The 57671-nt window shown below is 71.4% G+C and carries 43 protein-coding genes (1 of these 43 running past the window's edge); 33 read left to right on the forward strand and 10 right to left on the reverse strand.

Going from position 1 to position 57671, the window contains the following annotated elements:
* Positions 1–135: 135 nt before the first annotated feature.
* Positions 136–1233, reverse strand: coding sequence for a haloacid dehalogenase-like hydrolase (locus ACFYU9_RS23870; protein ID WP_389345919.1), 1098 nt, complete (start codon positions 1231–1233; stop codon positions 136–138).
* Positions 1234–1498: 265 nt separating this feature from the next.
* Here ACFYU9_RS23870 and ACFYU9_RS23875 point away from each other — a divergent pair, with 265 nt between their 5' ends.
* The 3 genes from ACFYU9_RS23875 to ACFYU9_RS23885 are packed head-to-tail and all read left to right on the forward strand — an operon-like array spanning position 1499 to position 4182.
* Positions 1499–1864 carry a bifunctional 3-phenylpropionate/cinnamic acid dioxygenase ferredoxin subunit gene (locus ACFYU9_RS23875; protein ID WP_389211536.1) on the forward strand — a complete coding sequence of 122 codons (366 nt, stop codon included), beginning with the start codon at positions 1499–1501 and terminating at the stop codon, positions 1862–1864.
* Positions 1861–3015: an NAD(P)/FAD-dependent oxidoreductase gene (locus ACFYU9_RS23880; protein ID WP_389345920.1), complete on the forward strand. Its 1155-nt coding sequence runs from the start codon at positions 1861–1863 to the stop codon at positions 3013–3015. Before ACFYU9_RS23875 ends, ACFYU9_RS23880 begins: the two co-directional genes overlap by 4 nt.
* Positions 3016–3051: 36 nt before the next feature.
* Complete coding sequence (locus tag ACFYU9_RS23885; RefSeq protein WP_389211540.1) at positions 3052–4182, forward strand: aromatic ring-hydroxylating dioxygenase subunit alpha; 1131 nt, start codon at positions 3052–3054, stop codon at positions 4180–4182.
* Position 4183: 1 nt separating this feature from the next.
* Here ACFYU9_RS23885 and ACFYU9_RS23890 read toward each other — a convergent pair whose 3' ends face one another.
* Positions 4184–4981, reverse strand: coding sequence for an IclR family transcriptional regulator (locus ACFYU9_RS23890; protein WP_389345921.1), 798 nt, complete (start codon positions 4979–4981; stop codon positions 4184–4186).
* Positions 4982–5132: 151 nt separating this feature from the next.
* Between ACFYU9_RS23890 and betA the strand changes: the two genes are divergently transcribed.
* The 11 genes from betA (at position 5133) to ACFYU9_RS23945 (ending at position 22521) form a co-directional block, all read left to right on the forward strand.
* A complete protein-coding gene (betA, locus tag ACFYU9_RS23895; RefSeq protein WP_389345922.1) occupies positions 5133–6803 on the forward strand; it encodes a choline dehydrogenase in 1671 nt (556 codons plus the stop codon).
* 3 nt (positions 6804–6806) lie between these two features.
* Positions 6807–7643: a 5,10-methylenetetrahydrofolate reductase gene (locus ACFYU9_RS23900; RefSeq protein WP_389211546.1), complete on the forward strand. Its 837-nt coding sequence runs from the start codon at positions 6807–6809 to the stop codon at positions 7641–7643.
* A gap of 332 nt (positions 7644–7975) precedes the next feature.
* On the forward strand, positions 7976–9445 hold the full coding sequence (locus tag ACFYU9_RS23905; RefSeq protein ID WP_389345923.1) for an aldehyde dehydrogenase family protein: 1470 nt from the start codon (positions 7976–7978) through the stop codon (positions 9443–9445).
* Between the two features lie 20 nt (positions 9446–9465).
* Positions 9466–10554 (forward strand): glycine betaine/L-proline ABC transporter ATP-binding protein, encoded by a 1089-nt coding sequence (locus ACFYU9_RS23910; protein ID WP_389345925.1) that lies wholly within the window; start codon positions 9466–9468, stop codon positions 10552–10554.
* Positions 10554–12527 (forward strand): ABC transporter permease, encoded by a 1974-nt coding sequence (locus tag ACFYU9_RS23915; protein WP_389345926.1) that lies wholly within the window; start codon positions 10554–10556, stop codon positions 12525–12527. The genes ACFYU9_RS23910 and ACFYU9_RS23915 overlap by 1 nt, the downstream gene beginning before the upstream one ends.
* An 11-nt stretch (positions 12528–12538) precedes the next feature.
* Entirely contained in the window at positions 12539–13516 is a 978-nt protein-coding gene (locus ACFYU9_RS23920) for an ABC transporter substrate-binding protein (RefSeq protein ID WP_389345927.1), read from the forward strand.
* Between the two features lie 206 nt (positions 13517–13722).
* Positions 13723–16161, forward strand: coding sequence for an FAD-dependent oxidoreductase (locus tag ACFYU9_RS23925; RefSeq protein WP_389345928.1), 2439 nt, complete (start codon positions 13723–13725; stop codon positions 16159–16161).
* A gap of 22 nt (positions 16162–16183) precedes the next feature.
* Positions 16184–17473 carry a serine hydroxymethyltransferase gene (gene glyA / locus ACFYU9_RS23930; protein ID WP_389345929.1) on the forward strand — a complete coding sequence of 430 codons (1290 nt, stop codon included), beginning with the start codon at positions 16184–16186 and terminating at the stop codon, positions 17471–17473.
* Positions 17470–18702, forward strand: a complete 1233-nt coding sequence (locus ACFYU9_RS23935; RefSeq protein WP_389345930.1) for a sarcosine oxidase subunit beta family protein — start codon at positions 17470–17472, stop codon at positions 18700–18702. The genes glyA and ACFYU9_RS23935 overlap by 4 nt, the downstream gene beginning before the upstream one ends.
* Positions 18703–18713: 11 nt before the next feature.
* Positions 18714–21926, forward strand: coding sequence for a sarcosine oxidase subunit delta family protein (locus ACFYU9_RS23940; RefSeq protein WP_389345931.1), 3213 nt, complete (start codon positions 18714–18716; stop codon positions 21924–21926).
* Entirely contained in the window at positions 21919–22521 is a 603-nt protein-coding gene (locus tag ACFYU9_RS23945) for a sarcosine oxidase subunit gamma (protein WP_389345932.1), read from the forward strand. The genes ACFYU9_RS23940 and ACFYU9_RS23945 overlap by 8 nt, the downstream gene beginning before the upstream one ends.
* 78 nt (positions 22522–22599) lie before the next feature.
* Here the strand turns inward: ACFYU9_RS23945 and ACFYU9_RS23950 are convergent, their stop codons facing one another.
* Positions 22600–23397: an IclR family transcriptional regulator gene (locus ACFYU9_RS23950; RefSeq protein WP_389345933.1), complete on the reverse strand. Its 798-nt coding sequence runs from the start codon at positions 23395–23397 to the stop codon at positions 22600–22602.
* An 11-nt stretch (positions 23398–23408) separates the two neighbouring features.
* Between ACFYU9_RS23950 and ACFYU9_RS23955 the strand changes: the two genes are divergently transcribed.
* Positions 23409–23534 carry a hypothetical protein gene (locus ACFYU9_RS23955; RefSeq protein WP_389346243.1) on the forward strand — a complete coding sequence of 42 codons (126 nt, stop codon included), beginning with the start codon at positions 23409–23411 and terminating at the stop codon, positions 23532–23534.
* Positions 23535–24172: 638 nt separating this feature from the next.
* Here ACFYU9_RS23955 and ACFYU9_RS23960 read toward each other — a convergent pair.
* On the reverse strand, positions 24173–24925 hold the full coding sequence (locus ACFYU9_RS23960; RefSeq protein ID WP_389345934.1) for an HNH endonuclease: 753 nt from the start codon (positions 24923–24925) through the stop codon (positions 24173–24175).
* A 1318-nt stretch (positions 24926–26243) separates the two neighbouring features.
* On the opposite strand from ACFYU9_RS23960, the gene ACFYU9_RS23965 reads away from it, so the two are divergent.
* The 7 genes from ACFYU9_RS23965 to ACFYU9_RS23995 all read left to right on the forward strand — a co-directional run bounded on the left by ACFYU9_RS23965 (position 26244) and on the right by ACFYU9_RS23995 (position 31839).
* Positions 26244–26522, forward strand: a complete 279-nt coding sequence (locus ACFYU9_RS23965) for a hypothetical protein (protein ID WP_389345935.1) — start codon at positions 26244–26246, stop codon at positions 26520–26522.
* Between the two features lie 115 nt (positions 26523–26637).
* The gene (locus tag ACFYU9_RS23970; protein ID WP_389345936.1) at positions 26638–27300 is read left to right on the forward strand and encodes an HAD-IA family hydrolase; all 663 of its coding nucleotides are present in this window, start codon (positions 26638–26640) and stop codon (positions 27298–27300) included.
* A 90-nt stretch (positions 27301–27390) separates the two neighbouring features.
* Entirely contained in the window at positions 27391–28593 is a 1203-nt protein-coding gene (locus ACFYU9_RS23975; protein ID WP_389345937.1) for a helix-turn-helix domain-containing protein, read from the forward strand.
* A gap of 193 nt (positions 28594–28786) precedes the next feature.
* Positions 28787–29233 carry a hypothetical protein gene (locus ACFYU9_RS23980; protein WP_389345938.1) on the forward strand — a complete coding sequence of 149 codons (447 nt, stop codon included), beginning with the start codon at positions 28787–28789 and terminating at the stop codon, positions 29231–29233.
* Positions 29230–29424 (forward strand): hypothetical protein, encoded by a 195-nt coding sequence (locus ACFYU9_RS23985; RefSeq protein WP_389345939.1) that lies wholly within the window; start codon positions 29230–29232, stop codon positions 29422–29424. The genes ACFYU9_RS23980 and ACFYU9_RS23985 overlap by 4 nt, the downstream gene beginning before the upstream one ends.
* Positions 29425–29489: 65 nt before the next feature.
* Positions 29490–30377: a glycosyltransferase family 8 protein gene (locus ACFYU9_RS23990; protein ID WP_389345940.1), complete on the forward strand. Its 888-nt coding sequence runs from the start codon at positions 29490–29492 to the stop codon at positions 30375–30377.
* Between the two features lie 493 nt (positions 30378–30870).
* Positions 30871–31839, forward strand: coding sequence for an esterase/lipase family protein (locus tag ACFYU9_RS23995; RefSeq protein WP_389345941.1), 969 nt, complete (start codon positions 30871–30873; stop codon positions 31837–31839).
* Between the two features lie 23 nt (positions 31840–31862).
* Here the strand turns inward: ACFYU9_RS23995 and ACFYU9_RS24000 are convergent, their stop codons facing one another.
* Both ACFYU9_RS24000 and ACFYU9_RS24005 read right to left on the reverse strand, forming a co-directional pair.
* Positions 31863–32579, reverse strand: a complete 717-nt coding sequence (locus ACFYU9_RS24000) for a flavodoxin family protein (protein WP_389211570.1) — start codon at positions 32577–32579, stop codon at positions 31863–31865.
* A gap of 371 nt (positions 32580–32950) precedes the next feature.
* Entirely contained in the window at positions 32951–34435 is a 1485-nt protein-coding gene (locus ACFYU9_RS24005) for a hydrolase (protein ID WP_389211572.1), read from the reverse strand.
* Positions 34436–34858: 423 nt separating this feature from the next.
* Here ACFYU9_RS24005 and ACFYU9_RS24010 point away from each other — a divergent pair, with 423 nt between their 5' ends.
* Both ACFYU9_RS24010 and ACFYU9_RS24015 read left to right on the forward strand, forming a co-directional pair.
* Positions 34859–42085 (forward strand): polymorphic toxin-type HINT domain-containing protein, encoded by a 7227-nt coding sequence (locus ACFYU9_RS24010; RefSeq protein WP_389345942.1) that lies wholly within the window; start codon positions 34859–34861, stop codon positions 42083–42085.
* A gap of 7 nt (positions 42086–42092) precedes the next feature.
* A complete protein-coding gene (locus ACFYU9_RS24015) occupies positions 42093–42437 on the forward strand; it encodes a hypothetical protein (RefSeq protein WP_389211576.1) in 345 nt (114 codons plus the stop codon).
* Positions 42438–42521: 84 nt separating this feature from the next.
* Here the strand turns inward: ACFYU9_RS24015 and ACFYU9_RS24020 are convergent, their stop codons facing one another.
* Positions 42522–46805, reverse strand: coding sequence for a ricin-type beta-trefoil lectin domain protein (locus tag ACFYU9_RS24020; RefSeq protein ID WP_389345943.1), 4284 nt, complete (start codon positions 46803–46805; stop codon positions 42522–42524).
* 251 nt (positions 46806–47056) lie between these two features.
* Positions 47057–47512: an Lrp/AsnC family transcriptional regulator gene (locus ACFYU9_RS24025; RefSeq protein WP_352078279.1), complete on the reverse strand. Its 456-nt coding sequence runs from the start codon at positions 47510–47512 to the stop codon at positions 47057–47059.
* Between the two features lie 110 nt (positions 47513–47622).
* On the opposite strand from ACFYU9_RS24025, the gene ACFYU9_RS24030 reads away from it, so the two are divergent.
* Positions 47623–48663 carry an asparaginase gene (locus ACFYU9_RS24030; RefSeq protein ID WP_389211580.1) on the forward strand — a complete coding sequence of 347 codons (1041 nt, stop codon included), beginning with the start codon at positions 47623–47625 and terminating at the stop codon, positions 48661–48663.
* 68 nt (positions 48664–48731) lie between these two features.
* Entirely contained in the window at positions 48732–50174 is a 1443-nt protein-coding gene (locus ACFYU9_RS24035) for an aspartate ammonia-lyase (protein ID WP_389211582.1), read from the forward strand.
* On the opposite strand, the gene ACFYU9_RS24040 is transcribed toward ACFYU9_RS24035, so the two are convergent.
* Positions 50175–50831 carry an NADPH-dependent F420 reductase gene (locus ACFYU9_RS24040; protein ID WP_389345944.1) on the reverse strand — a complete coding sequence of 219 codons (657 nt, stop codon included), beginning with the start codon at positions 50829–50831 and terminating at the stop codon, positions 50175–50177.
* A gap of 113 nt (positions 50832–50944) precedes the next feature.
* Between ACFYU9_RS24040 and ACFYU9_RS24045 the strand changes: the two genes are divergently transcribed.
* The 5 genes from ACFYU9_RS24045 to ACFYU9_RS24065 all read left to right on the forward strand — a co-directional run bounded on the left by ACFYU9_RS24045 (position 50945) and on the right by ACFYU9_RS24065 (position 55445).
* A complete protein-coding gene (locus ACFYU9_RS24045) occupies positions 50945–51613 on the forward strand; it encodes a hypothetical protein (protein WP_389345945.1) in 669 nt (222 codons plus the stop codon).
* A gap of 444 nt (positions 51614–52057) precedes the next feature.
* Positions 52058–52339, forward strand: coding sequence for a hypothetical protein (locus ACFYU9_RS24050; RefSeq protein ID WP_389211587.1), 282 nt, complete (start codon positions 52058–52060; stop codon positions 52337–52339).
* Positions 52336–54090, forward strand: coding sequence for a phosphatidylglycerol lysyltransferase domain-containing protein (locus tag ACFYU9_RS24055; RefSeq protein WP_389345946.1), 1755 nt, complete (start codon positions 52336–52338; stop codon positions 54088–54090). The genes ACFYU9_RS24050 and ACFYU9_RS24055 overlap by 4 nt, the downstream gene beginning before the upstream one ends.
* A 4-nt stretch (positions 54091–54094) precedes the next feature.
* Positions 54095–54526: a BlaI/MecI/CopY family transcriptional regulator gene (locus tag ACFYU9_RS24060; RefSeq protein ID WP_389211591.1), complete on the forward strand. Its 432-nt coding sequence runs from the start codon at positions 54095–54097 to the stop codon at positions 54524–54526.
* Between the two features lie 34 nt (positions 54527–54560).
* Complete coding sequence (locus ACFYU9_RS24065) at positions 54561–55445, forward strand: M48 family metalloprotease (RefSeq protein WP_389345947.1); 885 nt, start codon at positions 54561–54563, stop codon at positions 55443–55445.
* Positions 55446–55585: 140 nt separating this feature from the next.
* Here the strand turns inward: ACFYU9_RS24065 and ACFYU9_RS24070 are convergent, their stop codons facing one another.
* On the reverse strand, positions 55586–56212 hold the full coding sequence (locus tag ACFYU9_RS24070) for a VOC family protein (RefSeq protein WP_389345948.1): 627 nt from the start codon (positions 56210–56212) through the stop codon (positions 55586–55588).
* A 262-nt stretch (positions 56213–56474) separates the two neighbouring features.
* Here ACFYU9_RS24070 and ACFYU9_RS24075 point away from each other — a divergent pair, with 262 nt between their 5' ends.
* Positions 56475–57602 carry a CapA family protein gene (locus ACFYU9_RS24075; protein WP_389211599.1) on the forward strand — a complete coding sequence of 376 codons (1128 nt, stop codon included), beginning with the start codon at positions 56475–56477 and terminating at the stop codon, positions 57600–57602.
* A 51-nt stretch (positions 57603–57653) separates the two neighbouring features.
* Positions 57654–57671 carry the 5' portion of a phosphoribosyltransferase family protein gene (locus tag ACFYU9_RS24080; RefSeq protein WP_389345949.1) on the forward strand. It continues 1251 nt past the right edge of the window, so only the first 18 of its 1269 coding nucleotides appear in the window; its start codon is at positions 57654–57656; its stop codon lies off the right edge, out of view.

Raw genomic sequence — 57671 nt, forward strand, 5'->3', positions numbered from 1 at the left:
GGGGGGGGGGGGGGGGGGGGGGGGGGGGGGGGGGGGGGGGGGGGGGGGGGGGGGGGGGGGGGGGGGGGGGGGGGGGGGGGGGGGGGGGGGGGGGGCCCCCCCCCCCCCCCCCCCCCCCCCCCCCCGCCCCGCCCGTCAGCCGCCGATCTCCGCCGGCCTGACCGTCACCCACTCCCGGCCCGCGTCGACGGTCTCGCCCGCCGCCTTCTGCTCGGCCGACCGCTTGTCCTTCTCCGCCTCCAGCCGGTCGGTGTACGCCTGCTTGCGGTTGACCCACAGGCGGGCGCCGCCCGCCCTGGCGTCGGAGTAGAAGAGCATCCACCAGTCGCTGGGGGAGTCGCCGACGACGAGGACCGGCCGTTCGTACTCCGCGATGTAGTCGTGGATGCCGGCGAGCTTTCCGACGTACCAGGTTCCCGGGGTCCACAGATAGGGCGTGACAACCTGCCGCTGGTAGCGCTCGGTGCCGTACTCCGCGTCGAACGTGCCCTGCTCGATCTGCTTGCGCGCGGTGGTGAGGCCTCCGGTCTCGGGGTCCTTCAGCAGCGTCGTGACGCCGATGACGTTCTCCGGCGGGACGCCGAGGCCGTACTTCGGGTCCGACACGACCATGCGCACGAGTTCCTCGTGGGCGGCGGTCATCACGTAGACGCGGATGCCGTGTTCCTGAAGGCTGCGGATCAGCTCGCGCTGACCCGCGTAGACGTGCGGCGGGTTCACGGTGCCGCGCACCGTCTTGCCGGCGTCGTCGTAGCTGACCGGGATCGGCTTGCCGTAGGCGTACAGCTCGTCGACGTACCGCTTCAGCTCGCCGAGCGTCAGGCCCGAGAACACCTGGGCGATCCACGGGTAGCAGACCTTGTCGTCGATCTCGCAGAGCCGGTCGTAGTAGCCGTAGAGGCTCTCGCCCGCCCGGAACGGTACGAGGCGCAGCGAGGGGTCGATGGTGTCCGGCGTGAGCACGCCCTTCATTTCGAGGAAGGGCAGCAGCGACTCCTCGAGGTCGTACCGCCAGATGGTGTTGTCGGCGTCGAAGACGGCGTAGCGGCCCCGGCCTTCGAACCTGCCGATGAGCCTTTCGAGCCGGTCGCCCTGGGCCTGGGGCCAGTTGGCCAGCTCGACGGTGGGTCGGCCGGAGGTGTCGGCCGCGGCCGTGACGGGTGGGACCGCGGTGGTGCGGGCGGCCGTGGCCGTGGCGCCGGCGAGGACCACCGACAGGACGGCCGCGGTCACGGCGAGAAGGGGACGAGCGGGTACGCGCATGCGGCATCGGCTCCGGGAGTCGGGAGAAGGGGAGTTGTGCGATACGCAACGCAGTGCACTGTTTGGTCCCCAGAGTGAAGTGGTGACGGGCCTGCCCCGTCAAGGCTCGTGACCGCCTTCCTCGCCTGCCCCGCTGCCGCGTTCGACTCCTTGACAAGGTATGGGGCCCCCTCCAGACTGAGTTGCGTAAAACGCAATCAGTTTCGCTATACGCTACGCACGCGACCGAGGTGTCATGATGATTCCCGTGTGCCGACTCGCGGATCTGCCGCGCGGCGAGGCCTATCGGCTCGACATCGAGCCGCCTGTCGCGGTGTTCCACACCGACGATGGCGAGGTCCTCGCCATCGACGACACTTGCACCCACCAGGACGCCTCGCTCGCGGACGGCTGGCTGGAGGGCTGCGAGGTCGAATGTCCGCTGCACGCCTCCAAGTTCGACCTGCGGACCGGGGCGGTCGACGCCCCGCCGGCCAAACTGCCCGTCCGGACCCATCAGGTGGTCGTCGACGACGGGATGATCTACGTGCGGCCCTCCGCGGCCGCGCCGAATCTGCCCCCCTGCGTCGCGGCCCGGCTCGGCGCCGGAGACCCGGCGTGAGGACCGTGGCCGTCGTGGGCGCCTCCCTGGCCGGACTGTCGGCCGCGCGAGCGCTGCGGAAGCAGGGCTACGACGGGCGGCTGGTCCTCATCGGGGACGAAGCTCATCGCCCGTACGACCGGCCGCCGTTGTCGAAGGAGTTCCTCGCCGGCCGCATCGGCGAGGCCGACCTCGCCCTTGAGGCGGACGGAGAGGATCTCGGCGCCGAGTGGCTGCTGGGCGTCCGGGCCACCGGGCTCGACCGCGCCGACCGGTCGGTGCGGCTCTCGGACGGCCGTGGCGTGCGGGCCGACGGCATCGTCATCGCCACCGGAGCGGCGGCGCGCATCCTGCCCGGGAGCGAGGGCCTCACCGGGGTCCACACGCTGCGCACCCTGGACGACGCCCGCGCCCTGCGGGACGAACTGGCCCGCGGCGGACGGCTGGTGGTGATCGGCGGCGGCTTCATCGGCGCCGAGGTCGCCTCCACCGCGTGCGCCCTCGGCCTCGACGTCACCGTGATCGAGGCGGCCCCCACCCCGCTGGCCGGTCCGCTCGGCGAGGCCATGGGTGGCGTCGTCTCCGCGCTGCACGCCGACCACGGCGTACGGCTGCTGTGCGGCGTGGGCGTCAAGGGGCTGAGCGGGGAGCGCCGGGTGGACGCCGTCCTGCTGGAGGACGGCCGCAGCGTGCCCGCGGACACCGTCGTCGTCGGCGTGGGCGCCCGCCCGTGCGTCGAATGGCTGGAAGGTTCCGGCGTCGCGCTCGACAACGGCGTGACGTGCGCGGCCGACGGCCGCACCAGCCTGGCCGGGGTGGTCGCCGTCGGCGACTGCGCCAACTGGTACGACCCGCACACCCGGAGCCACCGCAGGGTCGAGCACTGGACCGGCGCGCTGGAACGGCCGGCCGCCGCCGTGGCCACGCTGCTCGCGCACGGTGCGAAGGAGCCGGGCGTGCCCCGGCCACCGTACTTCTGGTCCGACCAGTACGGCGTGAGGATCCAGTTCGTCGGCCACGCCGCCGGGGCCGACAGCGTCACGGTCGAGGAAGGCGCTACCGACGAGCGCAGCTTCCTCGCCGTCTACCGGCGGGCCGGCACGCCGGTCGCCGTGCTCGGGATGAACCAGCCGCGGCTGTTCACCCGCTGGCGCAAGCAGTTCACCGCGTGAACGACCCCTCCACGACGTTTTCCCGAGGAGTGCACCGTGACTTCGACCAGCCTGCCGGACAGCCTGATCGCCACCCTCCCCGGCTCCTCCTACACGGATCCGGCGATCTTCGCCCAGGAGCAGGAGCGCATATTCGAGACCATGTGGTTCTGTGTCGCGCGCGCCTCGGAACTGGCGAAGCCCGGCGCCTTCCGCACCGTCGACGTGGGCCGCGAGAGCATCCTCGTCACCCGCGCGAGGGACAACTCCATCCGTGCCTACTTCAATGTGTGCCGGCACCGCGGAGCCAAGCTCTGCACCGAGGAGACCGGCGAGGTCAAGCGGGCCTTCCAATGCCCGTACCACGCCTGGACGTACGACCTGAACGGCAAGCTCGTCGCCGCGCCCAACCTCACCAAGATGCCCGACGTCGGACGCACCGAGTACGGCCTGGTGGGCGTGGCCGTCCGTGAATGGCTCGGATACGTCTGGGTCTGCCTGGCGGAGAACCCGCCCTCCTTCGAGGAGGACGTCATCGGCGCGGCCGTCACCCGCCTCGGTGACCTGGAGTCGATCGAGCGCTACGGCGTCGAGAACCTCTCGGTGGGCAGGCGGATCGTCTACGACGTCAAGGCCAACTGGAAGCTCATCATCGAGAACTTCATGGAGTGCTACCACTGCGCCACGATCCACCCCGAACTCACCGAGGTGCTCCCCGAGTTCGCGGACGGCTACGCGGCCCAGTACTACGTCGGCCACGGCGCCGAGTTCGGCGAGGGGATCCAGGGCTTCACCGTCGACGGCTCCGAGGGCCTCGACCGCATCCCGGGGGTGACGGAGGAACAGGACCGCCGTTACTACGCGATCACCGTCAAGCCGCAGGTCTTCATCAACCTCATCCCCGACCACGTCATCTTCCACCGGATGTACCCGGTGGCCGCCGACCGCACGATCGTCGAGTGCGACTGGCTCTACCTTCCGCACGTCGTCGAGAGCGGCAAGGACGTCAGCCGTTCCGTGGAACTCTTCGACCGGGTCAACCGCCAGGACTTCGACGCGTGCGAGCGCACGCAGCCCGGCATGAGCTCCCGCATGTACGCCAAGGGCGGCGTGCTGGTGCCCAGCGAGCACCACATCGGGGCCTTCCACGACTGGGTGAACGAGCGCCTGGGCAACCCCCAGGGGTGACTCAGCCCATGTAGCCCATCCGGTGGCTGATCTCCTCCGCACCCTTGAGCAGCACCGGGGCGAGCTCGTGCAGGCGCTCCTCGGTGAAGCGGTACGAGGGCCCGGAGGCGCTGAGCGCGGCGATGACCGTGCCTTCCCGGCCGCGGATCGGGGCGGCCATCGCGTGCAGGCCGATCTCCAGCTCCTCCAGGGTCCACGCGTAGCCGCGCTCGCGGGCCTCGGCGAGGTTCTTCTCCAGCTTCGTCCTCGACGTGAGGGTGTGCGCGGTGGCCTTCTTCAGGCCCGCCTCGGCCAGCAGCGCGGCCCGCTCCTCGGCGGGCAGGTGGGCCAGCAGGATCTTGCCGCTGGAGGTGGCGTGCAGCGGGGTCAGCTGGCCGACCCAGTTGTGCGCGGCGACGGCCCCGGGGCCGCGTACCTGGCAGAGGTTGACCGCGTAGTGCTCCTGCAGGACGGCGATGTTGACCGTCTCGCCGATCTCCTCGGCGAGCCGCTCGCAGACCGGGCGGCCCTGCTGGGTGATGTCGATGCGTCCGGTGACCGCACCGGCCAGGCGGACGATCCCGAAGCCGAGCCGGTACTTGCCCCGATCGCCCGCCTGCTCCACCAGGCCGCGCGCCTCCAGGGCGCCGAGCAGGCGGAACGCGGTGGACTTGTGGACGTCGATCTCGGCGGCCACCTCGCTGACGCCCGCCTCGCCGCGCTGGGCCAGGATCTCGAGGACGCTGATGGCGCGGTCGACCGACTGCACCCCACCGGCCGGCGAGTTCGACGCTTCGCTGTCTTGGCTGTGGTTGCTCATGGCGAAACTATACGCGCGGTAAACAACGTCGCCGCAAGCTTCGAGGCCCGCACAAAAACCCCTGCAAGTTGCGTTGTTCGCAACCTGGTGCGCATTGCGATACCGGATTAGCATGCCCCGCATATCTACGGCGCGAGCGAGACGAGGCACTATGGCTCCCCTGCAATACGACTTCGTCATTGTCGGCGGCGGATCGGCCGGCAGCGCACTGGCGAACAGGCTCTCCGCGGACCCGGCGAACCGGGTGCTGGTACTGGAGGCCGGCCGCTCCGACTACCCGTGGGACGTCTTCATCCACATGCCCGCGGCGCTGACCTACCCGATCGGCAGCCGCTTCTACGACTGGAAGTACGAGTCCGAGCCCGAGCCCCACATGGGCGGCCGGCGCATCTACCACGCGCGCGGCAAGGTGCTCGGCGGCTCCAGCAGCATCAACGGCATGATCTTCCAGCGCGGCAACCCCATGGACTACGAGCGCTGGGCCGCCGACCCCGGCATGGAGACCTGGGACTACGCCCACTGCCTGCCGTACTTCCGGCGGATGGAGAACTGTCTCGCCGCCGACCCGGACGACGAGTTCCGCGGCCACGACGGCCCCCTCGTCCTCGAACGCGGTCCCGCGACCAACCCGCTCTTCGACGCCTTCTTCAAGGCCACCCAGGAGGCGGGCTACGCGCCCACCGACGACGTCAACGGTTACCGGCAGGAAGGCTTCGCCAAGTTCGACCGCAACGTCCACCGCGGCCGCCGCCTGTCGGCCTCCAAGGCGTACCTCAAGCCGGTCAGGAAGCGGCCCAACCTCACCGTCAGGACCCGCTCGCTCGTGACCCGCGTGCTCTTCGAGGGCAAGAAGGCCGTCGGCGTCGAGTACCAGCGCGGCAGGGGCGCCCTCCAGCAGGTCCGCGCCAGGGAGGTCATCCTGTGCGGCGGCGCGATCAACTCCCCGCAGCTGCTCCAGCTCTCCGGGGTCGGCAACGCGCAGGAGCTGAGCGCCCTGGGCGTCGACGTCGTCCACGACCTGCCGGGCGTCGGCGAGAACATGCAGGACCACCTGGAGGTCTACGTCCAGTACGCCTGCAAGCAGCCCGTCTCCATGCAGCCGTACATGGCCAAGTGGCGGGCCCCCTTCATCGGCCTGCAGTGGCTGTTCCGCAAGGGCCCGGCCGCCACCAACCACTTCGAGGGCGGCGGCTTCGCCCGCAGCAACGAGGACGTGGACTACCCCAACCTGATGTTCCACTTCCTGCCCGTCGCGGTCCGCTACGACGGCTCCTCGCCGGCCGGCGGCCACGGTTACCAGGTGCACGTGGGCCCCATGTACTCCGACGCCGTCGGCTCCGTGAAGATCAGGAGCAAGGACCCGCGCGAGCACCCGGCGCTGCGCTTCAACTACCTCTCCACCGAGCAGGACCGCCGGGAGTGGGTCGAGGCCATCCGCGTCTCCCGCAGGATCCTCGGCCAGCCCGCGATGTCCCCGTTCAACGACGGGGAGATCTCGCCCGGCCCTCAGGTCGAGACGGACGAGGAGATCCTCGCCTGGGTCGCCAAGGAGGGCGAGACCGCCCTGCACCCGTCCTGCACCTGCAAGATGGGCACCGACGAGATGTCCGTCGTCGACCCCACCAGCATGCGCGTGCACGGCCTGGAAGGCATCCGCGTGGTCGACGCGTCGGTGATGCCGTACGTCACCAACGGCAACATCTACGCACCGGTGATGATGATCGCCGAGAAGGCCGCCGACCTGATCCTCGGCAAGGAACCGCAGGCGCCGTCGAAGGCCGCGTACTACCGCCTCCGTGACGCACGGAAGCAGGTCGGGTAGACCTTGGCGACCGCCGGAGTGAGGTCGCTGCTCGACAGCGTCCGCTACGAGGTGCTGCCCGCGAAGACGACCGAGGACAAGGTCCTCGCCCATGTCCCGCGCGACGTCGTCGTCACCGTGACGGCGTCACCGGCCAAGGGACTGGAACCGACCCTCGACCTCGCCGGCCGGCTCGCGGCGAACGGATACCGCGCCGTCCCGCACGTGCCCGCGCGGCTGCTGCGGGACGAGGCGCACTTGAAGGACGTCGTCGACCGGCTGCGCGAGGCGGGCGTGGACGACGTCTTCGTCCCCGCGGGCGACGCCGATCCGCCGGCCGGGGCCTATGACGGGGCGCTGCCGGTGCTGCGCAGGCTGAGCGAGCTGGGCAGGCCCTTCGCCCGCGTCGGCGTCACCGGGTATCCCGAGAGCCATCCGCTCATCCACGACGACGTCACCATCCAGGCCATGTGGGACAAGCGCGAGCACGCCACGTACATCGTGAGCAACCTCTGCTTCGACCCGCGGGTGCTGGGGGAGTGGATCGCCCGTATACGGCGCCGGGACGTCACCCTGCCCGTCCACCTGGGCGTCGCGGGGCCCGTGCAGCGGGCGAAGCTGCTGGCGATGGCGACGAAGATCGGCGTGGGTGAGTCGACGCGCTTCCTGACCCGGCACGCCTCGTGGTTCCTGCGGTTCGCGACGCCCGGCGGGTACGCGCCCGACAGGCTGCTGGCGCGTGGCGAGAAGGCGCTCACCGCGCCGTCGGCGGGGGTGGCCGGGCTGCACCTGTTCACGTTCAACCAGATCGCGGAGACGGAACGGTGGCGCCGCGCCGTGATCGACCGGCTCGGAAGCTGAAACGCGGGCGGAGTACGCGTGAGGGGGCGGGGCTGGAAGACCGGCCCCGCCCCCTCACGCCGTACCGCTCAGCGGAAGACCACCGGCACGGCGACCTCCGTCGGTGCGTCATGCACAGCATGGCGAGCGATGCGCGACATGCTCGGCTCGACTCCCCTTGCGGTCAAGGGTGGTTGGGCAGGTGCCGGTCCGGCGACATCGTCATGTGCGGGCTTGTGCCGCCCTCTTGACGCGGGTCTGCAGGTTCGCCATGGTGTTCCACCACAAGCAATTGAATGCATGATGCGCAACGCATTTCGTGCGCAACGCATGACGGCTGAAGGGCTTGGCGCGTGGCAGACCTGTATGTGGCTGGGGAATGGCGGGATCCGGTGGCCGGTGGGTGCCGGGAGATCCACTGTCCCGCCGACGGCACGCTCACCACGACCGTCTCGGAAGGGACGCGCCCCGACGCCGAGGCGGCGATCGCTGCCGCCCGCCGGGCCTTCGACGAGGGCCCCTGGCCGCGCACCTCCGAGCGGGAGCGCGGCGCGCTGCTGCTGCGCACCGCCGACCTCATCGAGCGCGACGCCAAGGAGTTCGCCCGCGCCGAGTCGCTGGACACCGGCAAGCGGCTGGTGGAGAGCGAGTTCGACATCGCCGACGTCGTCTCCTGCTTCCGCTACTACGGCGGGATCGGCGGCATCGACGCCGGGCGGGTGATCGACACCGGCCGCGACGACGCCATAAGTCGCGTCGTCTACGAGCCGATCGGCGTGTGCGGGCTGATCACTCCATGGAACTACCCGCTGCTGCAGGCGAGCTGGAAGGTCGCCCCGGCGCTCCTCGCCGGCAACACGATCGTCCTCAAGCCCAGTGAACTCACCCCCTCCACCTCGATCCTGCTGATGAAGGCGCTGGAGGAGGCCGGGCTCCCGGCCGGCGCCGCCAACCTCGTCCTGGGCGCCGGGCCCGAGGCGGGTGCCCCGCTCTCCGAGGACCCCGCCGTCGACATGGTCTCCTTCACCGGCGGCCTGGAGACCGGCAAGCGGATCATGGCCGCCGCCGCGGCGACCGTGAAGAAGGTGGCCCTGGAGCTCGGCGGCAAGAACCCCAACGTGGTCTTCGCCGATGCCGACTTCGAGACGGCCGTGGACTTCGCCCTCACGGCCGTCTTCCTGCATTCCGGCCAGGTCTGCTCGGCCGGCGCCCGGCTGATCGTCGAGGACTCGCTGCACGACCGGTTCGTCGACGAGGTCGTCCGCCGCGCCCGGCGGATCCGCCTCGGCGGGCCCTTCGACCCCGAGGCCGAGACCGGAGCGCTGATCTCCGCGCGGCACCGGGAGAAGGTCGAGGCGTACGTCGCGGCAGGTCTCGCCGAGGGCGCCGTACTGCGCTGCGGCGGTGAACGGCCCGACGATCCGGCCCTCGGGGGCGGCTTCTACTACCCGCCGACCGTCCTCGACGAGTGCCGGCAGGACATGCGTGTCGTGCACGAGGAGTCCTTCGGACCCGTGCTCACCGTCGAGCGCTTCACCGACGAGGACGACGCCGTGCGCATCGCCAACGACACCGAGTACGGACTCGCCGGAGCCGTGTGGACGCAGGACGCCGGCAAGGCACAGCGGGTCGCCCGGCGGCTGCGCCACGGCACGGTGTGGATCAACGACTACCACCCCTACGTGCCGCAAGCGGAATGGGGTGGCTTCGGGCACTCGGGCGTGGGCCGGGAGCTGGGACCGACCGGCCTGGACGAGTACCGGGAGCCCAAACACATCTGGCAGAACATCCAACCCCGGCCGCAGCACTGGTTCCGCGGCTGAATGCCGAAGAGAGGCCGACCATGACCCCAACGCAGACCGAGGTGTCGCAGCGGCACGGCGCGCACCAGGATTCGGACGGCACTCCGGTCATCTCCGTGCGCCGGCTGTGGAAGGTGTTCGGGCCGAAGGCCGACCAGGTACCGCACTCCGAGGAGCTGCGCGGCCTCACCCGCCGCGAGCTCATGGACCGCACCGGGTGCACCGCCGCCGTCCGCGACGTCGGCTTCGACGTCCGCAAGGGCGAGGTGTTCGTCGTCATGGGCCTGTCCGGCTCCGGCAAGTCCACGCTGGTGCGATGTCTGACCCGGCTGATCGAACCCACCGCCGGTGAGCTCGTCTTCGAGGGCGAGGACATCCGTGAGGCGGACGGCAGGCGCCTGCGCGAACTGCGGCGCCGCAAGTTCTCCATGGTCTTCCAGCACTTCGGGCTGCTGCCCCACCGCCGGGTGGTGGACAACGTGGCCTTCGGCCTGGAGATCCGCGGCATGAGCCGGGCCGAGCGCACCGCGCGGGCCCTGGAGGTCGTCGAACTGGTCGGCCTCGCAGGCTACGAGAACTCCTACCCCGACCAGCTCTCGGGCGGTATGCAGCAGCGCGTCGGCCTCGCCCGGGCGCTGGCCGGCGACCCCGACGTGCTCTTCTTCGACGAGCCCTTCTCGGCACTCGACCCGCTGATCCGCCGCGACATGCAGAACGAGGTCATCCGGCTGCACCGCGAGGTCGGCAAGACGATGGTCTTCATCACCCACGACCTCTCCGAGGCGCTCAAGCTGGGCGACCGCATCCTGATCATGCGTGACGGCAGGACGGTCCAGTGCGGCACCGGCGACGAGCTGGTGGGCGCCCCGGCCGACGACTACGTCCGCGAGTTCGTCAAGGACGTCCCGCGCGGCGATGTGCTCACCCTGCGGTGGATCATGCGCCCGGTGGAGCCCCATGACGCCCTGGACGGTCCCGAGCTGGGCCCGGACGTCGTGGTGAAGGAGGCCACCCGGGCGGTACTGGCGGCCGACAGGCCGGTCAAGGTCGTGCAGGACGGCACGCTGCTCGGCATCGTCGGCGACGAGGAGATCCTCGCGGTGGTCGCCGGGCGGGAAGGCGGCGCGTGATGGCCGTCGCCCTGGAGAAGCCCGCCCGCCTGGCCGGCGCACGCAGGGCCGGCCGGCGCACGGTGGTGGCCGCGATCCTGGTTGCCTGGCTGCTGCTCTTCGTGGTCCTTGGCGGAAAGCAGACCCTGACCCTGGCGGCGGCGGACCTCACCGGCCTGCACCGGTGGTTCAACGACGTCAACGACGCGATCGGCGCGGACCGCAACTCCAACCCGCTCTTCCTGTACTTCTTCAACGAGATCCGCCTGGTCATCGACAACCTGGTGACCTTCATCCAGCACCTGATCTCACAGCCTCCCGCCGGCCGCCCCGTCCCGCAGATCGGATGGCTCGGCGTCGTCGGCATCGCGGGCTACGTCTCCTGGGCCGTGGGAAACTGGCGGGTCGCCCTCCTGGCCGTGGCGGGCTTCACCTTCCTGGGGCTGCAGGGGCTGTGGCAGGACAGCATGGACACCCTGTCGCTCACCCTCTCCGCGGTCTTCGTGGCGCTGCTGTTCGCGATCCCGCTGGGCGTGGGGGCGGGGCTGTCCGACCGGTTCAACCGGATCGTGACGCCCTTCCTGGACTTCATGCAGACGATGCCGACCTTCGTCTACCTCGCCCCGCTGACCCTGTTCTTCCTCATCGGCGGAGCCTCCGCCACGATCGCCACCGTGATCTACGCGGCACCGCCCGCGATCCGCATCACCGCGCACGCCATCCGCTCCGTCCCCCAGGCCACCGTCGAGGCCGCCGAATCGCTGGGCGCGACACGACGTCAGGCACTGCTGAAGGTCCTGCTGCCCATGTCCAAACGGACCGTGGTGATGGGCGTCAACCAGTCGATCATGGCGGCCCTGGCCATGGTGACCATCGCCGCGCTGATCGACGCGCCCGGCCTCGGCAAGACCGTCATCCAGGCCCTTCAGTCGCTCGATGTGGGAACGGCCTTCAACGCGGGACTCGCCATCGTCGTCATGGCGATCGTCCTCGACCGGGTCACCACCGCGGCCGGCGCCCGCGAGGAGACGGCCCGGCGTTCGAAGAACCGCCGCCTCGCGTGGCGCAGGCCGCTGTTCGGCGCGGGAGCGGCGGCCACGGCGGTCCTCGTCTACCTGTCGCACACCTATGTGTGGGCGGCGGTGTTCCCCGGCGACGGCGGCACCGGCCGTTCCGTCGCGAGCGCGGCGGACACCGTGACCGCCTGGGTGCAGGACAACCTCTCGGGCCTCACCAACACCTTCCGCGACGGCATCACCAACGGCCTGCTCAATCCGCTCCAGACGCTGCTCACCGACTCCCCGTGGTGGCTCGTCGGCGCCGTGCTGGTCGCGCTCGGCGGCGTGCTCGGCGGTTGGCGGGCCGGGATCACCACGGCCGTGTGCGTGGGTCTGCTGGTCGGCACCGGGCTGTGGTCGGACGCCATGACGACGCTGGCGTCGACCCTCGTGGCGACGGTGCTGGTCATGCTGCTCGGCACCGTCCTCGGGGTGTGGATGGGCCGCAGCATGCTCGTGGACCGGGTGCTGCGGCCCTCCCTGGACGCGGCCCAGGTCATGCCGCCGTTCGTCTATCTCGTGCCGTTCCTTGCACTGTTCGGCGCGACCCGCTTCACGGCCATCGTCGCCGCCGTCGTCTACGCGGCGCCGGTCGCCATCAAGATCATCGCGGACGGGGTGCGGGCCGTACCCGGCGCCACCGTCGAGGCGGCCGTGTCCGCCGGGTGCAACACCTGGCAGATCATCACCAAGGTTCAACTGCCGATGTCACGCGCCGCCCTGACGCTCGCCACCAACCAGGGCCTGATCTATGTGCTGTCGATGGTCGTCGTGGGCGGCCTGGTGGGAGCGGGCGCCCTCGGTTACGACGTCGTGGCCGGATTCTCGCAGGGCCAGCTGTACGGGAAGGGGCTCGCGGCCGGACTCGCGATCGTCCTTCTCGGAGTCATGTTCGACCGGATCACCCAGGCGGCGGCGCGACGCGCGAGCGCGTAAGGAGCACCAGCATGGCAGCACAGGTACGACAGTGGAGAATCGGCACGGCCGGCACAGCGGTCGTGACCGTCCTCGGGCTGGCCCTCACCGCCTGCGGCGGCGCGAAGGTCGGTGCCGACTCCGCGGATTCGGGCAGCCCGGGCACGTGCGGCACCTTCAATCTCGCGGTCAACCCGTGGGTGGGCTACGAGGCGGACGCGGCGGTCGTCGCGTACGTCGCGCAGCACGACCTCGGCTGTACGGTCGCCAAGAAGGACCTGAAGGAGGAGATCGCCTGGCAGGGCTTCGGGACGGGCGAGGTCGACGCCGTCCTGGAGAACTGGGGCCACGACGATCTGAAGAAGAAGTACATCACCCAGCAGAAGACCGCCGTGAGCGCCGGCTCGACCGGCAACAAGGGCATCATCGGCTGGTACGTGCCGCCGTGGCTGGCGAAGGCGCACCCGGACATCACCGACTGGAAGAACCTGAACACGTACGCGTCCGAGTTCAGGACCTCCGAGTCGGGCGGCAAGGGCCAGCTGCTTGACGGCGACCCCTCGTACGTCACCAACGACGCGGCGCTGGTGACCAATCTGAAGCTGGACTTCAAGGTGGTGTACGCGGGCAGCGAGACCGCGCTCATCCAGTCCTTCCGGAAGGCCGAGAAGAACAGGGAATGGGTGATCGGCTACTTCTACGAGCCGCAGTGGTTCCTGTCCGAGGTGCCGTTGGTCAAGGTGAATCTGCCCGCGTACACGACGGGCTGTGACGCCGACGCGGCGAAGATCGCCTGCGACTATCCCGTGTACGACCTCGACAAGATCGTCAGCGCGAGGTTCGCGAAGTCCGGCAGCCCGGCCTACCGCCTGGTGAAGAACTTCACGTGGACGAATGGCGACCAGAACACCGTGGCCAAGTACATCGCGGTGGACAAGATGTCGCCCGAGGCGGCGGCGAAGAAATGGGTGGAGGCCAACCGCGGCAAGGTCGACGCCTGGCTCAAGTAGCCCACGTCGAGAAGACGGTCGAAGATGCCCGGCGGGCGGTGCGCACCTGTGTGCGCCGCCCTCCGGGCATTGCCGCATTCCGGGCGGTTCGCCCGGCGTCACCCACCCCTTGACACCCCTTCCCGTGACCGGCACATTGAGTTGCGCAACCTGAACCATGTTGCGCAGCAAGCAACTTGACTGGTTTTGAATCAGGAGGTGCGGCGATGGCGGGACCCCGAGTGGTGATCATCGGAGCGGGTGTCGTGGGAGCGGCGCTCGCGGACGAGATCTCCGCGCGCGGCTGGACCGAAGTGACCGTGGTCGACCAGGGCCCGCTCCCCGCGACCGGGGGCTCCACGTCCCACGCCCCCGGCCTGGTCTTCCAGACGAACTCCTCCAAGACCATGACCCAGCTGGCCCGCTACACCGTCGAGAAGTTCTGCTCCCTCGACGTCGACGGCGAGCCCTGCTTCCTGCAGGTCGGCGGCCTCGAAGTGGCGACCACCCCCGAACGCCTCGCGGAACTGCACCGCCGCCACGGCTGGATCACCGCCTGGGGCATCGAGGCCCGCGTGCTGAGCGCCGACGAATGCGTCGAGCGGCATCCGCTGGTGAACCGGGACAGGATCCTCGGCGGACTCCTGATCCCGACGGACGGGATCGCCAAGGCCGTCCTCGCCGTCGAGGCGCAGATCCGCCGGGCCACCGAACGCGGCGTCACCTTCCTGGCCCGCCACGAAGTGCTCGACATCCGGCAGAGCGAGGGCCGGGTGACCGGTGTCCTCACCGATGGGGGCGAGATCGTCGCCGACATCGTGGTGTGCTGCGCCGGCATCTGGGGCCCGAAGATCGCCCGCATGGCCGGCATGAACCTCCCGCTGACCCCGCTCGCCCACCAGCTCGCCTGGACCGGCCCGGTCCCGGCGCTCGCGGGCCAGACGGAGGAGGCGGTACGGCCGATCCTGCGCCACCAGGACGCCGACCTCTACTACCGCGACCGCTTCGACGGCATCGGCATCGGCTATTACGGCCACCGTCCGATGCCCGTCTCGGCCGACGACATCCTCTCCGTCGACGAGGCCGCCCCCATGCCCTCGGTCCTCAAGTTCACCGAGGAGGACTTCGAGGACGCCTGGACCGAGACCCGGTCGCTGCTCCCCGCGACGGCGGAGGCCAAGGTCGAGGAGGGCATCAACGGCCTGTTCTCCTTCACCACCGACAACTTCCCGCTCCTCGGCGAGTCCAGGGACGTCAAGGGCTTCTGGGTGGCGGAGGCGGTGTGGGTCACCCACTCCGCGGGCGTGGGCCGCGCCATGGCCGAATGGCTCGTCGACGGCCACTGCTCGTCCTTCGACCTGCACGAGTGCGACGTCAACCGCTTCGAGCCGCACCAGCTGTCCCCGGAGTACGTCCTGGCCCGCGACTGCCGGAACTTCGTCGAGGTCTACGACATCATCCACCCCCTCCAGCCGTCGGGGGAGCCGCGCCCGATCCGCACGAGCCCCTTCCACGCCCGCCAGCAGGAGCACGGCGCGTTCTTCCTGGAGGCGAGCGGCTGGGAACGCCCCCAGTGGTACGAGGCCAACGCGGGACTGGTCGAAGGCCGCGACATCCCCACCCCGAACGACTGGGCCGCACGGTTCTGGTCGCCCATCGTCGGCGCCGAGGCACAGGCCACCCGGGAGACCGTCGCGATGTACGACATGACGGCCCTCAAGCGACTGGAGGTCAGCGGCCGCGGTGCCGCGGACTTCCTGGAAGGACTGACCACCGGCAAGGTCGCCAAGTCGGTCGGCTCGGTGACGTACACCCTGCTCCTGGACCACGACGGCGGCATCCGCAGCGACGTCACCGTCGCCCGGCTGGCCCGCGACCTCTTCCAGGTCGGCGCCAACGGCAACCTGGACCTCGACTGGCTCACCCGCCACCTTCCCGTCGACGGTACGGTCCAGGTGCGCGACATCACCGCCGGCACCTGCTGCATCGGCCTGTGGGGCCCCCTGGCCCGCGAGGTCCTGCAGCCGCTGACGGACGAGGACTTCTCGGGCGACGGCCTGAAGTACTTCCGCGCCAAGCGCGCGTACATCGGCTCGGTGCCCGTCACCGCGATGCGGCTGTCGTACGTCGGCGAGCTCGGCTGGGAGCTCTACACCACCGCCGACCAGGGCCTGAAGCTGTGGGACACCCTGTGGCAGGCGGCCCAGCCGCTCGGCGGCGTCATCGCCGGCCGCGGCGCCTTCAACAGCCTCCGCCTGGAGAAGGGCTACCGCTCCTTCGGCACCGACATGACCTACGAGCACGATCCCTACGAGGCCGGCGTCGGCTTCGCGGTCAAGCTGGACAAGGGCGACTTCATCGGCAAGGCGGCCCTGGAGCGCCGCAAGGAACACGTACGGCGCAAGCTGACCTGCCTCACCATCGACGACCCGCAGTCGGTCGTCCTGGGCAAGGAGCCGGTCTACGACGGCGACCGCGCGGTCGGCTACGTCACCAGCGCCGCCTACGGCTACACGATCGGCAAGGGCATCGCGTACGCCTGGCTCCCGGCGGAACTCAACCCCCCCGGCACCACCCTGCACATCGGCTACTTCGACCGGCGCGTCGAGGCGGTCGTCGCCGAGGAGCCGCTGTTCGACCCGACCATGTCCCGCCTCCGTGGCTGACCGCGAGGAAGAGGTACCGCCGGTGACCGCACACGTGCTGAACACCCCCCTGGCCGAGCTGGACCCCGAGGTCCACGCCGCCCTCCGCGCCGAACTGCACCGCCAGCAGTCCACCCTCGAGATGATCGCCTCCGAGAACTTCGCGCCGTCCGCCGTGATGGAGGCCCAGGGATCGGTCGCGACCAACAAGTACGCCGAGGGCTACCCCGGCCGCCGCTACTACGGCGGCTGCGAACACGTGGACGTCACCGAGCGCCTGGCCATCGAGCGCGTCAAGTCCCTCTTCGGGGCCCGCTTCGCCAACGTCCAGCCGCACTCGGGCGCACAGGCGAACACCGCCGTCTTCTTCGCCCTCCTCCAGCCCGGCGACACCGTTCTCGGCCTCGACCTCGCGCACGGCGGCCACCTCACCCACGGCATGCGCATCAACTACAGCGGCAGGATGCTCGATGTCGTGCCGTACCACGTCTCCGAGACGGACCACCTCGTCGACATGGAGGAGGTCGAGCGGCTCGCCAAGGAACACCGGCCCAAGATGATCATCGCGGGCTGGTCGGCGTACCCCAGGAAGCTGGACTTCGCGGCCTTCCGGCGCATCGCCGACGAGGTCGGCGCCCTCCTCATGGTCGACATGGCGCACTTCGCGGGCCTGGTCGCCGCCGGACTGCACCCCAGCCCCGTCCCGCACGCGCATGTGGTCACCACCACGACGCACAAGACGCTCGGCGGCCCGCGCGGCGGAGTCGTCCTCACCGACGACGCCGACCTCGCCAAGAAGATCAACTCAGCGGTGTTCCCCGGGATGCAGGGCGGCCCGCTGGAGCACGTCATCGCCGCGAAGGCGGTCTCCTTCAAGGTGGCGGCGTCGCCCGAGTTCGCCGATCGCCAGGCCCGTACGCTGGCCGGCGCCCGCCTCCTCGCCGAGCGCCTCACCCGGCCCGACGCGGCCGCGGCCGGAGTGAAGGTCCTGACGGGCGGCACGGACGTCCACCTCGTCCTCGTCGACCTGCGGGACTCCGAACTCGACGGAAAGCGGGCCGAGGACCTGCTGCACGGGATCGGCATCACCGTCAACCGCAACGCCGTCCCCTTCGACCCGCGCCCACCCATGGTCACCTCCGGTCTGCGCATCGGAACGCCGGCCCTGGCCACCCGGGGCTTCACGGAGGAGGACTTCGCCGAAGTCGCCGACGTGATCGCACTGGCCCTCAAACCCGAGCCGGACGTGGCCGCCCTGCGCGCCCGCACCGAGACGCTCGCGGCCAAGTACCCGCTCTACCCGCACCTTTCGGAAGACGGAGACGTCCGATGAGCCCCAGCACCCCAGGCGCCGGCCTCCCCGACCACCCCGACTGGCTCTGGCGCGATCCCGAGCCCAAGCGCTCGTACGACGTGGTGATCGTGGGCGGCGGCGGACACGGCCTGGCCACCGCCCACTACCTGGCGAAGAACCACGGCATCACCGACGTCGCGGTCCTGGAGAAGGGCTGGCTGGGCGGCGGCAACATGGCCCGCAACACCACGATCATCCGCTCCAACTACCTGTGGGACGAGAGCGCCGGCATCTACGAGCACGCGCTCAAGCTGTGGGAAGGCCTCGAAGAGGAGCTGGACTACCCGATCCTCTTCTCCCAGCGCGGCGTGCTGAACCTCGCCCACAGCCTGCAGGACGTCCGCGACAGCGTGCGCCGGGTGGAGGCGAACCGGCTCAACGGCGTGGACGCCGAGTGGCTGGACGCGCAGCAGGTCAAGGACGTCTGCCCGATCGTCAACATCTCCCCGGACGTGCGCTACCCGGTCCTCGGCGGCACCTACCAGCCGCGCGCCGGCATCGCCAAGCACGACTACGTGGCCTGGGGCTTCGCCCGCTCCGCGGACGCCGCCGGCATCGACATCATCCAGAACTGCGAGGTCACCGGCCTGGACGTGGTCGGCGGCCGGGTGGTCGGCGTCCAGACCACGCGCGGCCCCATCGGCGCGGGCAAGGTGGCCCTGTGCTCCGCCGGCCACACCTCGGTCCTCGCCGCCATGGCGGGCATCGAACTCCCGGTCCAGAGCCACCCGCTGCAGGCCCTGGTCTCCGAACTCCTGGAGCCGGTCCACCCCACGGTGGTCATGTCCAACGCCGTCCACGTGTACGTCAGCCAGGCGCACAAGGGCGAGCTGGTCATGGGCGCCGGCATCGACGCGTACAACTCCTACACCCAGCGCGGTGCCTTCCACATCATCGAAGAGCAGATGTCCGCCGCCCTGGAACTCTTCCCGGTCTTCGCCCGCGCCCACGTGCTGCGCACCTGGGGAGGCATCGTCGACGTGAGCCCGGACGCCTCGCCGATCGTCGGCCTCAGCCCGGTCGGCAACCTCTATCTCAACTGCGGGTGGGGCACGGGCGGATTCAAGGCCACCCCGGGCCTCGGCTGGGTCTACGCCCACACCATCGCCCACGACACCCCCCACCCCCTGAACGCCCCCTTCTCGCTCGACCGTTTCACCACCGGCGCGCTCGTCGACGAGCACGGCGCGGCCGCGGTGGCCCACTAGGGAGCCGAACCATGCTGCTCATCCCCTGCCCGTGGTGCGGGCCCCGCGACGAGGCCGAGTTCCACTACGGCGGCCAGGCGCACGTGCCCTACCCCGAGGATCCCGCCGCCCTCACCGACGAGGAGTGGGCGCGGTACCTGTTCTTCCGCGACAACCCCAAGGGCCCGTTCGCCGAGCGATGGAGCCATGCGGCGGGCTGCCGCAGGTGGTTCAACGCGGTGCGCGACACGGCGACGAACGAGATCCTGGCGGTGTACGGGCCGGGGGAGGCGCGCCCGGCCGCCACCGAGCCCCGCCCAGTGGATCCGGTCCGCCCGGGGAAGGCCGCGAGCGAGACCGAAGGGCGATACACGACCACCGGCCCGCAGACGGGGACGACGCGGGAGTTTCCCGCATGGGGCGTGCCCGGTCAGGCGTTCCGTCTGTCGGACGGCGGGCGGGTCGACCGCGACGACCGGCTGGGCTTCACCTTCGACGGCATCCGGTACGAAGGGTTCCGGGGCGACACCCTCGCCTCCGCCCTCCTCGCCAACGGTGTGATCGCGGCGGCGACCAGCATCAGACTCGGCCGCCCCCGCGGCATCTTCTCGGCGGGCGTGGAGGAACCCAACGCGGTCGTCCAGATCGAGGCCCCCTTCCCCGAGCCCATGCTCCCCGCCACGACGGTCGAGCTCTACGACGGCCTGGTCGCGAGTGGCCTTGCGGGCCAGGGACGCCTCGCCACCGAACCGGACCCCGCCCGCTACGACGCCGTCAACACCCACTGCGACCTGCTGGTCGTCGGCGCGGGCCCCGCCGGCCTCGCCGCCGCCGCGGCGGCCGCGCGAAGCGGCGCGCGCGTCGTCCTCGCCGACGACCAGCCGGAACCCGGCGGCAGCCTGCTCGGCACCGGCGAACACCTCGACTGGGTGGAGGCGACCCGCGCACTGCTCGAAGCCGCCCCGGAGGTACGCGTCCTGCGGCGCACCACCGTCTTCGGCCACTACGACGACAACCACCTCCTCGCGGTCGAGCGCCGCACCGACCACCTCGGCGCCGAGGCCCCGGAGCACGTCTCCCGCGAGCGCGTCTGGCGGATCCGCGCCCGGCGCGTGGTCCTCGCGACCGGCGCCCACGAGCGCTCACTGGCGTTCGGGGACAACGACCGCCCCGGTGTGATGCTGGCCGCCTCGGCCCGGACGTACCTCCACCGGTACGCCGTTCTGCCCGGCCGGCACGCGGTCGTGTTCACCACCAACGACAGCGCCTACACCGCCGCACTCGATCTGGCGGCGGCGGGAGTGGACATCGCGGCGATCGTCGACACCCGGCCCGAGCCGGGGGAGTGGGCCGAGCGTGCTCGGTCCGCCGGGATCGAGGTGCTGGCCGGACACGCGGTCACGGACACGGAGGGCGGGGCCCGCCTCACCGCCGTGAAGGTCGCCCCGTACGGGGAGTCCGTGGGACGACGGGAGTTCGCCGTCGACCTGCTCCTGGTCTCCGGAGGCTGGAACCCGGTCGCGCATCTGTTCAGCCAGGCGGGCGGCAAGCTCCGCCACGACGACGTGCTCGGCACGTTCGTGCCCGACAGCTGCCGTCAGGCGGTGGATTTCGCGGGCAGCGCGAACGGGGCCCACGATCTCGCCACGACCCTCGCGCAGGGCGCGGCGGCCGGCGCCCGCGCGGTCGAGGCGGAGGGCTACACCGCCGAGGCGCCGGTCCTCCCGGCCGTCGCCGCCCAGCCGCACACCCCGCCCATGCAGGTGTTCGCCGTCCCCACCTCCACCGGAGCGCCGCGGTTCGTCGACCTCCAACGCGATGTCACGGTCGACGACCTGGCGCGGGCGACCGGGGCGGGCCTGCGCTCGGTGGAGCACACCAAGCGCTACACCACGGCCGGCACCGCCAACGACCAGGGCAGGACGGGCGGGGTCCTGACGAGCGGGATCGTCGCCGAACTCCTCGGCGTGGACATCTCGGCGCTCGGCCTGCCCACGTTCCGGCCGCCGTACACCCCCGTCTCCTTCGCCACCCTCGCCGGCCGCGACCGCGGCGCGTTGTCCGACCCGATCCGCACGACCGCCCTCCACGCGTGGCATGTCGCGCACGGCGCCCTGTTCGAGAACGTCGGCCAGTGGAAGCGGCCCTGGTACTACCCGCGGGACGGCGAGGACATGGAGGCGGCCGTGCTGCGAGAGTGCCGCGCCGCCCGCGAGGGCGTGGCCTTCATGGACGCCTCCACTCTCGGCAAGATCGACGTGCAGGGCCCGGACGCCGCGGTCTTCCTCGACCGGCTCTACACCAACATGATGAGCACCCTGAAGGTCGGCATGATCCGCTACGGCGTCATGAGCCGCCTGGACGGCATGATCTTCGACGACGGCACGGTCATCCGCGTCGCCCAGGACCGCTTCCTGGTCACCACCACGACGGGCAACGCGGCCGCCGTACTGGACTGGATGGAGGAGTGGCTGCAGACCGAGTGGCCCGAACTGCGCGTCCACTGCGCTTCCGTCACCGAGCAGTGGGCCACCGTCGCCCTGGTCGGCCCGCGTTCTCGCGAGGTGCTCGGCTCGCTCGCACCCCGCCTGGCGGTCGCCAACGACGACTTCCCGTTCATGGCGTGGCGGGAGACGACGGTCGCGGGCATCGAGGCGAGGGTGTGCCGGATCAGCTTCTCCGGCGAACTCGCCTATGAGATCAACGTGTCACCGTGGGAGGCCCTCGCCCTGTGGGAGGCGCTGTACGACGCAGGCGCCCCGCACGGCATCACTCCGTACGGCACCGAGACCATGCACGTCCTGCGCGCGGAGAAGGGGTATCCGATCATCGGCCAGGACACCGACGGCACGGTCACCCCGCAGGACCTCGGCATGAGCTGGGCGGTGTCGAAGAAGAAGCCCGACTTCATCGGCAAGCGCTCCTACGCCCGCGCCGACACGGTCCGCCCCGACCGCAAGCACCTCGTCGGCCTCCTCCCCGAAGACCCGGCCGCCCTCCTCCCCGAGGGCACCCACCTGGTCGCCGACGGCGAACTGCCCGCCCCGCCCGTCCCGATGCTCGGGCACGTCACCTCCAGCTACCGCAGCGCGGCGCTCGGCCGGACCTTCGCGCTCGCCCTGGTCAAGGGCGGCCGGGACCGCATCGGCGAACGCCTCTACGCACCCGTCGGCGGCCGGATGCTGCCGGTGACCGTCGCGAGTCCCGTCCTCTACGATCCCGAGGGAGCCCGCCGCGATGGCTGACACCGCTCCGACCGCACGGCAGCGCAGCCCGCTGGCGCATGCCGCCGACCGCCTGGCCGCCGCGACGCGCTCCTCCAGGGGCGCGGTCCGCCTGGCCGAAGTCCCCTTCCTGGCCCAGCTGAACCTCCGCCTCGACGCCAAGAGCCCGGCGGCGGACGCCGTCGGACTCGCTCTGGGACTCCCCCTGCCCCTGGAGCCCGACACCGTCGTACGCGTGGGGGATCTGGGCGCGGTGTGGCTCGGTCCCGACGAATGGCTGGTGGTGGGCCGGCCCGGTACGCAGCGGGACCTGGAGAGCCGGATCCGCTCGGCGGCCGGGGACGAGCACGTCTCGGTCACCGACGTCTCCGCCCAGCGCACCACCGTCCTGGTCGGCGGACCGCGCGCCCGCGATCTGCTGTCCCACGGCTGCCGGCTGGATCTGCACCCGCGCGCCTTCGGCCCCGGCCGCGCGGCCCAGACGACGCTGGCCCGCACCCAGGTCGTCCTGGTGGCCCGGGACGAGCCCAGGGCAGGGTTCTGGGTGCTTGTACGCTCCTCGTTCGCCGGCTACCTGGTGGACTGGCTCCTCGACGCGGCCGTGGAATACGGGTGAACGCTCCGGTGCGCTGCCGCACCGGGAATCGTGCGTCACTCCCGGGCGAGCGGCGCCCTCCCGTACACCGGGGGAGTCTCAGCCCACGTAGCCCATCCGGTGGCTGATCTCCTCGGCGCCCCGGACCAGCAGGGGCGCGAGCTCGTGGATGCGCTCCTCGGTGAAGCGGTACGCGGGGCCGGAGGCGCTGAGGGCGGCGAGGGTCTCGCCGCCCTGGGAACGGATCGGGGCCGCGACGGCGTGCAGTCCGATCTCGAACTCCTCCAGCGTCACCGCGTACCCGCGCTCCCGCGCCTCGGCGAGGTTCTTCTCCAGCCTGGTCCTGGCGGTCAGGGTGTGCGGCGTCAGCTTCCGCAACCCGGATGCGGCGAGCACGCCGGCGCGCTCCTTCGTCGGCAGATGGGCGAGCAGGATCTTGCCGCTGGAGGTCGCGTGTACCGGGATGAGCTGCCCGGCCCAGTTGTGCGTGCCGACCGCACCCGGGCCGCGTGCCTGGTAGAGGTTGACCGCGTAATGCTCCTGCAGGACGGCGATGCCGACGGTCTCGCCGATCTCCTCGCTGAGTCGCTCGCACACCGGCCGGCCCTGCTGTGTGATGTCGAGACGGCCCGTGACCGCCCCCGCCAGACGCACGAGCCCGAAGCCCAGCCGGTACTTGCCCCGATCGGCCGCCTGCTCGACCAGGCCGCGCGCCTCCAGCGCCCCGAGCAGGCGGAACGCGGTCGACTTGTGGACGTCGATCTCGGCGGCCACCTCGCTGACGCCCGCCTCACCACGCCGGGCGAGGATCTCCAGGACGCTGACGGCACGGTCGACGGACTGCACCCCGTTCGCTCCGGGAGCCTGCGTTTCGCCATATGCGGAGTGGTTGCCCATGGCGCAACTATATGCAAGGCCGTATCGTCCAGCCCCACGAGGAGTCCTCCCTGGCCGTCTCGGCCTTCGACCTGTTCTCGATGACGCACCACGTGGAGTGCGTGGCGATCCTGGAGCCGGCGAAGAAGGACGCCTGACCTGGGGTTTTGCGGGTGCGCGGTATGTGCGGTGTGGGCTTTACGGGCGATATCTTGACGCTGAGATGACGCTCGTGACGCTCGTTCTGATGGGGTGTCAGTCCAGGGCTGGGTCGCCCAGGTAGTTCCCCTCCCCGTCCTGCTGACTACGCAAGGCGTCTTCTACGTCCACTGGGTGGCGCTGGGCGTTGTGGCGGCTCCCTTACGGCTGAGAGCTTCGTCCCGCGTGTGTTCGGATGCCGCACGCGCTCCTCTACGAGCCCTCGGTCGTTCACGACCGCTGCTCATGCTGCGACCGAACTCGGCATCGTGCTCCTTCCCGGTTTCACCGAGGGGTTGTGGGCAGCGGTCGGACGTGATGGTGCGACGGGCAGGCCTCAGGAGCCGGATAGCAGCGCCGTGACCGCGGATTGAACGAGTTGGGCCGCCGCGAGGACGCTGGGGATGGCTCCGGGCCGACCGCGCTGAAGATCAGGGGCGGACACAGAGGGCCGTCATCTTCAGGCCGAATCGAGTGCTTGGGGGCGGTCAGCGGCCATCCCTGAACTTCCTCCGAAGCTTGGGAGTCGGACACGCGGTCCCACGTGCCGGCTGTGCCACTCCTCCGATTGTCATTGAGGGGCGATGGATTCCCGGCCTCAGCTGCGCTGCGGTGGAATGCTCGGGTTGGTGTTCGAGGCCGTATGGCTGTTGCTCAGCATCCCGTTGTGGCGCTCCCGGAGGTGGCGGAGGAGGAGGGTCGCCGTGAGGTCTCCAATGGACATGTCGGACTCGAACGCGGCCTGGCTGATCGCGGCGTACTCGCTGCGGCCGATGATCACGCCGCTTACAGTCCGCGAGTCCGGGTGCCGCCATCCGCAGCAGATGCGCCGGGTGCAGACACCGGACTCAGAAGGATCGACACTCGGCGACGTCCAAGGCAGGTGAGGGTACCGAGCCAGTGTCTTCCTACATGCTTCGAGGTGGCGCCAGATGTCGTCCTTGTTCTTGTAGCGGGCCTCCCCAAAGTGGTGCCGGAACCAGTCTCGGCGATCGGGGTCGGCGATTTCGCGGCGTACTCGCTCGATGCGTGTCTCGAACCCGGCGAACATGCGGAGAGGCATCTTGCGCGTGTCGAACCCGTCGCGGGGGTGCTGCCGGTGGAGCTTCTGGTCGATGAGCCACTCCATCGTGCTGCGCCCACGCTTCCAATCGTTGCAGGGCTTGCATGCCGGGAGGAAGTTCCACCACACGTCGGCGCCATTGCCAGCTACGGGCTGCTCGTGATCGAGAGTCGTCGATGGCCTGACAGCGCAATAGGTACACGAACCCTCATTCGCGGCGAGGCTCATCAGCCAGATGTACACAGCCTGCTTCGTCCGGCTGCCCCTGGGCAGGGTGGCGTCCGTCATCACCTTCTCCTTGCGTTGCTCGGTGCGAGGAGTGGCACGCTACTCGGCGGCACTGACAATGGGTGATCACGGAACTACTGTTCGTATTGGGGTATCCAGTTCACTTTGATGCGGCGTGCGCCTGGTGTTGGGCGAGGCGTGTTTCTGGCCTTGGTGATCCTCCGGGCTGTCGCATCGTCCATAGAGGGGCAGGCTGTCCGCCTCCCAAAGCCTCCGGCGTTGGAGGTGAGCGACTCGTGAGCGGGCTTTCCTGACCCGACCTGGGTGGCGGTTGCGATGTCCTGAAAGCGTTGTTGGTGCCAGCTACCCGTCCGCTGGCGACACCACAGACGAAGCGGTCGTTCCGCTCCTCCGCGCAGCGACGCCACGGCTGTCAGAGTCATCCGGAAGACTGTTCGTCGTGAAGTCGTTTCTCGTGGTGGTAGTTGGATTCGCAGTGCTCTTTGCGTTAACCGCTCTGTTCTCCTACGTGCCTTTGCGTACATGGTGGCGCCGGCGCGTACTTGAGCCCCTCGATCGGCGGCTGGTCCAGGAGATCAAGCGCCGAAGGAGCGTCCTGGCGGACCGGCACGCAGAAGTGCTCCTGGCCGAGGCCCGGGAGGTGCTTCCGGACGTTGTGGTGGGCCAGGTCCCGTCAGGTCACGGGCTGCCTCCCGTGTGGGTGGTGCGATGGTGGTACGCGGCCCAGATCGCCATTCCTGTCTACCTGGCGAGCTTGGCTTCGTTCGCGTTCGTCGTGTGGAATGCCGGTGCGATCTTCCTCCGGGAGCCCCGTGCGAACCGTCCGGTAAGGAACGGACGCAATCCGTTGGGCGACGTGGTCGACAGAGTCCTCGCACTACCTGGAGCCGTTCGTGACTGGGAAGGTCCCGCCGAAGCCTTCCAGGCAGTGCGCGGAATCCTGGTGGTTCTGGTCCTTCTGCTAGCCCTGCCTCTCATCCGTCGGGTGAGCGCGGCGCTTTCGCACAGCCCGGAACGGCGCCGCCGACGCGAACTGGCCGAGAGAAAGGCGCGGGGCGGCGGTGACTATCTGCGGTGCTGGCCTGCAGTGGTCCTGGTGGTTGCCGCAGTTCAATGTGCTCAGGCGCAGAGGCGGTGGCGCACTGGACGCCCTGGGGGTGATGTCCCCCGCGTCTCGCTCAAAGCAGCGGAGAGTGTCATTTGGCGCGCGCCCCACACTCGGCGTGGCGACGTGCGAAGACATCACGAACGCGTCGTCAGCGAACATACGGCTCGGGTAGTAGGTGCGCTCCGCAGGGCTGAGGCTCGGCAGGACACCGACCCTGAACAGGCGTTGCGAGAACTCACGGTGCTGTTGGTGACGATCGCGGAACGCTATGCCGAAGGGCGAGTCGGCCAGCTGCTCGACGAAGACCAAATAGGTGACGCTGAACCGGTTGTGCCTCGTGAGCGCCTAAGACTTGTGGTGGTGGGTTTCCTGGTTGTTCTCGCCATGGCGGGTGCGTCGTTGGCGGGCCTTCCGGAGGCGGCTCTCGTGGCGCTGCTCCCTGTGGTCGCGATCGGGGTGGCCATCGGGGTCAACCGAGGGAAGGTTCCTACGCCAGGCCAGCTGACAGACTTGATCATCCCTCGTTGATCCTGCGCCTCGCTGCTTGGTTGGGAGGGGCGCCTGGTCTGAGAGGGAGAACACGTTTGTCCCGCCAGCGCGGTAGCGTCCCCCATGAGACCGATCGCGTAAGGACGGATACCGCATGTCGCACACCACTGTCACGCCGAACGGGCATGAGCAGCGCGGCCTGATCCTCGACTTCGCCGGGGTGCTCACCGCTAGTCCCATCGCCGTACACCGTGCCTGGTGTGTGTCCGAGCGACTGGAGCCGGGCGCGTGGCGTGCCACTCTCAACGATCACCCCGAAGGCCAGCGGCTTTATGCGGCGCTGGAGATCGGGGAGATCGGGCAGGCTGAGTGGAACGAGGGGACGGCGGTCCTGCTGGGTGAGCACGTGGACCCCGTGAACCTGATGGGGCGGGCCTGGGCCGAGGTGCCTCCGGCGCGTCGGATGATCGCGCTCGCCCGGGCCGCGCGGGCTGCCGGGCATCGGCTCGCGCTGCTGTCGAACAGCTTCGGGCTCGACCCGTTCAACCCGTACGAGCACGTGGGTATCTGGGACCTCTTCGACGTGCACGTCGTGTCCGAGCTGGAGGGGTTGGCGAAGCCGGCCCCGGCGATCTACCGGCTGGCCCTGGAGCGGATCGGGTTGCCTGCCGAGCGGTGTGTGTTCGTGGACGATCACGAGGTGAACCTGCCGCCGGCTGCCGAGCTGGGCATCACGACCGTTCACCTCACCGACGAGGACAGGGCGGTGGCGGAGCTGGAGGCTCTTCTCGGCGTCACGGCTGTGCTCACGGTCTGAGCGTCAACTGCCGCCTGGCCGAAGACGGTCCACCGCCGCGTTTCTGTGAGTACTGTCCGTGTGGGGCCCATCACGCGGAGGTTCTGGAGCATGCAGTGGTCGGAGTACACCACCTCTGAGCGCCTGAAGGCGCTGCGCGGTGCCATGACACAGGAGCAGTTAGCGGAGGCCGCCGGTGTGTCCGTCGGCGTCGTCCGCAAGCTCGAACGCGGAGGGACGGCTTCCCTGCCGTCGCTGCTGTCGATCGCCGACGCGCTCGGTACGGACATCGCCGTGCTCCTCGGGCAGCAGGCGCCGCGCCGGTCCATGGACCGCGACGAGCGGGCCGCGCTGCGCCTGGTCTCCGCGGCTACCCACGACGCTGCCATCGGCATCCCCGCCGATGTCGAGCCGGGCAGCGTCGAAGAGCTTCGAGCGGTCGTTCGTCGCGCGGACGCCGCCTACTGGGAAGGGCGGTACACCGAGCTCGGCACCCTCCTCGGACGGCTCCTCCCAGAGGCTCGGGCCAGGTTCGATAACGCCGGCCTCGACGATCGTGAGGCCGCCGCCGGCATCCTGATCGACACCTTCCAGACCGCGGGTATGGCTGCCAACGTGCTCGGCTCGCGGGACCTGGCGTACGCGGCGCTGACGTACGGGCGGCAGATCGCCGTTCAGAGCGGGGACGAGCTGCACGACGCCCATCTCGCCGCCACGACCGCATGGGTCAACCTCCGCGATGGGCGCACCAAGCAGGGCTTCCTCCTCGCAGCGGCTCAGGCCGATCGGATCGAGCCCAAGATGAGCGAGCACGACCCGGACCGGCTCAGCGTCTATGGTCAGCTGGTCACGAACGCCGCCGTCGCCGCCTCCCGGGGCGGGGCCAGCGCGGACCATGCCCGCGAGTATCTCTCCCAGGCGCACGCCGTCGCCGCCCGCATCGGAGACGAACACGCCCGCGGCTCGCATGCCCAGCCGTACGGGCCGATGTACGCCGCCACGCAGGCGATGAGTATCGCGGTGGCGCTCGGCGACACAGGTGGCGCTCTGCGCCTCATGGACACCGTCCGCCTGGACGCCAGCGTGCCGCTGGCCACCCGAGCCCGCTTTGGCTTGGACGTCGCTCTCACCCAGGTGGAATGCCGGCGGTGGGAGCCCGCGGCCGACACCCTCCAAGCGGTGTGCGAGACGGCTCCCGGCTGGGTGCGCCACCAGATGCTTCCCGGCGTCATCATCAGCAGGCTCGCCGGCGTGTCCGTCAACCGGCTGCGCGGGCTCGCCAACTCCGCAGGCGTCCCGCTTGGGGTGCGCTGAGGGACGGGTCGCAGTACCACGGTCCGTAGTAGTTCCGCGGGCGCCGCCAGCGTGATTGCTACGGGCCGTGTCAGCCCTACGGCGGAGTCCGCATCTGCTGCCACGGGACGTGGCAGCCGAGCCCGGTACGAGGTTCCTCCGCTGCGACGGGCCATGCCTGGGCCCGAGCCTCGCAAGCCAGCAGCCTGGAGGCATGCCGAAGAACCCGCCCGGCGGTCTCGGGCACGTGCCCGTTGCCGTCTACTCCTGCGCCCCGTCCTCCACTGCTCTTGGCGAGAGCGAGGAGCGTGGCCGCTACTACGCCGACGCCCGGCACTGGCACGTCGCCGGGGCCTGGTCCGACTCCGACCCGGCGCTGCCGCTCGCTGAGCGGCCGGGGTGGCAGGCGGTCACGGCCGCTCTGTCCGCCGGGATGATCCGGGGCGTTGTCGCCAGCGCGGCGGCCCATGTCGCCTCCGACGCGGCCCAGTTCGCGGCCCTCGGCGTGCTCCTCCGCGATCGGGGAGGGTTCCTCGCGGACGCGTCGAGCGGCACCCCGGCCCGCCGTACGCCCGGTCAGGACCGACGCCGCCGCGACCTCGCGGACGCGGCGTCCGGCTGGTTCACCCAGACCGAAGCACCCGAGGAGGGCACCTCGTGACCGCCCGGCGCGCGTGGGTCGGCGACCTCGTCAGGGACGGAAACGGACGGCGGGCGATCGTCACCGACGTCCGTGCCGGCGGCACCGTGTGGGTGCTGCGGCCACCGGCCGGAGGCGGGCCCTACTGGGAGACCGACGACCCCGACAGCCTCAAGGTCCTCGCCCCCTCCGGCGGCGAGAACAACCGGTGAGTTTCCGCGCTCACCGCCCCGTCCCTCACTCCCTTCCGTGCACCACGCCTGAAAGGCGATGTCCCGTGTACGCGTTCGGTCTCTGCATCGACCAGCAGTACCTCGTTCCCGGCCTCGCCGCGATCGCGGGCCTGGCCGACAGCCTCACCCCCGTCGCCCGCCGCGATGCGGCGGTTCGGGTGCTCACCCTCGACCTCGCCCCGGCGCAGGCCCTGCTCCTCTCCAACCTCGCCAAGCGGACCGGCTTCGGCTCCTTCGACCTCCGCCGCTGCGCCCCGCTGCGCGCCTCGCGCATGGCGGACGCCGCGTACATCACCGTCACCACCTACCTGCGGTTCGAGTTCACGCCCGACTTCGTCCGCCGGCCCTACCTGATCTACGTGGACGCGGACGTGCTCGTCCGCGGAGACATCACCGACCCACTCGACTCCCTCGTGGAGGACGAGATCGGTGCCGTACGTGACGAGTTCAACCCGGCCATAGGGGAGTGCCCGGCGCTGCCCGGTGCCGCCGAACGCTGGCCCCACCTGCGCGGCCGCCCCTACTTCAACGCCGGAGTCCTCTGGACCCGCACCGGCCACATGCCCGTCGTCCGCAAGGGCGTCGAGCACGCGCTCATCCACGGCCGCCGCCACATCCTCCATAACGACCAGGACGCCCTGAACCTGTGGCTCCTGCACTCCGGCCGCGTGCGGCCGGCCGCCGCCGGGCTCAACAGGTTCGAGACCGGCCGGTTCCTGGAGCGGGGCAACTGGGTGCGGCGGGTCGTCACCCGGTCGCTCAGGCCGGACCCGGCCGCTGCCCTCGTGCACTTCGTCGGGCCCGAAAAGCCCTGGCAGCCCGACTGCCCCGTCACCGAGGACGTGGCCGAGTACCGGCGGCACCTGGCGGTCACCCTTCGGCACGTCCGCCGCCTGGGTGCCTTCGGGGCGGAACCGGCAGGTGCGGGGTGAGCGCGACGAACGTACCCGCGGCAGTCGCGCGGGCCGCCCTCGGTCTCGTGGGAGTTCCGGTTCGTGCCGCACACCGCCTGTCGACACGGTCGAGGACGGTCGTGTACCGGGCCTTCCTCGCCGACGGCCGGAGCGTGGTCATCAAGCTGCCTGTCGGCGAGATATGTACGGGAAGACGGGACGCCGTCCCGACGCGTGCCCGGAGACGCCGATCCTGGTGACAAGCCGTTGTGGCGGTCGGCTGCCGTGACGCTCGTTTGACGCTCTGGGCTCTGGCAAGCGGGACTGGGAGGCCGAAAGGACTTTCGGGGGCTCACCCAGGCCGGCATCTTTTCGATCGGCACCGGCCCTCGTGTGGGCCTCGGGCAAGGCGTGCCGGGGTGCCGTGCGAAGAGTCCGATCCGGCCATCTCGCTCGTAGTGCTGTCGAACCGATCACCCCTCTTGGATACTGCCGCTGTCCAATCGACGGAGATGCTTCTCTAGGGGGACTCGTGAGACGAGCCGTCTCGCACATACCCGGATACGCCGGCGCCGTCTGTGCCGCCGCCGCGGCCACGGTCCTGGCCACCTCCACCTCCGCGGCAGCGGAGACGGGCCCCGGGCAGGACAATTTCCTGCCCGCCATGGTCCATTCCATCCTCCACCTCGACATCGATCCGCCGGGTGCCAACGACTGGAACTGCCGTCCCGGCGCCGCCCACCCGCGTCCGGTCGTCCTGGTCCACGGCACCTACGAGAACCGGTACAACAACTGGGCCCGCATGTCCCCCGAGCTGAAGGCGCAGGGCTACTGCGTCTACGCCCTCGACTACGGCGACACCGACGACGCCGCGGTGGCTCTCGCTCCCACCGTCAAGGGCTACGGAGACATCAGGGAGTCCTCCAAGGAGCTGGCCGCCTTCGTGGACAAGGTGCTCGCCGCCAGCGGCTCCGACCAGGTCGACCTGGTCGGCCACTCCCAGGGCGGGACCCTGGCCCGCTGGTACCTCAAGGCGGACGGCGGCGCCAACCCGGCCGACCCCTCGAAGAACAAGGTCAAGAAGGTCGTCCAGCTCGGCGCGACCAACCACGGCACCACCATGAGTGGCATCTCGACTCTCGCCGACAAGCTCGGGATTCTGGAACCCGGGCAGGTGTCCGTGGGAAAGGCGGGCGTCCAGCAGTACGAGAGGTCCGACTTCATCAAGGAGCTCAACGCCGACGGCGACACCGTTCCCGGGGTCGACTACACCGTGATCGCCACGAAGTACGACGAGATCACCACGCCCTGGCAGAGCACGTTCATGACGGCGGGCTCCGGAGCAACGGTGCAGAACGTCACCTTGCAGGAAGGCTGCCCGGTCGACCTCTCCGCCCATCTGAGCATGTCGTACAGCCCGCGCGCGATCGGACTGGTCGAACGGGCCCTGGACCCCTCAGCCCCGGCAGCTCCCTGTGAGCTGAGGGCGCCGGCCTTCTGATCCTCCGGCGTTCCGGCCGGAGCTCAACGGTGTTCGGGGTTGTCGAAGTCGAAGCGGCAGCCGGCATCCCATTCGGAGCGCTGGTTGCCGTACGCCGGGATGCCGCCGGCGTCCTTGAGCATCCGGGCGAGGTGCAGCATGTTCCACGTCATGAACGTGGTGTTGCGGTTGGTGAAGTCGTTTTCCGGGCCACCCGAGCCCTCGTCCAGGTACGACGGGCCGGGGCCGGCCGGGCCGACCCAGCCGGCGTCCGCCTGCGGCGGGATCACGTACCCCAGGTGCTGCAGGCTGTAGATCACGTTCATCGCGCAGTGCTTGGCGCCGTCCTCGTTGCCGGTGATCAGGCAGCCTCCGACCCGGCCGTAGTAGGCGTACTGGCCACGATCGTTGAGGATCGACGAGCAGGCGTACAGACGCTCGATCACCTTCTTCATGACCGAGGAGTTGTCTCCCAGCCAGACGGGTCCGGCCAAGGTGAGGATGTCTGCGGCCATCACCTTCGAGTAGATGACGGGCCACTCGTCGGTCTCCCACCCGTGCTCGGTCATGTCGGGCCACACACCGGTCGCGAGGTCGATATCCACCGCTCGGAGCACCTCGACCGCGACGCCCTGGCGCTCCATGATCCCGGTGCTGATGTCGATCAGACCCTGGGTGTGGCTGCGCTCCGGCGACCGCTTGAGCGTGCAGTTGATCACCAGGGCGCGCAGATCACGGTAGGACGTGCCGGTGTCGGTCATCGATGCGTCCCCTTGCGGACGAGTGGGCGGTCGGGCGGCGCGACACCCGGCTGCCGACGTCGACAGGGCCCCGGGTCGGTCCGGCCGGAGATCCCGTCCACTGTCTCGACTCGTCGGGCGGAACGATCGAATGCCACGCCAACGATCACGGAGCCGGCCACCCGATCACCCACGTGGCCCACACCGATGAGCAGGTGTCCCCGGCCCGGATCGGCCCGCACAGCGCCAGGATGTCCGCGGACCTCACCTGCTCTGGGCGCCGTCCGGCTCCTCGCAAGGCCGGGTGACGTTCCCGGCCTCGCGAGGAGCGCGCCGCGCGGGCCGGCGCGGCGCGCCCGGATACGTGGGACGCGGATCGGCCGGCGGCGCGGTCAGCCGACCGTGACCGAGGCGTCGTCGATCACGAAGGAGGTCTGCAGCGTGGAGCCCTCCGTGCCGGTGAACCGCAGCGTGACGGTCTGCCCGGCGTACGCGCCCAGGTTGAAGCTGCGCTGCACGTAGCCGCTCGACTTGTTGAGGTTGGAGTACGTCGCCAGCGTGGACAGGACCGCGCCGGAGCCGTCCACGACCTCGACCTTGAGCTTGTCGTACGCCGTGGTCGTGGTGGTCTCGGCGGTGTCGATCCGGGTGTAGAAGCCGAGCGTGGCCGTGGTGCAGCCGGCCGGGATCGTCACCGTCTGGGACAGCGTGTCGGTGTGCGCGGAGCCGTAGCCGCTCAGCCACGCCTTGTAGGAGCCGGTGCGGGCCGGGCGCGCCGGGTCGTTGGTGATGACGCCCGAGGTGCCGCTCCAGTCGGTGTCGCCGGACTCGAAGCCCGGGTTGGCGAGGAGCTGGCCCGCGGTGCAGGTGGTGCCGCCACCGCCGCCACCGCCGCCGGTGGTGGCCTTGGAGAGCCAGTCGGTGGCGTTCAGGGCGAGGGCCGCGTTGGTGCCGGCGGGGTCGTTCCAGCCGTCGAACAGGGTGTTCCCGGGCTGGCCGGTGCCGTCGTCGATGGGTGAGCTGTCGCCCCAGATCGCGACCCGGCCGCTGCCGAAGGTGCTGGTCGCGAAGAAGGCGCCGGTGTTGCCGGAGTAGCCGGTGCGGTAGATCAGACCCTTGACGGACGGGTTGTCGGCCGGCTTGAGGGTGGCGGTGGTGCCGTTGCGGATGATGCTGCCGGTCACCTTGCCGAAGCCGCCGTTGAGCACCGGGTCGGTGGTGTCGGCGATCGCCCTCGGGTTGTCGGTCTGGATGTTCAGCACGTCGAGGCTGAAGCCGAACGGGTCGGTGTTGTCGACGCCGTTGTCGCTCATCAGGTCGTTGATGATGGCGAGGGCGTCCCAGCCGTCGTTGTTGCGGTCGGCCACGGTGTGGTCGGAGACCAGGAAGAGGCCGCCGCCGTTCTGCACGAACTTCATGACCGCGGTCTTCTCGGCCGCGCTGAGCCGGACGTTGGGCTCGGGCAGCACGAAGGTGTCGAAGTTCGACAGGTCCGTCGCGGCGGTGGTGCCGTAGGTGATGGTCCCGCCGTTCGGCAGCGTCTTGAGCGAGTAGCGACCGGTCTTCTGCAGCGCCACGCCCCAGGCGGAGATGGCGCCGGTCCAGTCGGTCTCGGCCGAGGGGGACGGGTTCTGGGTGAGCGGGTCGGGCTGGCCGGTGCCGATGATCCAGTCGGCGTTTCCGGCGGTCTCCGCCTTGGAGTTGTCGAAGAGCACGCGCAGCGGCGTGGTGGTGGCGGTCGTCGCGGCCGTGGCGGCCGTGGCGTCCGGCGCGGCGGCCGCGGGGGCGCTGAGCGCGGGGGCGGCAGCGGCGGCGAGCAGAGCGCCACAGGCGGTGAGCGTGGCGAAGCGGCGGTGGGACCTGCTGAGTCCGGGCATCCGTCAGACCTCCGTGAGGGGTGAGGGGGAAGGCGGTGCGGGTGTCGATTCTGCGCGCGTAGAACGTCGGGGATCGGACGCCAGGCGCACGCGCTGTTGAACCGTACATGACGAGAAGGGGTTGCGGAACGGCCGGATCCGAGCGCCAATTCGCGTGTCGATTGCGGACATTCCGCTGATATCCCGAGATCAATTACTTTCGGCAAAGTAAAGCCGCCGTCAAATCCCCTGGTGGAACGTGGTGTTGGACGCTTGTTCGTCCCTAGTGTGCGGATGATCGCGTCGCGTTCCTCGCGCGCGGTGACGCCCCGCCGAATCCGGCCGGGCGTCATTTTGTGCTGCCCTGAAAGTCCTGGAGTTGATATGAGGGCGTGGTATGCCCACCCACCGATGTGGTCGAGACGCAGAGGGAGACCGCAGTCCGTGGTCCTGACCGCGGTGCTCGCGGTCCTGGTCTCCTTCGTCGCGGTCCCCGAGGCGCAGGCCGCCCGCGGACCCCACCCCAAGGTGTGGACGCCGCCGAACACCCGTCTCGACAAGACGAAGTCCGTCGAGGGGACCACCGACCCCGGTGAACTCGGCGCCTCCGTCGACCCGCGCACCGGCGCCGCCGGCCGCTGGCGCTCTGCCCGCAAGCCGGTGCCGACCGGCTCGGCCACCGTCACCCTGCCGCACGCGCCCGGCGCCGGCCGCAAGGCCGCCGCGATACGCGCCGGACAGCTGCCCGTCTCCGTCGCCGACCTCGGCGCCCCGCGCCACGGCTCCGCCGGGCCGGCCCCGAAGGCCGTCGACAGCGCCGGCGGTACGGCCACGGACTCCGCGTCCGTCAGCGTCACCGTCAGCGACCCGGCCGCCGCCAAGGCCGCCGGCGCCTTCGGCAACCTGGTCACCGTGCGCGGCGCGTCCCCCGCGACCGACGCCGGCCGCTCCGTCCGCGTCGAGCTGGACGTCAACACACTGCAGGGCACCGGCTCCTGGCGCGACCGCGCCCGGCTCGTCCGGATGCCGGCCTGTGCGCTGACCACCCCGGCGAAGGCCCAGTGCCGCACCCGCACGCCGATCGTGTCCACCCTGGACCCGCGCACCGGCAAGCTCACCGCCGACGTCACCCTGCCGGCCGCCGAGACCGCGCAGAACGGCGGCACGGGCGCCCAGAAGTCCCTCGCCCAGCAGTCGTCCGCGCCCGCGGCGGCCGGCGCCATGGTGCTCGCCGCCGAGCCGGCCGCCTCCGGCTCCGGGGGCTCCTTCGCGGCCACCCCGCTCTCGCCGTCGGCGTCGTGGAGCGCCGGATCCAACGCCGGCAACTTCACGTACAGCTACACCTTCTCCATGCCGACCGCGATCGGCGGAGCCGCGCCCAGCGTCATGCTCGGCTACGACTCCTCCACCGTCGACGGCATGACCGCCGCCTCCAACTCCCAGGCGTCCTGGGCCGGCGAGGGCTGGGCCTACACCCCCGGCTTCATCTCGCGGCAGTACAAGCCGTGTCTGAAGGCCGGCATCGACATGTCCGGCGACGAGTGCTGGGCGGGCCAGACCCTCAGCCTCAACCTGGCCGGCCACTCCGGCCAGGTCGTCAAGGACGACACCACCGGCGTGCTGCGCCTCCAGGGCGACGACGGTACGAAGATCACCCCGCTCACCGGCCTGAACAACGGCGCCTGGAACGGCGAGGGCTTCAAGGTCACCACCACCGAGGGCACCGAGTACTACTTCGGCGCCAACCACCTGCCCGGCGGTGACGGCAGCGACCCGGCCTCCAACTCGGTCAACACCGTCCCGGTGTACCACCCGAAGGCCGGCGACCCCTGCAACAGCTCCTCCACCGGACTCGCCTCGTGGTGCCAGATGGGCTGGCAGTGGAACCTCGACTACATCGTCGACCTCCACGGCAACCTGATCAGCTACACGTACGACCAGGAGGACAACTGGTACGCCCGCGGCGGCGGCCAGAACAACGGCACCGGCGCGCGCACCAAGTACCAGCGCGCCTCCCAGTCCCGCACGGTCTCCTACGGCCAGCGCCTGCCCGAGCAGATCGCCGCGAAGGGCACCGCCAAGCCCGCCGTCGTGATGACCTTCACGGCCAAGGAGCGCTGCTTCGAGACGACCGGCTGCGAGCCGGCGGACCGGACCCTCGCCAACCAGAGCCGCTGGAAGGACACGCCGCTCGACCAGAACTGCGCGAGCGGTGGCACCTGCACGGTCTACGGTCCCACCTTCTGGACCTCCAAGCGGCTCGCCGAGGTGAAGGCCGACGTCCTCGTCGGCACCGACTACCGCACCGTCGACACCTGGACGCTCACCCACGGCTGGTCGTACCCCGACGACGCCACCCAGAGCCCCACCATGTGGCTCCAGTCGATCAAGCGCACCGGCTCCAACGGCCTGGCCGCGCTCGACCTGCCCCCGGTCACCTTCACGGGCATGCAGATGCCCAACCGGGTCGACGAGGTCACCGTCACCGCCTCGCGGTTCAACCGTCCGCGCATGACGGAGATCGTCACGGAGACCGGCGGCCGCATCAACGTCGGCTACAAGCCGGTGGAGTGCTCGCGCAAGGCCGGCACCATGCCCTCCGCCCCCGAGACCAACACCATGGCCTGCATGCCGGTCAAGTGGGTCAAGCCGGGCTCGCCGACCAACGCCAAGCCGGAACTCGACTGGTTCAACAAGTACCTGGTCGGCTCGATCACCCAGGAGTCCCGCGTCACCTCCGGTGTCGCCCGGGTCACCGAGTACGAGTACGGCGGCGGCGCCGCCTGGCACCGCAACGAATCCGAGTTCGCCGACGACGACGCCCGGACGTACGACAACTTCCGCGGCTACGCGACGGTCACCACGACCACCGGCAACGGCACCGACGGCCCCAAGAGCAAGTCCGTCGCCACGTTCCTGCGCGGCATGGGCGGCCAGGTGACCGACACCTGGGGCGGCACCATCACCGACGAGGAGGAGTACGCGGGCTTCGTTCGCGAGACCCAGACCTTCGAGTCGGTCGCGCCGGGGGCCAAGGTCCTCAGCGGCGAGCTGAGCACCCCGTGGCGCTCGGAGATCACCTCCACCCACACGCCGTCCGTGTCCGGCCTGCCGAAGGTCACCGCCCGCTTCATCAACACCGCCCAGGTCCGAGAGCGGGCCCGGCTCGCCGACGACACCTGGCGCGAGACGAAGCGCGAGGTCACCTACGACACGGACGTGTCGCACGCCGCGCGCGTGCAGAAGGTCGACGTCTTCGGTGACGTCACCAAGCCCGAGCAGCGCCAGTGCACCGAGACGTCCTACGCCTCCGGTGCCAACCCGATGCTGATCGAGCTGCCGTACCGCGTCCTGACGCTGGCCGGCCCGTGCGGCGCCACGCCGACCGCCGCCAACACCATCGCGGACACCCGCAACCTGTACGACAACCAGCCGCTGGGCACGGTCGGCGACCGCGCGCTGCAGACCTCCTCCGAGGTGCTGAGCTCGTACAACGCGGACGGCTCGGCCAACTACCGGGTCACGGCGAAGGCCGCCTTCGACAAGTACGGCCGCCAGGTCTCCACGACCGACCCGAACACCAAGGACGCCACGCACCCGGACGGCGCCACGACCACGACGGCGTACACGCCGGCCGAGGGCGCGCTGCCGACCTCCGTGGCCGTCACCAACCCGCTCGGCTGGACCTCCACCACCACGATGGACCCGGGCCGCGGCCTGCCGACCCGCGCGGTGGACGAGAACGGGCGCTTCACGGACGAGGAGTACGACTCCCTCGGCCGCCTGGTCGCGGTGTGGAAGCCCGGCCGCGACAAGGCCACGCAGTCCCCGAACCAGAAGTTCGCCTACGACCTCAAGGCCAACCGCGACGGCCCGGCCGCCATCACCACGCAGAACCTGCGCGAGGACGGCAGCTACGGCACCAGCATCCAGATCCACGACGGCTTCGGCCGGATCCGCCAGACCCAGGCGCAGCCGCCGTTCGGCTCCGTCGGCCGGCTGGTCTCGGACGCGATCTTCGACACCCAGGGCCGCGAGGTCCAGACGACCCCGTCGTACTTCAACAACGACTCGGGTCCGACCTCGGTCGTCTTCGTCCCGCAGGACGCGCAGATCCCGGCGCAGACGTGGAACGAGTACGACGCGCTGGGCCGGGTCACGGTCAGCAAGTTCATGTCGTACGGCCAGGAGCAATGGCGCTCGACGACGACGTACGCGGGTGCGGACCGGGTCGACGTGACGCCGCCGCCCGGCGGGTACGCGAGCTCGACGATCACGGACGCGCTCGGCCGGACCACGGAAAGCCGCCAGTACAAGTCGAACACGCCGACCGGTGCCTACGACGCCACCACCACCTCGTACGACATCGCCGGTCACCCGGTGCTCCGCAAGGACTCCTCGGGCCACGAGTGGCGCTACACCTATGACACCCTCGGACAGCTGACCGGCAACTCCGACCCCGATTCGGGCCAGGCCAGGACCGTCTACGACGCCAGCGGCCGGATCACCACGGCCACGGACGCGCGCGGCCGGTCCATCAGCTTCACGTACGACCTGCTGGGCCGGAAGACGGCCGCATACGACGGAACGGCCACCACCGATCCGGCGAAGAAGACCCTCGAGTGGACCTACGACGCCAAGGCGAAGGGCAAGCCGGACACCTCCACCCGCTTCGTCAACGGCGTGGCGTACAAGTCGACGGTCACGGGGTACGACAACGGCTACCGGCCCACCGGCATGTCGATGACGATCCCGGCCAGTGAGGGCGTGCTCGCCGGCACGTACACCTCCTCGGTGACGTACACCCCGGTCCTCGGCCTGCCGAAGACCGTGACCCTGCCCGCGGTGACGGGGGCGGGGCTGACCGCCGAGCGGCTGACCAACTCCTACGACGTCGACGGCAACTTCATCGGCTCCAGCGGCAAGTCCGCCCTGGTCACGGATGTGCAGTACGACGCCTTCGGCCGGCCCACGCGCACCACGGTGGGTCCGTACGGCTCCCAGGTGGTCTCCACCCAGCTGTATGACGCCGCCACCGGCCGGGTCACGCAGTCCACCCTGGACAGCCAGCTCGCCGGCAACCACGTCGACTTCACGACGTACACCTACAACAAGGCGGGCTCGCTCACCTCGGCCCGCAACGTGCAGGACGGCACCAGCGTCGACACGCAGTGCTTCACGTACGACTACCTGGGCCGGCTCAGCGCCGCCTGGACCGACAACGGCGGCACCACCACGGCGCCCGCCCCGTCGGTCTCCGGCATCGGCGGCTGTGCCAACCCGGCCGAGCCGACCGCGGCCGACGCCGCCGGGCGGGTGGGCGGCCCGTCGCCGTACTGGCAGTCGTACGGGTACGACCTGACCGGCAACCGCACCAAGCTGGTCCGGCACGACCCGACCGGCGTCACGGCCAAGGACCAGACGGTCGACCAGACCTTCGCCACCGGTCCCAACACCCCGACCACCGCAGCGGACACGGGCGGCGGCACGGGCGGCCCGCACGCGCTGACCACGTCGAAGTCGACCGTCGGCACCGACGTGAAGACGGCGACGTACCAGTACGACGCGTCCGGCAACACCACGTCGATCACCAGCACGTCCGGCACCAAGAAGATCAACTGGAACACCGAGGGCCGGGTCGAGTCCGTCGAGGACACCGCCGCGGCGGGGCCGACGAGCTACGTCTACGACGCCTCCGGCGGCCAGCTGATCCGCCGCTCGCCGGGCAAGGTGACGCTGTTCCTCGGAGCCGACGAGATCACCCTGGACACCACGTCCGGCGCGGTCTCCGACACCCGTAGTTACCCGGCGCCGGGCGGCCTTTCCGTCGCTCGTGTCACCAAGAGCGGCACCGGCAAGCTGTACTACCAGGCCGCCGATCCGCACGGGACCAACGGCGTCCAGTTCGAGGCGGGCACCCTCGCCACCGCCCGTCGCCCGAGCGACCCCTTCGGCAACGCGCGCGGCACGCAGCCGGGCGCGGGCGTCTGGGCGGGCAGCCGCGGCTTCGTCGGCGGCACCATCGAGGACACCGGCTTCACCACGCTGGGCGCACGGCAGTACGACCCGGCCACGGGCCGCTTCCTGTCGGTCGACCCGATCTTCAGCGAGGGCGACCCGCAGTCCTGGAACGGCTACGCGTACGCCGACAACAACCCGGTCGACAAGTCGGACCCGAGCGGCACGTGCGTCCCGGCCGACGACGGAACGGGCCGCTGCTACAGCGCCGCCCAGCTCAACAGGATGGCGGCCGAGGCCGGCGGCGACGGCGGCGGTGGCGGTGGTGACGGTGGTGGCACCCCCACCGACACCGGTTCCACCGCGGCCACCCAGCAGGCCAGGAACGACAACGCCGCCAAGCAGGCCGCCGCGGCCGAGGCGCTGCGCCAGAAGCAGGCCGCCGACGAGGCGCTCGCCAAGGCCAAGCAGGAACGCGAAGAGCTGATGAGCAAGATCGTCGACGTCGTCGGCGACCTGATCGGCTTCAACGACGCGCGCGACTGCTTCACCAAGGGCGACGTCATGGGCTGCATCAACACCGCCCTGAACTTCGTCCCCTGGTCGAAGGTCTTCAAGGCGGTGAAGGTCGGCATCCGGGCCTTCAAGCTCTGGAAGGAGGGCGAGAAGGCGTACGACGCCTTCCGCGGCGCCCAGAAGATCGCCCGCGAGGCCGAGGGCGCCATGGTCGCGGCGCGCAAGACCGCCGACGAGGCGGCGGCCGCGGAAGACGCGGCGGTCCAGGCCGAGAAGCAGGCGGCGCAGGACGCGGCCAAGTCGGCGGACGACGTCGGCACCTGTCCCATCGGCGGTCCGCACAGCTTCCCGGCCGGCACCGCGGTCCGGCTCGCGGACGGCACCAGCAAGCCGATCCAGCAGGTCAAGGAGGGCGACCAGGTCCTCGCGACCGACCCCCAGACGGGCGTGACCCGCGCGGAGACGGTCGAGCGGCTCATCACGACCCCGGACGACAAGGAGTTCACCGACCTCGTCCTCACGTCGGACGACGGCACGTCGAGCACGCTGACGACGACGTGGCACCACCCCTTCTGGGACGTCACGGCCCACCGCTGGACCGAGGCGAGCGAGCTGGCCACGGGCCACGAGCTGCGCACGGCCGACGGCACGCCGATCACGGTCACGCGGGTCCGCAACTACCACCAGGCCGTGGTGACGTACGACCTCACGGTCGACCGTCTGCACACGTACTACGTGCTGGCGGGGGCCGCGCCGGTCCTCGTGCACAACTGCGGCAACATCTCCGACGAAGCTCGCGAGCACGTGCTGGAGGGCGTCATCAACAAGGACGGCGAATTCGCCGGATGGCACCTCCACCCGGACCAGAGCGGCGGCATCCCGGAGAACCGCTTCATCAACGGCGAGCTGGTCACCAAGGCGGACGGCTCGGTCCGTGTCGTCGGAACGGTCGGCGCCAGAATGCCGGACGGTTCGATCATCCCGAAGGTCGCCAAGGCCGGTCACACCTTCTTCCCGGCACACTGGACGGCCGAAACGGTCATGGCCGCCGGTGAGCATCTCCTCGCCACCGGCACCTACAAGAAGGGCGGAGCCCAGGTCTCGGGAATCTACGAAGGGGTCAGGATGACCGGGTTCCTGGAAAAGGCAGCCGACGGGACGCGTGTACTGTCGACCTTCTTCCCGCTAGGAAAGTAGATCTGCGATGCAAGAAGCCGACTGGTCGTTCGCGATCGACGAGGACGAGGAGGTCATTCCGACGGCACCCCCGGGAATTCCGGAGAACGTGCGGTTGGCCGTGGAAACCCTCATCATCCCGCTCGGGCTCGATGCCGAAGCCGCAGAGAGCTACCTCCGCGAATGGCGGGCGATGTACCGGGAGGCCGGCGTCGGCCACATCCTGGGAACGGAGAGCGCAAGTGTCGAGAGAATCTCGGCCGGTGAAGTCGAGATCCGGGACTTCTACGGGATCTTCGAGAACTGCACCCTGCCGGTGACGGATTTCGAGGCGATGCTGGAGGGCCTGGCGGCCTTTCTGACGAACCGATAGCCGCACGCGGACAAAGATGTGCCCCGGTGGAGCTCCGCTCCACCGGGGCACATCTCTTTCGCCGAGGGTGTCAGGGCACCCGGATCACGTCACCGCAACCGTGTGCCACCTCTGCGCCCGCGTCTGGTTGCAGTCGTACAGCTGCGGCCGCGTCCCGTTCGCCGTCGCACCGCCCGGCAGGTCGAGGCAGAGCCCCGAGCCCGGGTGGTAGACCGAGCCGTCCGGGCGGACGAGCCACTTCTGGTTGACGCCGCCGTTGCAGGACCAGAGCTGGACCGGGGTGCTGTTGCCCCAGGGGCCGTTGCCGCCGACCTCCAGGCAGCGGCCCAGGATCTGGAGGCTGCCGTCGCCGGCGGCCTTCCACGCCTGGGCGGCCGAGCCGTTGCAGGTCCATGCCTGGACCGCGCGGCCGTCGGCCGAGACGCCGCCGTCGAGGTCGAGGCAGACGCCCTGCGCCATGTCGGAGACGACCGGGCCGGCCACGCTCGCCGGGTCGACCGCGTAGTCGTGGACGACGACGTCGGCGATCGAGCCGTTGTAGAAGTTGCTGCCCCGGCCCTGGTACTTGTAGCGGCCCAGGACCAGCGAACCCGCCGCCGCCAGCTTGGTGGTGTGCATGCCGGCCGAGGCGAGCGCGTCGTTGACGTAGAGCGTGGTCTGGCCCGTGGTGGCGTTGTAGCTGACGGTCAGCTTCGTCCACGCGCCGAGCTGGACGCGCGCCGCGCTGTTGCGGACGTCCGTGGTGTCGTACGGCCAGCCGCCGTTGTCGGCGGTGGCCATGCCGAGGTGCCAGTTCACGACGCTGCCCTGCGTCGAGGGCCACAGCATGAAACCGCTGGCCTGGGTGTTGTCCTGGCTGATGACGACGCCGTCGGTGAGGGCGCTCGCCTTCGTCCACAGCGAGATCGAGAAGGACTTGGTCGTGTCGACCTTGAGTCCGTCGGAATCGATCTCGCCGTCCGTGCCGTTGAACGTCGCCACCGTGGCCGGCGCGCCGTTGACGGTGTCGGAGGTGAAGGTGACGCCGCCCTTGACCGTGCCCGGGAACTTCCCGTAGGCGTCCGGGGTCTTGCCGGCCACCGCGGCGGAGAGCCGCATGCGGTCGACGGGCGCGGTGGTGTCACCCAGGTTGGCCGGGGCCTCGAAGCCGGTGACGGCGGTCGCGCTGGTGCCGCCGGCGGTCTTGCCGCGCCAGAACATCAGCTGGTCGGTGCCGGCGGCGACGGCCCACAGGTCCGCGATGCCGTCCTTCGTGGCGTCGCCGACCGTGCCGACCTTCGGGAAGGCCGCGGGCGTCAGGCCGCTGCCGATGACGGACGAGGCCGGACCCGTCGGGCTGGCGAGCGCGGACAGGTCGAGCCGGCCGTCGGCCCGGGTGCCGATCGGGTACGAGCGGAGCGTGCCGTCGGTCAGGCTGCGGGTCCACAGCGTCGGCTGGGCCTTGCCGCTCGCCGAACCGGGGTTGAGGAGCTCGAAGCCGCCCCAGTTCCCGGTGCCGGACACCAGGACGGCGTCCGCGTCGAGGCTGTTGATGCTGTTGGAGCGGTACAGCCAGAGGTTGCCGCGCTCGACCGCGAGCACGGCCGTCTGGTCGGCCGCCAGATCGCCGTCGAAGTCGTTCAGCGTCGCCTTGGGCGCGCCGAGCGCGAGGACCTGCGTCGCCTCGGACCAGTCCGGCACCCAGCCGGCCGGGGCCGCGTCGAGCGGGGTGCCGTCCGGCGCCGCCCAGGTCGTCGGCTTGTCCACGGTCGTGTAGGTGTTGAACGTGCCGTCACCCTTGTTGGGGTAGAGGTAGAGGTTCCCCTTCAGCGCCGGGTTGGCCGTGGTGTGCGCGAAGACGTCGTCGACGCCCATGGAGCGCAGCGCGCCGCGGTGCGTGGTCTGCACGTCGTTCCACGTGGTGCCCTGCGGGGCCAGACCGAGCAGGGCGGCCTGGGCGATGGTCGGATCGCTGTCCGCCGTCATGTGCATCAGGTTGCCCGCGGTGTCCGGCTTCAGGATGTCGCCGCGGCCGTCCTTGTCGAGGTCACCGGGGACGGCGGCGCCCTTGGCCGGGTCCCACGGCACGTAGAAGGTGTACGGGAAGGGCTGGCTGTAGTTGCCGGCCACGTCCATCGCCTGGACGAAGAGGGTGTTGGTGCCCCAGACGCGCGGCGTGAACGAGAAGCTGCCGCTCGCGCCCCGGACGACGCCCGGGTCGGAGCACTTCCAGCCGGTGACCGGGGTGGGGTCGGTGGTCCAGCGGAAGCAGGCGGGGCCGGAGGCGTTCAGGCCGCTGCCCGGCGCCGGGTCGCTGACGTTCACCTGGAACGTACCGGTGTCGTTGATCTTCAGCTTCGGCACGACGTTGACGGTGCCGCTCGCCGGGAAGTCGGTGGATCTGACGGTGACCGCCGGCGGCGTCTTGTCGACGCGGAAGTAGCACCAGGAGGTGTCACCGGAGGAGAGCCAGCCGTCCCTGACGTTGGCGGTCCAGCCGTACTGGTGGCCGTCCGCGAAGGTGCCGGCCCAGTACTCGACCTCGCCGTAGCTTCCGGTCGGGCCGACGTCCTGCCGGACACCCCAGTTGGAGTCGTTGTCGTCCCAGATGTGGAAGTTGGTGTACAGCTGGTTGAAGCCGATCGGCGACCAGGTGTTGACCCGCAGCTTGATGTACTGGTTGGCGCCGACCCAGCCCGGGTTGTACCAGGCGTAACCGCCGCCGGGCGTCTGGCAGTCGTTGTAGCTGCCGCTGTCGGCGAAGCCGGGCGTCGGCGTGGTGCGCGGGTACCAGATGGTCGGCGCGATGTCGTACTCGATGGCGATGACGGGGTCGGCGCCGAGGTGGTGACGGTAGTACATGTTGTTCTCGTCCTCACCCGAGAACCCGACCGTCCAGTTCGACCACTTCTGGTCGGCGGCCCGCTGCACCCACCACTTGACGTCGTAGTAGATGTTGCCGTTGCCCGTGATCCACTGCGTCCCGACCTTGTCGCAGCCGTTCATGTAGCCGGTGCCGCAGGGCTGGTTGTTCCAGGTGGCGCCGCCGGGGATCATCGGCGTGTTCCACAGGGCGATGCCCTTGTTGGTGCCCGGGGCGGAGGAGCTGACCACGGAGGCGGTCAGCGTGGCGCTCGCGATCTGGGCGGTGCCGTGCGAACCGTCGGCGTACAGCTGGGACGGGATGCCGAGCTGGAAGTACGAGCGGTAGCGGCCGTATCCGGTGCAGTCCGAGTAGCCGCAGTAGCCCACGCCCAGGCTGGAGAGCGTGTTGACGTTCGACGTCGTCGGGTGGTTCTCCTGGACCTGGGCGTTGACCTGGCGGTTGGCCTGGGCGCTCACGGTCGGGTCCAGGTACCAGGGGCCGGTGCCCTTGCCGAAGGTCTTCGGATCGGGCGTCAGGACGAGCGCGTCGGCGCTCGCCGCGACCTTCATGGTGGAGACGTTCGCGCCGTCACCCGGCTGCTCGGCCGAGGAGCGGACGCCCGCGACCGGAGCGGCCGCGGCGCCGCGCGCCGCCGCCACCGCGGTCCCGGCCGTCGTCGCGGTCGTCCAGCGCGAGGCCGGGGCGGCGTAGCTGGAGTCCCACTGGAACGGGGTGGGGGCGTGCAGCCGGGCCTTGCCGCGGGCGTCCTTGAGGACGATGTTGCCGGCGCGGTCGGCGGACAGGTTCAGGCCGGTGGTGCGCACCGGGAAGCGCAGCGTCTTCAGCCGCGGATCGGCCGCCGCCTTCGCCGTCTTCACGACGACGACCTCGCGCCAGCCGCCGTCGGCGAGCGCGGTCACCGTCAGGTCCACGTCGGGCAGCACCGAGGCGTAGGTGGCGGTGGCGCCGCTCAGCGCCGGCTTCGGCAGGGCGAACGGCGCGGTGACGGCGAACTGCTTGCCGTCGTCGGTGGTGATCGTGGCCAGCGGGCCGGTGCCGCCGCCGGAGAGCGCGAGACGGGCGCCGGTCTCCCGAGGGACGACCGTGTTCCCGGGGCCCGCGACGAGCGTCGGGTCCAGGGTGCGCCAGTGGCCGTCGCGCCTGACCCGTACGGACTGGGCGTGGGTCCTGGTGACGAGCCGGTGGCCGTTGGGGCTGGCGACCGTCTCCGTCGTGTCCGTGGTCAGCGCGTCCACGGTGACGGGCTTGCCGGTCTCCTTGGCCTCGCGCAGGGCGTCCTGGACGGCCTTGGCGGCACCGGTGGCGGCCTTCGGCTGCGTGGCGGTGCCCCGGGCGGCGCCACCGGCGGTGCCGGCGGCGGGCGTTGCCGCGACCGCGAGCGGTGCGGCGGTCATGCCGAGCGCGAGCGCGGTGGCGAGCGCCATCGCCCCCCGGCCGGCAACGCCCTTGGTGCGGACGCGGGACGGCCGGATGGTCCGGCGTCTCGCGGCTATGTCTGACATGCGGTTCGAGTGTCCCCTCGCACGGGCCCGCCGGTCTGACGGCGGGCATACGGTCGGGAACGATGCAGCCTCGGACAGGTGGGGTCAAGCCACCTTGGCGGTGTGGGCGGCCTTGTCCGGTTTGATCATCGCCGCGCGGCGAACGCGGCCTCGCCGTACACGCGTTGAACTGCGCTTTTGTGATCCCGTCCGTTCCGCTTCCGTTCACCTCGCGGGGCCTCTGCGCCGGCTGCCCGAAGGGGTGTTTCCGGTCAGCGCTCGACCGGCAGTCCGCGCGGCTCCTTCACCCGCTTCATGATGATCTGCGAGTTCACCTCGGTGACCCCGGCGAGCGTCGTGAGCCGCTCGATCCACAGCCGCTCGTACGCCGCGAGGTCGGCGACCGCGATCCGCAGCAGACAGCCGGGGCTGCCGAAGAGCCGGTACGCCTCGATGACGTCCGGGATGTCCTGGAGCGCCTCCTCGAACGCCTCCACCGTCTCCCGGTCGCGCTTCACCTCCACCGACACCAGCACCTCGAAGCCGCGCCCGACCGCCTCCGGGTCGATCACCGCGCGATAGCCCTGGATCACGCCGTCCTGCTCCAGCTGGCGCACCCGGCGCAGACAAGGGGAGGGGCTCAGGCCCACGCGCTGGGCGAGCTCCTGGTTGCTCAGCCGGCCGTCCTGCTGGAGCTCGCGCAAGATATGGAGATCGATTCTGTCCATGGCGCAATTATCCACCCCATGTGCGATCAAGCAGGGGTGATTTCGCAATCGCATTGCTCGGGCCTTGGCCTATCGTTGCCGCGCACACCCCAGGGAAGGACGGGACTCTCATGAAGTGGACGCGCGACGACCGGCAGCGCCGCATCGTGGTCATCAGCACCGGCGGCACCATCGCCAGCCGCTGGACCGGCAGCGGGTACGCCGCCGACGCCTCCGGAGACGACGTCGTCGCCACCGCCGCCGTCCCCGAGAACGTCCGCGTCGAGGTCGTCGACCTGTTCAACGTGAACAGCTCGCGGATGACCACCGACCGCCAGCTCGCCCTGCTGCGCACCGTCCACGAGACGCTCGCCGACCCCGGCGTCGACGGCATCGTCGTCACCCACGGCACCGACACCCTGGAGGAGTCGGCCTTCTTCCTGGACCTGCACCACGCCGACCCGCGCCCGGTCGTCTTCACCGGCGCCCAGCGCCCCTTCGGCACCGGCGACGGCGACGGCCCCGGCAACCTCTACGACGCCCTCCAGGTCGCCGCCACCGTCCACGGCCTCGGCGTCCTCGTCGTCTTCGACGGCCTGGTCCACGCCGCCCGCGGCACCGTGAAGACCCGGACGCTCGCCGCCGACCCCTTCGCCGACCCGTCCGGCGAGCGCGTCGGCCGCCTCGGCTTCGGCCGGGTCGACGTCGAGCGCCAGCCCGAGCGCCCCGCGCCGCTCCCGCTGCCCGCCGAAGGCCGGCCGGCGCCCCGCGTCGACATCGTCACGCACCACTCCGACGCCGACCCCGTCCTCTTCGAAGCGGCCCTCGCCGCCGGCGCCCGCGGCATCGTCCTCGTCGGCACCGGCGCCGGCAACGCCACCCCCGAGATCGCCGCGGCCGTCGCCCGCGCCGTCGACCAGGGCGTCCACGTCGTGCTCTCCACCCGCGTCGCCTCCGGCCCGGTCGCCGAGGTCTACACGGGCGGCGGCGCCGTCGACCTGGCCGCCGCCGGCGCGATCCTCGCCGGCACCCTGCGCCCCGGCCAGGCCCGGATAGCCCTGCTGGCGGCCCTGCTCGCCGACATCCCCTCGGCCGAGCGCCGCGCCGCCCTGCTCCGCACCCTCCTCCAGGGCCCGGTCCGCCCCGAACCCGCGCTCGCCGCGGCCCACTGACCCGTCTGCCCCGCCCGCGCCGCGGCCCGCGGCGCGATCTCCCTCCCCCTGCGTAAGGCGCCGACACCGTGATCCCCGCACAGCAGCACTCCGACCCCGAGCAGCCCGTCCGCCGCGAGCACGACCTGCTCGGCGACCGGGACGTCCCCGCCGAGGCGTACTGGGGGGTGCACACCCTGCGGGCCACGGAGAACTTCGCCATCACCGGCACCCCGATCTCCGTCTACCCGCTGCTGATCGAATCGCTCGCCGCCGTCAAGGAGGCCGCCGCCCTCGCCAACGAGGAGCTCGGCCTGCTGCCCGCCGCCAAGGCGGACGCCATCGTGGCCGCCTGCCGCGAGATCCGCGGCGGCGCGCTGCACGAGCAGTTCGTCGTCGACGTCGTCCAGGGCGGCGCCGGCACCTCCACCAACATGAACGCCAACGAGGTCGTCGCCAACCGCGCCCTCGAACTCCTCGGCCACACCAAGGGCGACTACGCGCGGCTGCACCCCAACGAGGACGTCAACCTCGGCCAGTCCACGAACGACGTCTACCCGACCGCCATCCGCATTGCCGCCATCGGCGCGGCACGCGAGCTGCTGCGCGCGATGGCCGTCCTCCAGGACGCCTTCGCCGAGAAGGCCGTCGAGTTCGGCGCCGTCGTCAAGATGGGCCGCACCCAGCTCCAGGACGCCGTGCCCATGACGCTGGGCCAGGAGTTCTCCACGTACGCCGTGATGCTGGAGGAGGACCGCAGCCGTCTCGCCGAGGCGATCGAGCTGATCCACGAGATCAACCTCGGCGCCACCGCCATCGGCACCGGCCTCAACGCCGCGCCCGGATACGCCGAGACCGCCCGCCGCCACCTCGCCGGCATCACCGGCCTGCCCCTGGTCACCTCCGCCAACCTGGTCGAGGCCACCCAGGACTGCGGCGCCTTCGTGCAGCTGTCCGGCGTCCTCAAGCGGATCGCGGTGAAGCTCTCCAAGACCTGCAACGACCTGCGGCTGCTCTCCTCGGGCCCGCGCGCCGGCCTCGGCGAGATCAACCTGCCGCCCGTGCAGGCCGGTTCGAGCATCATGCCCGGCAAGGTCAACCCGGTCATCCCCGAGGTGGTCAACCAGGTCGCCTTCGAGGTCATCGGCAACGACATGACCATCACCATGGCGGCCGAGGGCGGCCAGCTCCAGCTCAACGCCTTCGAGCCGGTCATCTTCCACGCCCTGTCGAAGAGCCTGACCTCGCTGAAGGCCGCCTGCCTCACCCTCGCCGAGCGCTGCGTCACCGGCATCACCGCCAACGTCGACCACCTGCGCGCGAGCGTGGAGAACTCCATCGGCCTGGCCACCGCGCTCAACCCCCACCTCGGCTACACCGCGGCCACCGCCATCGCCCAGGAGGCGCTGGCCACCGGCCGCTCGGTCGCCGAACTCACCCTGGAGAAGGGCCTGCTCCCGCCCGAGCGGCTCGCCGAGCTGCTCACCCCCGAGCGCCTGACGGGCGCGCCCGGCGGCGTGCTGAACGTCTGATCAGGCCACGGGCGCCCGAGGCACCGCGAAGTTGAACTCCGCGGTGCCGAAGGTGCCGTACAGCCGCAGCCACAGCGGCAGCACCAGCTCGGTCCCGCGCGCCGCCGTCAGATCGCCGAGGTCGAGGATCCGGCCGTCCGGCCAGCCGAAGGACTTCAGCAGGTCCGTGACCACGGCCCGGGCCGCCGGGTCGTCGCCGCAGACGAAGACGACGTGCTCGCCCGGGACCCGGTCCGGATCCACCATCACCGTGTTGGTGAGGGTGTTGAGCGTCTTCACCACCCGGGCGGCCGGGAAGGTCCGCTGGATCTGCTCGGCCAGACTGCCGCCGTCCGGGGTCAGCACCCGCGGCGGCATGCCGTGCGAGAAGTCCAGCGGGTTCGACACGTCGACGAGCACCTTGCCCGCCAGGTTCTCCGCGCCCGCCGACTCCAGCGCGGCCAGCGACACCAGGCCGCCGGTCGCGTTCACCACGAGCTCCGCGCCGCCCGCGGCGGCCGCGAAGGTGCCGTGCGCGGCCCGGTGCGCGGCCGCCCACTCGGTCGCGCCCGGATGGTCCGCGGACCGCGATCCGAGCGTCACCTGATGGCCGAGTGCGACCAGCTTGCTGCCGAGCCGCCGGCCGACCTCGCCGGTGCCGAGTACGGCGATCCTCATGCGCGCTCCAATGCGGGGGACGGGGGCGGGGACTCAAGTGCGAGTGCAGTGAGGCCGACATTCTTACCGATATCGGTACGAATCAGGCACGAATCACTCGTGGAGTCGCCCGCATGCCGACCACCGCCGCCGCCCCGGCCACCCCCGACGCCCTCGACCGCGAGGCCGCCGCCCTCGTGGAGACGGCCGCCTGGCAGGAGATGGTCGCCCGCTGGACCGAGACGCCGGTGCGCGACGCGCCGCAGCCCGTACGGGAAGAGTCCGCACCGGAGGAGCCCGTACGGGAGGAGCCCGCCGCGCCGGACTGGCGCCGCCTGCTCTCGGTGCCCGTCGACCGGCTCGTCGCCGACGCCCTCGCCACCCTGGACGCCCGCCCCGCTCTCCCGCCCTCCGACCGCCCGCTCCCGGGCCGGCTCGGCGCGATCCTGCCGGACCGGCTGCACATGTGGCGCCGCATCGGCAGCCCCGACGTCCGCCCCTCGGTCCACCTCGGCCACGCCCGGCGCGTCCTGACCGAGTGGGGCTGGCAGAACACCCCGTACAAGCTCCGCGACGCCCGGGGCGCCCGCTGCGTCTGCGGCGCCATGCTCACCGCCCACCGCCTCGGCCACGGCAGCACCGCCACCCTCAACGAGGCCGGCGCCTGGATGCTCGAAGAGCTCCGCTCGCGCGGCTGGCACGACCTCATCGGCCCCTGGAACCGCGCCCCGGGCCGGACCGCGGCGGACGCGCTCGCCCTGGTGGACGCCACCATCCGCCGCGCGGCCCTGGCGGGCCGTTAGGCGTTGACCGGCGACCGGCGACCGGCGACCGGCGACCGGCGACCGGCGACCGGCGACCGGCGACCGGCGACCGGCGACCGGCGACCGGCGACCGGCAGCCGGCGACCGGGGGACCGAAGACCGCGGGCCGGCCTTCCGCCCGGCGCCCACCAGGTCACCGCCCGCGCCCCGAATGGTCACCGCCCACCAGGTCCCCGCCCGCGCCCTGAAAGGGCCCGCCCCTCCAGGCCCCCGCCCGCGCCCTGAAAGGTCCCGGCCCCCGCCCGCGCCCTGAAAGGTCCCGGCCGCCACCGCGCCGGTCCGTTCCTCCGGGCGCGGGCGTCGTTCGCCCCACCGTGTGACGCGCTCCGTGCCCGTCGCCCACCTGCCCGTCCGGCCTCCTTCCCTACAGGGTGTAGGGTCACGGCCCGACAGGCTTGCAGTGCCCACGCCGTGGACGGTGACATGAACGAGACCAGCGACGAGAGCCGCCACGGGCCGGAGGTGCCGGAGCCCGCCGAGGCGATCACGCGCGCCCTGCGCCGGCTCCCCGAGCGCACACCGGCGGTGTGCCGCACCGCCTCGCCCGATCCGGCCGCGCCCCCGCGCCGGCGCCGTCTGGGCCTCGGCCCCGGGTTCGCCCCGGCGGCCGCAACGCCCGAGGCGGCCCCGCCCGCCTCCGTGCCGCCGGCCCCTGCCGGGCCCCGGGCCGACGTCCCGGCGCGCGCGTACGAGGAGACGCCATGACCGCCACCGAGCGCGGCCTGAAGGCGCGCGCCGCCGCGTTCACGGTCGGGTACCTGCGGCTGCTCGCCCTGCTCAACCTGGCCGCGGTCGTGTCCGTGCCGTTCCGCGCGGAGGTCCACGAGCACAACGGCGGCGCGTACTTCACGCCGTACCTCGCCACCGCCGGGCTCGGGTCGGCGGCGCTCGCGCTGTGGCTCGCCGTGCTGATGCGGCGCCGCAAGCGGGCCGCCTGGGTCTTCAACCTGCTCGTCGCCGGGCCGCTGTTCCTGCTCTTCGCCGCCGCGCTGACCCACGACCCGTACCGCGCACACGTCTTCAACTGGATATCCACGCTCCTGACCGGGCTGTTCGTGGCGGCCCTGATCCTCGGCCGCCCCGCCTTCACGGCGGTCGGCGACCGCTCCAACCCGCGCCTCGCCCTGGCGGCCGGCGCCGGCGGGCTGCTGGTCAGCGGCGCGGTGGGCACCCTGCTCGTCGGTGCCACCAACCGGATCACCGGCGCCACGCCCGCCGACCTCATCGCGTACGCCCTGCTGCGCGGCGTCAGCGTCGGCCCGCTCGCCGACCGGCTCGACGCCGTGGACGCGCCCCGCTGGGTGGACATCACCATCAACCTGCTGGTCGCGGTCTCCTTCCTGCTCGTCCTGTACGTCTGCTTCCGCGCGCCCCGCGGCCGCGCCCTGCTCGGCGAGGACGACGAACGGCGGCTGCGCGAACTGCTCGACCGGCACGGCGAACGCGACTCGCTCGGCTACTTCGCGCTGCGCCGCGACAAGGCCGCCGTCTTCTCGCCGAGCGGCAAGGCCGCCGTCACCTACCGCGTCGTCGGCGGCGTCACGCTCGCCTCGGGCGACCCGATCGGCGACCCCGAGGCCTGGCCCGGCGCCATCGAGGCCTGGCTGGCCGAGGCCCGCCGGCACGCCTGGACCCCGGCCGTCATGGGCGCGAGCGAGGAGGCGGGCGTCATCTACGGCCGGCACGGTCTCGACGCGCTCGAACTCGGCGACGAGGCGGTCGTGGACGTCACCGCGTTCTCCCTCGACGGACGCCCGATGCGCGTCGTCCGGCAGGCCCACAACCGGGTCCGGCGGGCCGGCTACACCGTCCGGATCCGCCGCCACCGCGACATCCCCGGCGCGGAGATGACGGACCTGGTCGCCAAGGCAGACGCCTGGCGCGACGGCGCCACCGAACGAGGCTTCTCGATGGCCCTCGGCCGGCTCGGCGACCCGGCCGACGGGGAGTGCGTGATGCTGGAATGCCACGACGCCGAGGGGAAGCCGCGGGCCCTGCTCAGCTTCGTGCCGTGGGGCGCGCACGGGCTCTCCCTCGACCTGATGCGCCGCGACCGCGAGGCCGAGAACGGGCTGACCGAGTTCCTCGTGGTCGAACTGCTGCGGCGCGCCGGTGAGATCGGGGTCCGGCGGGTCTCGCTGAACTTCGCCATGTTCCGCGCCGTCTTCGAACGCGGCTCCCGCCTCGGCGCCGGCCCCGCCCTGCGGGCCTGGCACGCGGTGCTGACCTTCTTCTCCCGCTGGTGGCAGATCGAGTCGCTCTACCGCGCCAACGCCAAGTACCGGCCCGGGTGGGAGCCCCGCTTCCTGCTCTTCGAGAAGAGCGGCGACATCCCGCGCATCGGTCTGGCCGCCGCCCGCGCCGAGGGCTTCCTCACCGTCCCGCGCCTGCCCGGACCCGTCCGCCGCACGCCGAAGGCGGCCCCGGGCCCGGACGACCTCCGACTCGTAAGGTGAGCGCATGGCAGGCACCACCCCCTCGAACCGCTCCGAACGGCGCGGCGCCGGCGCGCTGGAGAGCGAGGTCCTCGCCACCCTGTGGGCCACCGAGGACGCGCTGTCCCCGGCCGACATCCAGGAACGGCTCGGCGGCGGCCTCGCCTACAACACCGTGCACACCATCCTCAAGCGGCTGTACGACAAGGGCCTCGTCCTGCGCGACGCGGGCGGCCGCCGCGGGGCCTACCGGCCCGCGAAGGGAGCCGCCCAGCTGACCGCCGAGGCCATGCACCAGGCACTCGAACGTGGCCCGGACCCGATCGCCGCGCTCCAGCACTTCGTCAGCGCGCTCAGCCCCGAGGAGGAGCGGGCCCTGCGGGCCCTGCTCGGCGAACCCGCCGCCGAGGATCCGGGCGACCGGCGCCCCGAGACTCCGAGACACCCGAGGACCTGACCATCAGAGGACCCGACAACCCGAGAAACCGCCCATGAGGATCGACGTCTACCTCCCCCTCGCCCTGTCGCTGCTCCTCGCCGCCGTGGCCCCACGGGTCGGCGGCCGCATCGCACCGGCCCTGGCGGCCCGGGCGCTGGCGGCCGCCGCGCTGCTCACCGCCACCGCCACGACCTGGGCCCTGGTGCTGCTCGCCGTCACCCTCGTCGGGGACACCCGCGAGGGCGGCGGGCGGACCGTGCCGGAGCCCGTCCCCGAGAGCATCGGCATCGCCGCGCTGCTCGCGCTCGCCGTCCTCGCGTACCGCCTGCTGCGGACGCTGCGCAGCGAGACCGCCGGGCGCCGGGCGCTGCGCCGGCTGTGCGCGGGACATCCCGGGGACACCGAGCTGATCGTCGCCGACTCCGCCGTCCCGCGGGCGTTCGCCATCCCGGCGACCCGCCGTGCGCCCGGCCGGATCCTCGTCACCTCCGCCATGCTCGCCGCCCTCCAGCCCGCCGAGCGGCGCGCGCTCCTCGCCCACGAGCGGGCCCATCTGACCCACCGTCACGCGCTGATCGCCACGGGCATGGCCCTGGCGATCGCCGTCAACCCGCTGCTCGCCCCGGTCGGTGCCACCGTGTCCTTCCTCGCCGAACGCTGGGCCGACGAATCGGCGGCCGGTGCCGTCGGCGACCGTGCGACCACGGCCCGCGCCATCGCCCGCGCCGCCCTCGTCGCCCACCGGCCCCGCCCCGCCCGCGCCCTGGGCTTCTCCGACCGCGCCGTGACCCGCCGCATCGCGGCCCTGAACACCGCGCCGCCGCCGCACCTGCGCCCGCTCGCCGCCGCCGTCCTCGCCCTGGGCGTCGCCCCGGCGCTGGGCGCGGCCGACGCCACCGGGGATCTGCTGAGCCTGCTGCAGCGCGTCTTCGTCTGACGGCGAACCGGTTTGCCCGGCCCGCCCGGCCCGCCCGGCCCGCCCGGCCCGCCCGGCCCGCCCGGCCCGCCCGGCGCTGCGCGAAGGTGGACGCCGACGGCCCCGGCCCCGAAGTGCCGGGGCCGAGCCGGAGGCGGGCGTCAGAGCGCGCTGGCCACCACCGCCGGCTCCCACGCGAATCCGTCCGGGTCCGTGAACGGGCTCCCGTCGCCGCCCAGCGCGATCCGGTGCGAACCGCTGCCCCCGGCCGGGAGGCCGACGTCCTTGGCCAGGCCCTTGAGGGGGTAGAGGGCGAGGGTGGGGGCGCCTTCGGGGGCGGCGAACTCGACGTACTTGCGGCCGTAGCTCTTCGCCACGGTGAGGCCGTGCCCGACGTAGCACTCCTTGCTGGCGGTGATGTCCGTCGTGCCGAGCAGGAGGACGACGCGGTCGACGCGTCCGGTGGCGGGGCCGTTGTCCTTCTTCTCCGAGGAGGCGAACTTCCAGACCGTCCCGTCCGGCGTCCGCACGATGGCGCCGTAGCCCCAGAAGGACTTGGCGGCGGGCTTCAGGGCGGTGGCCCCGGCGTCGACGGCGGCGTCGACGAGGGCGCGGACGTCGGCCGGCCGGGGCACCGTGAGGGAGACCGCGAAGCCGCGGAAGCCCTCCGAGGGCTCGTCGCCTGCGGCGCGCAGGCTGACGTGGGCGCCGAGGCCGGAGGCCGCGTAGAAGGTTTCGGCGGCCGTCAGGTCCGCCGCTTCGAGGGTGAGGAGCGAGAGTGAGGTCATGACGATCACGCTAGTTCCGGCGGGTCCGCCCGGGCTTCTCGAATCCTGACCGATCCCGCTTCAACGGCGGTCGGGCTGGAACCCCGGCCACCGGTCCGCCCGCCCGGCACCCACGGGGCAGCCCCGCCCGGCGCGCCCGCTCCCCGCCCGGCCGCCCGGACACCAGCCGGCCCGCTGCCCGGACAGCAGCCGCCCCGCCGCCCGGCCGGTCGGACACGCCGGGCCCGCAGGCGCAGGACACTCCGCGGACTACGCTGGGCGTATGGGCGGCAGCGGTCTGACCGGACTGTTCCTCTGCGGAGACGTGATGCTCGGCCGGGGCATCGACCAGATCCTTCCCCGCCCCGTCGATCCCGTCCTCACGGAGCGGTACGTGCGCGACGCCCGCGACTACGTGGCCCTCGCCGAGGCCGTCTCCGGGCCCGTGCCCCGGCCCGTCGCCCCCGGCTATCCCTGGGGCGAGGCGCTCGGCCTGATCGACGCGGCCCGGCCCGACGCCCGGGTGGTCAACCTGGAGACCACGGTGACCCGCGGCGGCGCGCCGTTCCCCGGCAAGGCCGTGCACTACCGGATGGCGCCGGACAACCTGGCCGCGCTCAGCGCCGTACGCCCCGATGTGGTCGTCCTCGCCAACAACCACACCCTCGACTACGGCCGGCGCGGACTCGACGACACCCTCGACGCGCTGGCCGCCGCCGGGCTGCGCACCGCGGGCGCCGGACGGGACGCCGAGGAGGCCCGGCGGCCCGCCGTCGTGCCGCTGCCCGGCGGGCGCCGGCTGCTCGTCCACGCGCTCGGCCTCGCCTCCAGCGGCGTGCCGCGCGACTGGGCGGCGACCGCCCGGCGCGGCGGGGTGCACTTCGGGGCCGGGCCGCACGGCGAGGCCGCGACCCGGCTCACCGCCCGGCTGCGCGCGGACCGGCGGCCCGGCGACCTGGTCGTCGTCTCGGTCCACTGGGGCCCGAACTGGGGGTACGCCCCCGACCGCACCGAGGTCTCCTTCGCCCACGCGCTCGTCGACGCGGGCGCCGACATCGTGCACGGCCACTCCTCGCACCATCCGCGGCCCCTGGAGGCGTACCGGGGCAGGCTCGTCCTGCACGGCTGCGGCGACCTCGTCAACGACTACGAGGGCATCAGCGGACAGGAGCGCTACCGCGACGACCTGCGGCTCCTCTACTTCGTCTCCGTCCACGAGGAGGACGGCGCGCTGGCGGAGGTGCGGCTCGTGCCGCTGCGCAGCCGCCGGCTGCGCCTGGAGCGGGCCCCGGAGCGGGACCTGCGGTGGCTCCACGACGTGCTCGGCCGGATCAGTCACCCCTACGGGATGCGGATCGATCCCGCGGACGGCACCGACGGCGGCCCGGCCCTGGCGGCCCGGCCCGTGTGACGGCCCGCCGGGGCCGGGCGCGCGGGCGGCGGGCAGGAAGGCGAGCAGGACATGTACTTCACCGACCGC

Origin of the sequence: Streptomyces sp. NPDC004327, from assembly GCF_042873935.1 — a bacterium.
GTDB lineage: Bacteria > Actinomycetota > Actinomycetes > Streptomycetales > Streptomycetaceae > Streptomyces.

Coding starts and splice junctions, on each gene's coding strand:
- ACFYU9_RS23875 (WP_389211536.1), top strand. CDS start 1,499: ATGATGATTCCCGTGTGCCGACTCGCGGATCTGCCGCGCGGCGAGGCC.
- ACFYU9_RS23890 (WP_389345921.1), bottom strand. CDS start 4,981: ATGAGCAACCACAGCCAAGACAGCGAAGCGTCGAACTCGCCGGCCGGT.
- betA (WP_389345922.1), top strand. CDS start 5,133: ATGGCTCCCCTGCAATACGACTTCGTCATTGTCGGCGGCGGATCGGCC.
- ACFYU9_RS23910 (WP_389345925.1), top strand. CDS start 9,466: ATGACCCCAACGCAGACCGAGGTGTCGCAGCGGCACGGCGCGCACCAG.
- ACFYU9_RS23915 (WP_389345926.1), top strand. CDS start 10,554: ATGGCCGTCGCCCTGGAGAAGCCCGCCCGCCTGGCCGGCGCACGCAGG.
- ACFYU9_RS23920 (WP_389345927.1), top strand. CDS start 12,539: ATGGCAGCACAGGTACGACAGTGGAGAATCGGCACGGCCGGCACAGCG.
- ACFYU9_RS23925 (WP_389345928.1), top strand. CDS start 13,723: ATGGCGGGACCCCGAGTGGTGATCATCGGAGCGGGTGTCGTGGGAGCG.
- ACFYU9_RS23935 (WP_389345930.1), top strand. CDS start 17,470: ATGAGCCCCAGCACCCCAGGCGCCGGCCTCCCCGACCACCCCGACTGG.
- ACFYU9_RS23940 (WP_389345931.1), top strand. CDS start 18,714: ATGCTGCTCATCCCCTGCCCGTGGTGCGGGCCCCGCGACGAGGCCGAG.
- ACFYU9_RS23945 (WP_389345932.1), top strand. CDS start 21,919: ATGGCTGACACCGCTCCGACCGCACGGCAGCGCAGCCCGCTGGCGCAT.
- ACFYU9_RS23950 (WP_389345933.1), bottom strand. CDS start 23,397: ATGGGCAACCACTCCGCATATGGCGAAACGCAGGCTCCCGGAGCGAAC.
- ACFYU9_RS23955 (WP_389346243.1), top strand. CDS start 23,409: ATGCAAGGCCGTATCGTCCAGCCCCACGAGGAGTCCTCCCTGGCCGTC.
- ACFYU9_RS23960 (WP_389345934.1), bottom strand. CDS start 24,925: ATGACGGACGCCACCCTGCCCAGGGGCAGCCGGACGAAGCAGGCTGTG.
- ACFYU9_RS23970 (WP_389345936.1), top strand. CDS start 26,638: ATGTCGCACACCACTGTCACGCCGAACGGGCATGAGCAGCGCGGCCTG.
- ACFYU9_RS23975 (WP_389345937.1), top strand. CDS start 27,391: ATGCAGTGGTCGGAGTACACCACCTCTGAGCGCCTGAAGGCGCTGCGC.
- ACFYU9_RS23980 (WP_389345938.1), top strand. CDS start 28,787: ATGCCGAAGAACCCGCCCGGCGGTCTCGGGCACGTGCCCGTTGCCGTC.
- ACFYU9_RS24000 (WP_389211570.1), bottom strand. CDS start 32,579: ATGACCGACACCGGCACGTCCTACCGTGATCTGCGCGCCCTGGTGATC.
- ACFYU9_RS24005 (WP_389211572.1), bottom strand. CDS start 34,435: ATGCCCGGACTCAGCAGGTCCCACCGCCGCTTCGCCACGCTCACCGCC.
- ACFYU9_RS24015 (WP_389211576.1), top strand. CDS start 42,093: ATGCAAGAAGCCGACTGGTCGTTCGCGATCGACGAGGACGAGGAGGTC.
- ACFYU9_RS24020 (WP_389345943.1), bottom strand. CDS start 46,805: ATGTCAGACATAGCCGCGAGACGCCGGACCATCCGGCCGTCCCGCGTC.
- ACFYU9_RS24025 (WP_352078279.1), bottom strand. CDS start 47,512: ATGGACAGAATCGATCTCCATATCTTGCGCGAGCTCCAGCAGGACGGC.
- ACFYU9_RS24030 (WP_389211580.1), top strand. CDS start 47,623: ATGAAGTGGACGCGCGACGACCGGCAGCGCCGCATCGTGGTCATCAGC.
- ACFYU9_RS24040 (WP_389345944.1), bottom strand. CDS start 50,831: ATGAGGATCGCCGTACTCGGCACCGGCGAGGTCGGCCGGCGGCTCGGC.
- ACFYU9_RS24045 (WP_389345945.1), top strand. CDS start 50,945: ATGCCGACCACCGCCGCCGCCCCGGCCACCCCCGACGCCCTCGACCGC.
- ACFYU9_RS24050 (WP_389211587.1), top strand. CDS start 52,058: ATGAACGAGACCAGCGACGAGAGCCGCCACGGGCCGGAGGTGCCGGAG.
- ACFYU9_RS24055 (WP_389345946.1), top strand. CDS start 52,336: ATGACCGCCACCGAGCGCGGCCTGAAGGCGCGCGCCGCCGCGTTCACG.
- ACFYU9_RS24060 (WP_389211591.1), top strand. CDS start 54,095: ATGGCAGGCACCACCCCCTCGAACCGCTCCGAACGGCGCGGCGCCGGC.
- ACFYU9_RS24065 (WP_389345947.1), top strand. CDS start 54,561: ATGAGGATCGACGTCTACCTCCCCCTCGCCCTGTCGCTGCTCCTCGCC.
- ACFYU9_RS24070 (WP_389345948.1), bottom strand. CDS start 56,212: ATGACCTCACTCTCGCTCCTCACCCTCGAAGCGGCGGACCTGACGGCC.
- ACFYU9_RS24075 (WP_389211599.1), top strand. CDS start 56,475: ATGGGCGGCAGCGGTCTGACCGGACTGTTCCTCTGCGGAGACGTGATG.